General features: G+C 67.0%; 57 protein-coding genes, 1 tRNA gene, 1 pseudogene and 1 riboswitch (1 of these 60 only partly in view). Of the genes and pseudogenes, 34 read left to right on the top strand and 25 right to left on the bottom strand.

Going from position 1 to position 54,174, the window contains the following annotated elements; translation table 11 throughout:
• From NUV79_RS21900 to NUV79_RS21875, 6 genes are all read left to right on the top strand, one after another.
• Nucleotides 1–466: the 3' portion of an HAD-IA family hydrolase gene (locus NUV79_RS21900; protein ID WP_257735188.1), read on the top strand. It extends 212 nt beyond the left edge of the window; 466 of the gene's 678 nt are visible here — the last part of the coding sequence; the start codon falls outside the window, past its left edge; its stop codon occupies nucleotides 464–466.
• A 277-nt stretch (nucleotides 467–743) separates the two neighbouring features.
• Nucleotides 744–1,196: a hypothetical protein gene (locus NUV79_RS21895; RefSeq protein ID WP_257735187.1), complete on the top strand. Its 453-nt coding sequence runs from the start codon at nucleotides 744–746 to the stop codon at nucleotides 1,194–1,196.
• A 254-nt stretch (nucleotides 1,197–1,450) separates the two neighbouring features.
• Nucleotides 1,451–3,451 (top strand): acetyl-CoA carboxylase biotin carboxylase subunit, encoded by a 2,001-nt coding sequence (locus tag NUV79_RS21890; RefSeq protein ID WP_257735186.1) that lies wholly within the window; start codon nucleotides 1,451–1,453, stop codon nucleotides 3,449–3,451.
• Between the two features lie 48 nt (nucleotides 3,452–3,499).
• A complete protein-coding gene (locus NUV79_RS21885; RefSeq protein WP_257735185.1) occupies nucleotides 3,500–4,120 on the top strand; it encodes a glutathione S-transferase family protein in 621 nt (206 codons plus the stop codon).
• Nucleotides 4,121–4,170: 50 nt separating this feature from the next.
• Nucleotides 4,171–4,677, top strand: coding sequence for a lysozyme inhibitor LprI family protein (locus NUV79_RS21880; protein ID WP_257735184.1), 507 nt, complete (start codon nucleotides 4,171–4,173; stop codon nucleotides 4,675–4,677).
• A 100-nt stretch (nucleotides 4,678–4,777) separates the two neighbouring features.
• Nucleotides 4,778–5,566 (top strand): YdcF family protein, encoded by a 789-nt coding sequence (locus NUV79_RS21875; protein ID WP_257735183.1) that lies wholly within the window; start codon nucleotides 4,778–4,780, stop codon nucleotides 5,564–5,566.
• 1 nt (nucleotide 5,567) lies between these two features.
• On the opposite strand, the gene NUV79_RS21870 is transcribed toward NUV79_RS21875, so the two are convergent.
• A complete protein-coding gene (locus tag NUV79_RS21870; protein ID WP_257735182.1) occupies nucleotides 5,568–5,837 on the bottom strand; it encodes a DUF3253 domain-containing protein in 270 nt (89 codons plus the stop codon).
• Complete coding sequence (locus NUV79_RS21865) at nucleotides 5,834–6,526, bottom strand: DUF599 domain-containing protein (protein ID WP_257735181.1); 693 nt, start codon at nucleotides 6,524–6,526, stop codon at nucleotides 5,834–5,836. The genes NUV79_RS21870 and NUV79_RS21865 overlap by 4 nt, the downstream gene beginning before the upstream one ends.
• Before the next feature lie 135 nt (nucleotides 6,527–6,661).
• Between NUV79_RS21865 and NUV79_RS21860 the strand changes: the two genes are divergently transcribed.
• The 3 genes from NUV79_RS21860 to NUV79_RS21850 all read left to right on the top strand — a co-directional run bounded on the left by NUV79_RS21860 (nucleotide 6,662) and on the right by NUV79_RS21850 (nucleotide 9,383).
• Complete coding sequence (locus NUV79_RS21860; RefSeq protein ID WP_257735180.1) at nucleotides 6,662–7,075, top strand: rhodanese-like domain-containing protein; 414 nt, start codon at nucleotides 6,662–6,664, stop codon at nucleotides 7,073–7,075.
• 10 nt (nucleotides 7,076–7,085) lie between these two features.
• On the top strand, nucleotides 7,086–7,259 hold the full coding sequence (locus NUV79_RS21855; RefSeq protein WP_257735179.1) for a hypothetical protein: 174 nt from the start codon (nucleotides 7,086–7,088) through the stop codon (nucleotides 7,257–7,259).
• A 324-nt stretch (nucleotides 7,260–7,583) separates the two neighbouring features.
• Nucleotides 7,584–9,383, top strand: coding sequence for an ABC transporter ATP-binding protein (locus NUV79_RS21850; protein WP_257735178.1), 1,800 nt, complete (start codon nucleotides 7,584–7,586; stop codon nucleotides 9,381–9,383).
• A 61-nt stretch (nucleotides 9,384–9,444) separates the two neighbouring features.
• Here NUV79_RS21850 and NUV79_RS21845 read toward each other — a convergent pair whose 3' ends face one another.
• From NUV79_RS21845 to acnA, 4 genes are read right to left on the bottom strand one after another with little or no spacing between them, the layout of a single operon-like run.
• Complete coding sequence (locus NUV79_RS21845) at nucleotides 9,445–10,131, bottom strand: transporter substrate-binding domain-containing protein (protein WP_257735177.1); 687 nt, start codon at nucleotides 10,129–10,131, stop codon at nucleotides 9,445–9,447.
• A gap of 7 nt (nucleotides 10,132–10,138) precedes the next feature.
• Nucleotides 10,139–11,041 carry a GntR family transcriptional regulator gene (locus NUV79_RS21840; protein WP_257735176.1) on the bottom strand — a complete coding sequence of 301 codons (903 nt, stop codon included), beginning with the start codon at nucleotides 11,039–11,041 and terminating at the stop codon, nucleotides 10,139–10,141.
• A gap of 3 nt (nucleotides 11,042–11,044) precedes the next feature.
• Nucleotides 11,045–12,193 carry a 2-methylaconitate cis-trans isomerase PrpF family protein gene (locus NUV79_RS21835; RefSeq protein WP_257735175.1) on the bottom strand — a complete coding sequence of 383 codons (1,149 nt, stop codon included), beginning with the start codon at nucleotides 12,191–12,193 and terminating at the stop codon, nucleotides 11,045–11,047.
• On the bottom strand, nucleotides 12,190–14,862 hold the full coding sequence (gene acnA, locus NUV79_RS21830; protein WP_257735174.1) for an aconitate hydratase AcnA: 2,673 nt from the start codon (nucleotides 14,860–14,862) through the stop codon (nucleotides 12,190–12,192). The genes NUV79_RS21835 and acnA overlap by 4 nt, the downstream gene beginning before the upstream one ends.
• 110 nt (nucleotides 14,863–14,972) lie before the next feature.
• Here acnA and NUV79_RS21825 point away from each other — a divergent pair, with 110 nt between their 5' ends.
• From NUV79_RS21825 to NUV79_RS21815, 3 genes are read left to right on the top strand one after another with little or no spacing between them, the layout of a single operon-like run.
• Nucleotides 14,973–15,920, top strand: coding sequence for a Bug family tripartite tricarboxylate transporter substrate binding protein (locus NUV79_RS21825; protein WP_257735173.1), 948 nt, complete (start codon nucleotides 14,973–14,975; stop codon nucleotides 15,918–15,920).
• Nucleotides 15,917–16,420, top strand: a complete 504-nt coding sequence (locus NUV79_RS21820; protein ID WP_257735172.1) for a tripartite tricarboxylate transporter TctB family protein — start codon at nucleotides 15,917–15,919, stop codon at nucleotides 16,418–16,420. The genes NUV79_RS21825 and NUV79_RS21820 overlap by 4 nt, the downstream gene beginning before the upstream one ends.
• Nucleotides 16,420–17,934: a tripartite tricarboxylate transporter permease gene (locus NUV79_RS21815; protein ID WP_257735171.1), complete on the top strand. Its 1,515-nt coding sequence runs from the start codon at nucleotides 16,420–16,422 to the stop codon at nucleotides 17,932–17,934. Before NUV79_RS21820 ends, NUV79_RS21815 begins: the two co-directional genes overlap by 1 nt.
• A 121-nt stretch (nucleotides 17,935–18,055) precedes the next feature.
• On the opposite strand, the gene NUV79_RS21810 is transcribed toward NUV79_RS21815, so the two are convergent.
• From NUV79_RS21810 to NUV79_RS21800, 3 genes are all read right to left on the bottom strand, one after another.
• A complete protein-coding gene (locus NUV79_RS21810; protein ID WP_257735170.1) occupies nucleotides 18,056–19,315 on the bottom strand; it encodes a D-amino acid dehydrogenase in 1,260 nt (419 codons plus the stop codon).
• 134 nt (nucleotides 19,316–19,449) lie between these two features.
• Nucleotides 19,450–19,546: riboswitch (glycine riboswitch) on the bottom strand.
• A 404-nt stretch (nucleotides 19,547–19,950) separates the two neighbouring features.
• Nucleotides 19,951–20,035 (bottom strand) — tRNA-Leu (locus NUV79_RS21805).
• A gap of 126 nt (nucleotides 20,036–20,161) precedes the next feature.
• Nucleotides 20,162–20,431 (bottom strand): FliM/FliN family flagellar motor switch protein, encoded by a 270-nt coding sequence (locus tag NUV79_RS21800; protein WP_257735169.1) that lies wholly within the window; start codon nucleotides 20,429–20,431, stop codon nucleotides 20,162–20,164.
• A 137-nt stretch (nucleotides 20,432–20,568) separates the two neighbouring features.
• On the opposite strand from NUV79_RS21800, the gene lipB reads away from it, so the two are divergent.
• From lipB to NUV79_RS21785, 3 genes are all read left to right on the top strand, one after another.
• Entirely contained in the window at nucleotides 20,569–21,273 is a 705-nt protein-coding gene (gene lipB, locus NUV79_RS21795; RefSeq protein WP_257735168.1) for a lipoyl(octanoyl) transferase LipB, read from the top strand.
• Between the two features lie 67 nt (nucleotides 21,274–21,340).
• Complete coding sequence (locus NUV79_RS21790; RefSeq protein WP_257735167.1) at nucleotides 21,341–21,541, top strand: hypothetical protein; 201 nt, start codon at nucleotides 21,341–21,343, stop codon at nucleotides 21,539–21,541.
• A gap of 113 nt (nucleotides 21,542–21,654) precedes the next feature.
• On the top strand, nucleotides 21,655–23,262 hold the full coding sequence (locus tag NUV79_RS21785; RefSeq protein WP_257735166.1) for a carboxyl transferase domain-containing protein: 1,608 nt from the start codon (nucleotides 21,655–21,657) through the stop codon (nucleotides 23,260–23,262).
• Nucleotides 23,263–23,301: 39 nt separating this feature from the next.
• Here the strand turns inward: NUV79_RS21785 and NUV79_RS21780 are convergent, their stop codons facing one another.
• Nucleotides 23,302–24,387 (bottom strand): Kelch repeat-containing protein, encoded by a 1,086-nt coding sequence (locus NUV79_RS21780; protein WP_257735165.1) that lies wholly within the window; start codon nucleotides 24,385–24,387, stop codon nucleotides 23,302–23,304.
• Nucleotides 24,388–24,540: 153 nt separating this feature from the next.
• On the opposite strand from NUV79_RS21780, the gene NUV79_RS21775 reads away from it, so the two are divergent.
• The 3 genes from NUV79_RS21775 to NUV79_RS21765 all read left to right on the top strand — a co-directional run bounded on the left by NUV79_RS21775 (nucleotide 24,541) and on the right by NUV79_RS21765 (nucleotide 28,143).
• Nucleotides 24,541–25,302, top strand: a complete 762-nt coding sequence (locus tag NUV79_RS21775; RefSeq protein ID WP_257735164.1) for an SDR family oxidoreductase — start codon at nucleotides 24,541–24,543, stop codon at nucleotides 25,300–25,302.
• A gap of 107 nt (nucleotides 25,303–25,409) precedes the next feature.
• Nucleotides 25,410–26,126, top strand: coding sequence for a cation efflux transmembrane domain-containing protein (locus tag NUV79_RS21770; protein WP_257735163.1), 717 nt, complete (start codon nucleotides 25,410–25,412; stop codon nucleotides 26,124–26,126).
• Between the two features lie 31 nt (nucleotides 26,127–26,157).
• A complete protein-coding gene (locus NUV79_RS21765; protein ID WP_257735162.1) occupies nucleotides 26,158–28,143 on the top strand; it encodes an acetyl/propionyl/methylcrotonyl-CoA carboxylase subunit alpha in 1,986 nt (661 codons plus the stop codon).
• 12 nt (nucleotides 28,144–28,155) lie between these two features.
• Here the strand turns inward: NUV79_RS21765 and NUV79_RS21760 are convergent, their stop codons facing one another.
• The 3 genes from NUV79_RS21760 to NUV79_RS21750 form a co-directional block, all read right to left on the bottom strand.
• Nucleotides 28,156–28,476, bottom strand: coding sequence for a hypothetical protein (locus tag NUV79_RS21760; RefSeq protein ID WP_257735161.1), 321 nt, complete (start codon nucleotides 28,474–28,476; stop codon nucleotides 28,156–28,158).
• A gap of 151 nt (nucleotides 28,477–28,627) precedes the next feature.
• Entirely contained in the window at nucleotides 28,628–29,476 is an 849-nt protein-coding gene (locus NUV79_RS21755; RefSeq protein WP_257735160.1) for an aminoglycoside phosphotransferase family protein, read from the bottom strand.
• A complete protein-coding gene (locus NUV79_RS21750; protein ID WP_257735159.1) occupies nucleotides 29,473–30,240 on the bottom strand; it encodes an SDR family oxidoreductase in 768 nt (255 codons plus the stop codon). Before NUV79_RS21750 ends, NUV79_RS21755 begins: the two co-directional genes overlap by 4 nt.
• A gap of 219 nt (nucleotides 30,241–30,459) precedes the next feature.
• Between NUV79_RS21750 and NUV79_RS21745 the strand changes: the two genes are divergently transcribed.
• Complete coding sequence (locus NUV79_RS21745) at nucleotides 30,460–30,897, top strand: DUF1489 family protein (RefSeq protein WP_257735158.1); 438 nt, start codon at nucleotides 30,460–30,462, stop codon at nucleotides 30,895–30,897.
• A gap of 327 nt (nucleotides 30,898–31,224) precedes the next feature.
• Here the strand turns inward: NUV79_RS21745 and panC are convergent, their stop codons facing one another.
• The gene (gene panC, locus NUV79_RS21740) at nucleotides 31,225–32,073 is read right to left on the bottom strand and encodes a pantoate--beta-alanine ligase (protein WP_257735157.1); all 849 of its coding nucleotides are present in this window, start codon (nucleotides 32,071–32,073) and stop codon (nucleotides 31,225–31,227) included.
• Between the two features lie 94 nt (nucleotides 32,074–32,167).
• Between panC and NUV79_RS21735 the strand changes: the two genes are divergently transcribed.
• Nucleotides 32,168–32,908, top strand: a complete 741-nt coding sequence (locus NUV79_RS21735; RefSeq protein WP_257735156.1) for a VWA domain-containing protein — start codon at nucleotides 32,168–32,170, stop codon at nucleotides 32,906–32,908.
• Entirely contained in the window at nucleotides 32,905–33,624 is a 720-nt protein-coding gene (locus NUV79_RS21730; RefSeq protein WP_257735155.1) for a DnaJ domain-containing protein, read from the top strand. The genes NUV79_RS21735 and NUV79_RS21730 overlap by 4 nt, the downstream gene beginning before the upstream one ends.
• A gap of 58 nt (nucleotides 33,625–33,682) precedes the next feature.
• Here NUV79_RS21730 and NUV79_RS21725 read toward each other — a convergent pair whose 3' ends face one another.
• Nucleotides 33,683–35,293 (bottom strand): serine hydrolase, encoded by a 1,611-nt coding sequence (locus NUV79_RS21725; RefSeq protein WP_257735154.1) that lies wholly within the window; start codon nucleotides 35,291–35,293, stop codon nucleotides 33,683–33,685.
• A 332-nt stretch (nucleotides 35,294–35,625) separates the two neighbouring features.
• Between NUV79_RS21725 and NUV79_RS21720 the strand changes: the two genes are divergently transcribed.
• The 3 genes from NUV79_RS21720 (at nucleotide 35,626) to NUV79_RS21710 (ending at nucleotide 37,354) form a co-directional block, all read left to right on the top strand.
• Nucleotides 35,626–35,973 (top strand): phasin family protein, encoded by a 348-nt coding sequence (locus NUV79_RS21720; RefSeq protein ID WP_257735153.1) that lies wholly within the window; start codon nucleotides 35,626–35,628, stop codon nucleotides 35,971–35,973.
• A gap of 212 nt (nucleotides 35,974–36,185) precedes the next feature.
• Nucleotides 36,186–36,770: a methyltransferase family protein gene (locus NUV79_RS21715; protein WP_257735152.1), complete on the top strand. Its 585-nt coding sequence runs from the start codon at nucleotides 36,186–36,188 to the stop codon at nucleotides 36,768–36,770.
• Nucleotides 36,764–37,354, top strand: coding sequence for an SCO family protein (locus NUV79_RS21710; RefSeq protein ID WP_257735151.1), 591 nt, complete (start codon nucleotides 36,764–36,766; stop codon nucleotides 37,352–37,354). The genes NUV79_RS21715 and NUV79_RS21710 overlap by 7 nt, the downstream gene beginning before the upstream one ends.
• 32 nt (nucleotides 37,355–37,386) lie before the next feature.
• Here the strand turns inward: NUV79_RS21710 and NUV79_RS21705 are convergent, their stop codons facing one another.
• From NUV79_RS21705 to NUV79_RS21685, 5 genes are all read right to left on the bottom strand, one after another.
• Nucleotides 37,387–37,848 carry a GNAT family N-acetyltransferase gene (locus tag NUV79_RS21705; protein WP_257735150.1) on the bottom strand — a complete coding sequence of 154 codons (462 nt, stop codon included), beginning with the start codon at nucleotides 37,846–37,848 and terminating at the stop codon, nucleotides 37,387–37,389.
• Between the two features lie 89 nt (nucleotides 37,849–37,937).
• Nucleotides 37,938–38,639, bottom strand: coding sequence for a L,D-transpeptidase family protein (locus NUV79_RS21700; RefSeq protein ID WP_257735149.1), 702 nt, complete (start codon nucleotides 38,637–38,639; stop codon nucleotides 37,938–37,940).
• Nucleotides 38,640–38,834: 195 nt separating this feature from the next.
• On the bottom strand, nucleotides 38,835–39,155 hold the full coding sequence (locus NUV79_RS21695) for a hypothetical protein (RefSeq protein WP_257735148.1): 321 nt from the start codon (nucleotides 39,153–39,155) through the stop codon (nucleotides 38,835–38,837).
• A gap of 86 nt (nucleotides 39,156–39,241) precedes the next feature.
• Nucleotides 39,242–39,946: a L,D-transpeptidase gene (locus NUV79_RS21690; protein WP_257735147.1), complete on the bottom strand. Its 705-nt coding sequence runs from the start codon at nucleotides 39,944–39,946 to the stop codon at nucleotides 39,242–39,244.
• Nucleotides 39,947–40,080: 134 nt separating this feature from the next.
• Nucleotides 40,081–40,842 (bottom strand): hypothetical protein, encoded by a 762-nt coding sequence (locus tag NUV79_RS21685; RefSeq protein ID WP_257735146.1) that lies wholly within the window; start codon nucleotides 40,840–40,842, stop codon nucleotides 40,081–40,083.
• Nucleotides 40,843–40,979: 137 nt separating this feature from the next.
• Here NUV79_RS21685 and NUV79_RS21680 point away from each other — a divergent pair, with 137 nt between their 5' ends.
• On the top strand, nucleotides 40,980–41,375 hold the full coding sequence (locus NUV79_RS21680; RefSeq protein ID WP_257735145.1) for a hypothetical protein: 396 nt from the start codon (nucleotides 40,980–40,982) through the stop codon (nucleotides 41,373–41,375).
• A gap of 114 nt (nucleotides 41,376–41,489) precedes the next feature.
• Nucleotides 41,490–43,019 carry a UxaA family hydrolase gene (locus NUV79_RS21675; protein WP_257735144.1) on the top strand — a complete coding sequence of 510 codons (1,530 nt, stop codon included), beginning with the start codon at nucleotides 41,490–41,492 and terminating at the stop codon, nucleotides 43,017–43,019.
• Between the two features lie 18 nt (nucleotides 43,020–43,037).
• On the opposite strand, the gene NUV79_RS21670 is transcribed toward NUV79_RS21675, so the two are convergent.
• Nucleotides 43,038–44,012 carry a VOC family protein gene (locus NUV79_RS21670; RefSeq protein WP_257735143.1) on the bottom strand — a complete coding sequence of 325 codons (975 nt, stop codon included), beginning with the start codon at nucleotides 44,010–44,012 and terminating at the stop codon, nucleotides 43,038–43,040.
• 211 nt (nucleotides 44,013–44,223) lie between these two features.
• On the opposite strand from NUV79_RS21670, the gene NUV79_RS21665 reads away from it, so the two are divergent.
• Nucleotides 44,224–44,616 (top strand): hypothetical protein, encoded by a 393-nt coding sequence (locus NUV79_RS21665; protein ID WP_257735142.1) that lies wholly within the window; start codon nucleotides 44,224–44,226, stop codon nucleotides 44,614–44,616.
• A gap of 49 nt (nucleotides 44,617–44,665) precedes the next feature.
• Here the strand turns inward: NUV79_RS21665 and NUV79_RS21660 are convergent, their stop codons facing one another.
• Nucleotides 44,666–45,850, bottom strand: a complete 1,185-nt coding sequence (locus NUV79_RS21660) for an aminotransferase (RefSeq protein ID WP_257735141.1) — start codon at nucleotides 45,848–45,850, stop codon at nucleotides 44,666–44,668.
• Between the two features lie 106 nt (nucleotides 45,851–45,956).
• On the opposite strand from NUV79_RS21660, the gene NUV79_RS21655 reads away from it, so the two are divergent.
• Nucleotides 45,957–46,712, top strand: coding sequence for an SIR2 family NAD-dependent protein deacylase (locus NUV79_RS21655; protein WP_257735140.1), 756 nt, complete (start codon nucleotides 45,957–45,959; stop codon nucleotides 46,710–46,712).
• Here NUV79_RS21655 and NUV79_RS21650 read toward each other — a convergent pair.
• Nucleotides 46,709–47,338, bottom strand: a complete 630-nt coding sequence (locus NUV79_RS21650; protein WP_257735139.1) for a LysE family translocator — start codon at nucleotides 47,336–47,338, stop codon at nucleotides 46,709–46,711. The two genes, NUV79_RS21655 and NUV79_RS21650, sit on opposite strands and share 4 nt — an antisense overlap.
• Here NUV79_RS21650 and NUV79_RS21645 point away from each other — a divergent pair.
• Both NUV79_RS21645 and NUV79_RS21640 read left to right on the top strand, forming a co-directional pair.
• Nucleotides 47,337–47,498 (top strand): hypothetical protein, encoded by a 162-nt coding sequence (locus NUV79_RS21645; protein ID WP_257735138.1) that lies wholly within the window; start codon nucleotides 47,337–47,339, stop codon nucleotides 47,496–47,498. The two genes, NUV79_RS21650 and NUV79_RS21645, sit on opposite strands and share 2 nt — an antisense overlap.
• Before the next feature lie 105 nt (nucleotides 47,499–47,603).
• A complete protein-coding gene (locus NUV79_RS21640; RefSeq protein WP_257735191.1) occupies nucleotides 47,604–48,155 on the top strand; it encodes a cold-shock protein in 552 nt (183 codons plus the stop codon).
• A 75-nt stretch (nucleotides 48,156–48,230) separates the two neighbouring features.
• Here NUV79_RS21640 and NUV79_RS21635 read toward each other — a convergent pair whose 3' ends face one another.
• Entirely contained in the window at nucleotides 48,231–48,530 is a 300-nt protein-coding gene (locus tag NUV79_RS21635) for a hypothetical protein (RefSeq protein WP_257735137.1), read from the bottom strand.
• A gap of 21 nt (nucleotides 48,531–48,551) precedes the next feature.
• Between NUV79_RS21635 and NUV79_RS21630 the strand changes: the two genes are divergently transcribed.
• Nucleotides 48,552–49,427, top strand: coding sequence for an HD-GYP domain-containing protein (locus NUV79_RS21630; RefSeq protein ID WP_257735136.1), 876 nt, complete (start codon nucleotides 48,552–48,554; stop codon nucleotides 49,425–49,427).
• Nucleotides 49,428–49,463: 36 nt separating this feature from the next.
• On the opposite strand, the gene NUV79_RS21625 is transcribed toward NUV79_RS21630, so the two are convergent.
• On the bottom strand, nucleotides 49,464–49,814 hold the full coding sequence (locus NUV79_RS21625; RefSeq protein WP_257735135.1) for a HesB/IscA family protein: 351 nt from the start codon (nucleotides 49,812–49,814) through the stop codon (nucleotides 49,464–49,466).
• A gap of 86 nt (nucleotides 49,815–49,900) precedes the next feature.
• Here NUV79_RS21625 and NUV79_RS21620 point away from each other — a divergent pair, with 86 nt between their 5' ends.
• The 3 genes and pseudogenes from NUV79_RS21620 to NUV79_RS21610 form a co-directional block, all read left to right on the top strand.
• Nucleotides 49,901–51,154 carry a deoxyguanosinetriphosphate triphosphohydrolase gene (locus NUV79_RS21620; protein ID WP_257735134.1) on the top strand — a complete coding sequence of 418 codons (1,254 nt, stop codon included), beginning with the start codon at nucleotides 49,901–49,903 and terminating at the stop codon, nucleotides 51,152–51,154.
• 35 nt (nucleotides 51,155–51,189) lie between these two features.
• Entirely contained in the window at nucleotides 51,190–52,956 is a 1,767-nt protein-coding gene (gene argS / locus NUV79_RS21615) for an arginine--tRNA ligase (protein ID WP_257735133.1), read from the top strand.
• 102 nt (nucleotides 52,957–53,058) lie between these two features.
• Nucleotides 53,059–54,174 (top strand): annotated as a pseudogene (locus NUV79_RS21610) (hypothetical protein); the annotation flags it as partial.

The following is a 54,174-nucleotide window of genomic DNA, read 5'->3' as shown; positions in this document are numbered from 1 at the left end:
GGTCTTCGGCGCGATGCGGGTGCAGGCCGAGAGCGATCCCTCGCTGGACGAGCCGCTTTTCGCGGGCGTCGCGGAAACGCTGGCCGAACTGAAGCGCCATGGCGGCCTGAAGCTCGGCATCGCCACCGGCAAGTCGCGCAAGGGCGCCGAATTCATCGTCGCCCGGCATGGCTGGCAGGGGCTGTTCGACACGGTGCAGTCGGCCGACGATGCGCCTTCGAAGCCGCATCCCGGCATGATCCAGCGGGCGATGGCCGAAACGGGGGCGACGCCCGCGCGCACGGCGATGGTCGGCGACAGCTCCTTCGATATCGAGATGGCGGTCGCCGCCGGCGTGGTGCCCGTCGCGGTTTCCTGGGGCTTCCAGCCGGTCGAGAGGCTTGTCTCGCTCGGCGCCCGGCATGTCCTGCGCGAGTTCCCGGAGCTGCCGGCGGCGCTGGGCCTACCGAAGGCCGTGGCGGCGTAGGGCCGCCCGACGCTTTGCCTTTTTGGGCGGGATTCAGCTCCGTCCGAACCTGCCTGCGCGGCTCACTGTCCGGGCGTTCGGCCGCTGCCGTTCGCCGGAAGATTCCGGCAGCATGCCGCGGCCCAGTAACATCCTCGCAACCAAACCGACTCAGTTCCGTTTAACCTGAATAACCGTTCAGATTTGCGCATTAACCACCTGATGCCGGGGCGGGGTGCATGGTGTTCCCACAACAGGGACGTACCGGCACACAACAACGCCGGACAGGGGTTCGAACATGATGGATCATGAGCTTCGTGAATTCGTCGATCGCGTGATGGATCGTCGCGCGATCGACGAAGAAGACGTCAAGATGCTTCAGCGGAACATCTTGAGCGACATCGTCATTACGCGGGACATCGTCGACGTTCTCATCGCGCTCGACCGCGCCGTGCCGCTCAACTGCAAGGCCTATGCGGATTACCTCGTGGCTCTGGTCGTCGATTTCGCCGTCTGGGAGAACCGCCCGACCGGCGTGATCGACCGCGACAAGGCGCATTGGCTGGTGACGACGCTCTCGGCCGGCGAGGGACCGACCGCGACCGCCCAGCGCATCGCCAACGAGATCGTTCGCGAGGCCGAACACTGCGACGAGACGCTGCTCGCCTTCGCCTTCGCCAAGGGCGCGGCGAAGGACGTGGTCCGGGCGGGCGTCGGCGCCGCCCCGCGTATCGTCCTGCTCGCGAGCTGAGCGTCATCATCAGGCTCGGCCCGAGAAGCTCGGGCCGAAGATGGAAGTTTCTCCTTGCAGGGGAGATGTCCGGGTCAGGCCCGGGCATGATGGAGTCGGGTAGAGGCTCCGTCTGACCGGGCGCACCGCCCGGACCTGTGCATCCTTGCACAACGGCTTGGCCGATAGCCGACTTTCGCATCGGTGGACGGCAGTTGCGGCATCCCATAGACCCCGGCTATTGCAGTCTGGTCTGAAGCCGGGAGTGGCCGCGCATGTTCTCGAAGATCCTGATCGCGAACCGCGGCGAGATCGCCTGCCGTGTCATCAAGACGGCGCGGCGCATGGGCATCAAGACGGTCGCCGTCTATTCCGATGCGGATCGCGATGCGCTGCATGTCGAGATGGCCGACGAGGCCGTTCATATCGGCGCCGCTCCCGCCGCCCAGTCCTACCTCCTGATCGACAAGATCATCGACGCCTGCAAGGCGACCGGCGCGCAGGCCGTGCATCCCGGTTACGGCTTTCTGTCCGAGCGCGAGGCCTTCGCCCAGGCACTGAAGGATAACGGCATCGTCTTCATCGGCCCCAATCCCGGCGCCATCGCCGCGATGGGCGACAAGATCGAGTCGAAGAAGGCAGCGGCCGCGGCCAAGGTTTCGACGGTTCCGGGCTTCCTCGGCATCATCGAGAGCCCCGAGCACGCGGTGACCATCGCCGACGAGATCGGCTATCCCGTGATGATCAAGGCCTCGGCCGGCGGTGGCGGCAAGGGCATGCGCATTGCGCATTCGGCCGGTGAGGTGGCGGAAGGCTTCGCCCGCGCCAAGTCGGAAGCCGCGTCCTCCTTCGGCGACGACCGCGTCTTCGTCGAGAAGTTCATCGTCGATCCCCGCCATATCGAGATCCAGGTTCTCGGCGACAAGCACGGCAACGTCATCTATCTCGGCGAGCGCGAATGCTCGATCCAGCGCCGCAACCAGAAGGTTCTGGAGGAGGCGCCGTCGCCGCTGCTCGACGAAGCGACCCGCAGGAAGATGGGCGAGCAGGCGGTCGCGTTGGCCAAGGCGGTGAACTACGACTCGGCCGGCACGGTCGAGTTCGTCGCCGGCCAGGACAAGTCGTTCTACTTCCTCGAGATGAACACCCGGCTCCAGGTCGAGCATCCGGTCACCGAGATGATCACCGGGATCGACCTCGTCGAGCAGATGATCCGGGTCGCCTATGGCGAAAAACTCGCGATTTCGCAGGCTGACGTGAAGCTCGACGGTTGGGCGGTGGAGAGCCGCGTCTATGCCGAGGACCCGACCCGCAACTTCCTGCCCTCGACCGGCCGGCTCGTCACCTATCGGCCGCCGAGCGAGGGGCCGGATGGCGAGGCCATGGTGCGCAACGACACCGGCGTCTTCGAAGGCGGCGAGATCTCGATCTATTACGACCCGATGATCGCGAAGCTCGTGACGCACGCGCCGACGCGCGAAGCGGCGATCAAGGCGCAGGCACGCGCGCTCGATGCCTTCGCCATCGACGGCATCCGCCACAACATCCCCTTCGTCGCCGCGGTGATGCAGCATCCGCGCTGGATCGCCGGCAATCTCTCGACCGGCTTCATCGCCGAGGAATTCCCGGAAGGATTCTCGCTGCCGGTGCCGCAGGGTGAGACCGCGCAGCGCATGGCCGCGATCGCGATCGCCTGCGACCACCGCATGAACCAGCGTAAGCGCCATGTCTCGGCGCAGATGGAGGGCTGGCGCAAGGTCTCCTTCGACCGCCTGCGCATCGTCCAGCTCGGGTCTGAGCGCTTCGAGGGCGAGGTGACGGAGCAGGGCGGGGCGGTCGTCATCGCCTTTGCCGGCCGCAGCGTCAGCGTCACCAGCGACTGGGTGCCGGGCGAGCCGGTCTGGCACGGCACGCTCGATGGGGTGAAGGTCGCGGCGCAGGTGCGCCCGATCCTGAACGGCGTCGCGCTCGGCCATGCCGGCGCCTATGCCAATGCTCATGTCTATACGCAGCGCGAGGCGGAACTCGCCGCGCTGATGCCGGAGAAGGTCGCCGCCGATACCGGCAAGTTCCTGCTCTGCCCGATGCCGGGCCTGGTCAAGTCGATCGGCGTCACGGTCGGGCAGGAGGTCAAGGCCGGCGAGCCGCTCGCCATGGTCGAGGCGATGAAGATGGAGAACGTGCTGCGCGCCGAGAAGGACGTCACCATCGCCAAGATCCTGGCGAAGGAGGGCGACTCGCTCGCGGTCGATGCCGTCATCATGGAATTCGCCTGAGGAGATTGCTCCAGCTTCCGGCGGAGCGAGGCGTTTGAGGAGCCTGTCATGCTGACGATCTGGGGCCGTTTGAGCTCGATCAACGTCCAGAAGGTGGTCTGGGCCGCGGGCGAGGCCGGGCAGGCTTTCGAGCGCATCGATGCTGGCGGGCCATTCGGCGGGCTCGACACGCCCGAATTCACGGCGATGAACCCGAACCGGCAGATTCCGGTGCTGCGCGACGGCGAGCTCGTCCTCTGGGAGTCGAGCAGCATCCTGCGCTATCTCGCGGCCCGCTATGCCTCGGGCGTGCTCTGGGAGGAGGATCCGGCGCGGCGCGTGCTGGCCGATCGCTGGATCGACTGGATGCAGTCCGAATTGCAGCCGGCGCTGGCGCCCGTGCTCTGGGGCGTGGTGCGCAAGGTACCAGCCTTCACCGATCCGAAGGTCATCGCCGACGGCGTAGCCCGCGCCGAGGCGCTGATGACGATCCTCGAGGCGCAGCTGGCGGAACGGTCCTTCCTAGCCGGTGAGCGTTTCGGCATGGCGGATATCGCGGTGGGCTGTGGCGTCCACCGCTGGCTCAACATGCCGGTGGAGCGGGTCGCGCGGCCGCGAGTCCAGCACTGGTACGAAACGGTCTTCGCGAGGCCGGCCGCGCAAGCCGCATTGCCGTTGCCGATCGCGTGAGGTCGCAAAGACCCGCTTGATCAATGCGTTGTCGCTGGCATGATGGCGGCATGAGCGCTTTTCGGACGATCCTGCTTCTGTGCAGCCTCGCTGCGACCGCGCCCGCGGTGGCACAGACGTCGCCGACGCTACGAACCGATCTCGCCGCGCTCTCCGGCTGCCTGCGCGACAGTGGCTCTGCGCCCTCGACCTGCATCGGTACGGTGGCCGTCGCCTGCGTGCGCGCCGCCAGCAACGATCCACGCGGTGCCGAAGCCGCTTGCGCCCGGCGCGAGGAAGCGGCGTGGCGTGAGCGGCTAACGCTTGCCTTGCAGGTGACGGGACGCACGCTCGATGCCGGCCAGCGCAGCCGCCTCGCGGCGTTGCAACTCGCCTGGGAAAGCTATGTCACCCAGAAATGCGCCTTCTACGGCGCGACCCAGCGCGAGGCGTTGCAGGCCGGGCGGCAGGCGGGCTGCGAGTTGCGAGAGGTCGCCGGTCGCGCGATCGAACTTGCAAAGGCTTTGCCGCAGGCCGGCGGACGGCGCCCGCAATCACCGCCGCAGATCATTCGCTGATCGTGCCATCCCGCTAGGTGCTTTCCGGATGTCCCGGTTCAGAAAGCCGTCAGCTTTTGCCAGTAGGACTTGAGCGGTCTTCCCTCGGTCCGGGCCCTCGATGTTCTTCGTTCTCTCCAAGGTCGTCTGGTTCGTCCTGTCGCCGGTCAATTTTGCGATCCTGCTTGCGGGCCTATCGGCGCTGCTCGCCTTCACGCGCTTCGCCCGGCCGGCGCGCTGGATCGGGCTGATCTCGCTCACCGCGCTCGGCCTGATGGCCTTCAGCCCGCTGCCGCGCGCCGTGCTGAGGCCGCTGGAGGATCGTTTCCCGCAGCAGGATGCCCGCAAGACGCCGGTGACCGGCATCGTCGTGCTCGGCGGCGCGATAGGCGTGGCGCGCGGCGATGTCGCGATGAACTCCTCGGCGGCGCGCATGACCAAGGCCGTGGAGCTGGCGCGATTGCATCCGCAGGCTAAGATCGTCTTCACCGGCGGAGCCGCCAACCTGATCTCGGAAACGACCGTGACCGAGGCGGATGGCGCGAAGCTGCTGCTCGAAGGGCTCGGCCTCGATCCGGCCCGGCTCATCCTCGAAGGCAAGTCGCGCAACACGCGCGAGAACGCCATTTTCACGCGCAACCTCGTCGATCCCAAGCCCGGTGAGCGCTGGCTTCTGGTGACGTCCGCCTGGCACATGCCGCGTTCGATCGGCGTCTTTCGCAAGGCCGGGTTCGCGGTCGAGGCCTTCCCGGTCGATTTCTGGTCGAGCGGCAAGCCCAGCGATTTCATCCGGCCTTACAGCCGCGCCCCGCGTGCGCTCGAAATCGCCGATAACGGCTTCAAGGAATGGGTCGGCCTCGTCGCCTACCGGCTCGCGGGCTACACGGACGCGCTCTTCCCGGGGCCGTAAGTCAGGGCGCCGTCATTGTCAGGACCAGACGATAGACGCCGCGAAAGTCGTCGGGATCGACCGGCCGGCCCTTGCGGGTGATGACGAGCCTTCCTTCCTTCATCAGCTTCACGGCGGCGCGGCGCACCGGCTGCATCAGAGGTCCCCAGCCGTCAGGATGATCGCCACCGAGGCGGCGGGCGACATCCATCGGCGAAATCGTCAGGCCTGCTTCGCGCTGGGCCAGCAGCTCGAGGATCGCGCGCTCGATCGCTTTGGGTTCGATGCTCATGACCCACTCGGATAGGTGAAGACGCGGGCGGCGTCGGAGGCGTATTGGCGGCGATACATCGCGACCAGCACCGCGCCGGTGAAACCGATGAAGGTGATCGGGCCGAGAAACCAGCCGAGATAGGCCAGCGCGAAGAAGAAGGCGCGCTGGCCGCGGTTGAAATGGCGGCCGGCGGCGATGTTCATCTCGATCGTCTCGTGAACGGCATGGGCCATTGCCTGCTCGTCCTTGCTGTCGAACGGGGGCAGGGCGCCGAGCAGGATGACGCAGTAGTTGAACAGCCGATAGGCCCAGGCGAACTTGAAGAAGGCGTAGCCGAAGATGCCGACGAGCCCGATGATCTTCACCTCCCAGACGGAGCGAAGGGTCACCGGAACGAAGGGCAGGTCGCTGAAGATGGCGACGGCGCGGTCCGTGGCGTTCAGCAGAGCGAGCGTACCGCCGATCGCGAGCAGAGAGGTCGAGGCGAAGAAAGCGGTGCCGTTCTGCAAACCGCCCATCACCTGCGTGTCGACGATCCGCACCTCCCGGCCCGCCGCCTCGCGAATCCAGCGGGCGCGGCGCAGGTTCATCCGCATGTTCAGCGTTCGGGCGGCGTGCGGGCCCAGCTCGACGGCATAGTGATAGCCGACCCAGGAGGCGGCGAAGAACGCGAGCGCGATGACGTCCAGATTGCTGAAACCGAGCATGCTGCCGCTCTGCCATTTCGGGAGCCGGAGAGGCAAGCAGCTTGTGACGAAGCCGCTCGGGCGACAAGCCGGACGGCATTGACGCTGTAGCGGCGAGCCGCCACGGTGCGGCCGGAATCGGGGAGGGCGTTCGGCATGCCGCAGACCATCACCAAGGGCTACAAGGCGCTGGTCGCGGAAGCCGAGAGCCGGATCGCGACGCTGTCGGTCGAAGAGGCGCAGGCGCTGCACGGCAGCGACGCCGTGGTCTTCGTCGACCTGCGCGATCCGCGCGAGCTGGAGCGGGAAGGGCGGATGCCCGGCGCCTTCCATTGCCCGCGCGGCATGCTGGAATTCTGGATCGACCCGGAAAGCCCCTATGCCAAGCCGGTCTTCCAGCAGGATAAGCGCTTCGTCTTCTTCTGCGGCGGCGGCTGGCGCTCGGCGCTGGCCGCTCAGGCGGCGCAGGAGATGGGGCTGAAGCCGGTCGCGCATGTGGCCGGCGGGTTCAGTGCCTGGAAGAGGGCCGGCGCGCCGGTCGAGACGGCCCCGGCCGACAAGAAGGGCTGAGAGTTAGACCTTGTCCCACGTCATCATCGTTCTGCTGGTCGCGGCTTTCATCTTCCGCAAGCCGCTGGGCAAGCTGCTCGCGCGACGCTGGCCCAACCATGCCAAGCGCCAGCAGGTGCTGGGCACGATCATCGCCGCCTTCGTGCTGGTGATCGCGGTCCGGCTCCTGGCCCTGTTCTGGTAAGCCGGCATACAACTCTGCCTTGAATTGGGCGTAGACACCTCGTGCAGCCATTGCATGAGAGGCGGGCTTGCGCGCTGCTTAAACATCAGGCATCTTCCTTCGCCTTGGCTCCAACTCAAGAAAGGGAGGGCTGAATGAAATTCATCAACATCGCAGCCACTCCCATGCGACCAACCCGGCACTAGGTCGGTCTCGCACGAGGCCCGCCTCCGGGTAGCCTCCTGAGCCTTTTTCCAACTTCCATCTTTCATTGCCGAAGCCGGCGCGCGTCGTCGTCTTCGCCTGATTTCGGAGTCGGCGGCCGTCTCGGCGCCGAATGACGCTATGTCTCAGGATACTCAAACCGGGCGGCGCGAGCCGTTCCGGGCCGTTCTCGGCTTCACGTTCAAGCATTGGGCGCGCCAGCCCGGGCAGGTCGCCTGGGTGGCCGGCGTCACCATCGTCGCCACGCTCGCCGAGCTGTTCACGCCGGTCTATGCCGGTCGCCTCGTCGATGCGGTGTCGGGCACTGTCGGGGCCGGGGGCGCGGAAGCGGCGCTCTGGGCGCTCGGGGCGATGATGGTGCTCGCCGCCATCATGGTGATCGGGCGGCATTTCGCCTTCACCGGCATCACCACGATGACGCTGCGCACGATGAGCGACGTCTCGCAGGAGGCCTTCGCGCGCCTGCAGCGCTTCTCGACCGACTGGCACGCGAACAATTTCGCGGGTTCGACGGTGCGCAAGATCACGCGCGGCATGTGGGCGCTGGATCTTCTGACCGACACGGTCCTGATCGCGCTCCTGCCGTCGCTGGTCATCCTGCTCGGCATGACGGCGGTGCTGGCCTGGCACTGGCCGGCGATGGGCCTCGTCGTGGCGCTGGGTGCGCTGGCCTATATCGGCCTGACGCTGGCGCTCTCGCTGCGCTTCGTCGCGCCGGCGGCCCGGCTCGGCAATGCCTGGGACACGCGTCTGGGCGGCGCGCTGGCCGATGCCATCACCTGCAACCCGGTGGTGAAGGCCTATGGCGGCGAGGCCCGCGAGGACCTGCGGCTGGCGACGGTCGTCTCCAAGTGGAGCCGCAGGACGCAGCGCGCCTGGCTGCGCGGCACCTGGTCGGGTACCGGCCAGAACGTCGTGCTGCTGGTGCTGCGCGCGGCGGTGATCGGCCTCGTGATCTGGCTCTGGGCGAACGGGCAGGCCTCGCCCGGCGACGTCGCCTTCGTGCTGACGGCCTATGCGGTAGTGCACGGCTATCTGCGCGATGTCGGCCAGCACGTCCATAACCTGCAGCGCTCGGTCAACGACATGGAGGAGCTCGTCTGGATGCACGATCTTCCCTATGGCGTGCCGGACCACAAGGGCGCGGTGGATATGGGCGTGACGGCTGGCGAGATCGCCTTCGAGGACGTGACCTTTCACTATGGAGGCCATCACGATCCCCTCTACCGCGATTTCTCGCTGACCATCCGTGGCGGCGAGAAGGTCGGCCTCGTCGGCCGCTCGGGCTCCGGCAAGACGACCTTCGTCAAGCTGGTGCAGCGGCTCTACGACGTGACCGGAGGCCGCATCGCGATCGACGGGCAGGATATCGCCGGTGTCACGCAGGCGTCCCTGCGCCAGCAGATCGCGATCGTGCAGCAGGAGCCGGTGCTGTTCCACCGCTCGCTGGCGGAGAACATCGCCTATGGCCGGCCGGGCGCGAGCCTGGCGCAGGTCGAGCAGGCGGCGAAGCTCGCCAATGCGCATGAGTTCATCATGCGCCTGCCCAAGGGCTACGCCACGCTCGTCGGCGAGCGCGGCATCAAGCTCTCGGGCGGCGAGCGCCAGCGCGTCGCGCTGGCCCGCGCCTTCCTGGCCGATGCGCCGATCCTGATCCTGGACGAGGCGACCTCGAGCCTCGATTCGGAGTCGGAGGCGCTGATCCAACAGGCGATCGAGCGCCTGATGGAAGGCCGCACCACGATCGTGATCGCACACCGTCTCTCGACGGTGCGGGCCATGGATCGCATCCTGGTCTTCGATCGCGGCCGGGTGATCGAGGAAGGCCCGCACGAGGCCCTGCTGACCCGCCAAGACGGCGCCTATCGCGCGCTGTTCGAGAAGCAGGTCAGCGAGCTGGCCAAGGGGCTGGCGGCGTAACCGCTGCCAGTGTCCTCGAACACGGAAAGGGCCGCGCGAGCGGCCCTTTTTCATTCGGATTCTATTTCGGCTCCCGCGCCCTCATCTCATCCGCTACAAGTCCGGAAGAGATGGCGCTATCGAGAAATTCCTGCACGAGTGGAAGCGCTCCGGACGTGGCGATGGGCACCGCCATGGCTTGCCTGATCTCCATGAAGGGCTCCTCGATCAGGCGGACGCCCGGATTTCGGGCGACGAACGCCGCCGCGGGTTGGCGAATCCCGGCCCCGGCCTCCAGGCCTTGCGAAAGAAAGTGAGGCAAAGCTTCGTCCGAGGTCGGAACGCGCACGATCTCAGCATGCTTCAGGGTCCGCGTGAGATGCAGATCGTAGGCAGCTCCGCGCCCGACAGAAATCCTTACGCCCTGCTGGTCGATGTCCTGAAGGCTCCGGAACGGCGACGACGCGGCAACCACGAATACGCCTTCGATCGTGAGATAGGGACGGGTGAAGGCGATCTGGGTGGCGCGTTTCGGGTCGATGGCAAGAAAAGCCAGATCCCAGGCGTCGGCACCGGCGGCTTCCACGACCTTGCCGGCCCCGTCATAGGGAATGAATTCGAGTTCGAGGCCTTCCTGCTCGGCCAGGGCGCGAGCGAGCGCAACCGTCACGCCGGTGAATTCACCGGCGGCCGTGCGTTGCGCCAGCACCGGGTTGCCGAGATTGATCGCGGCCCTCAGCCGTCCGGTCTTCGACAAAACGCTGCTCATCCGTGTCTCATGGAATTCTGATGCCGCTCATGGTCGGCGCCTTTTCCAGGGCGGCGTCGGTCAGATGCGCCTCCAGCCTTTCGGCTCCGCCTGCCTTGTCGCCGGCCAACAAGGCTTCGATGATGCCGAGATGCTCCTGGCAGACGCGCTGCACGCGGTCCCGGTCGAGGGGCCGGCCATATTCCATCAGGCGGCGCAACTGGTTGAGGCGCGCCAGTGTCTGGACGAAGAAGCGGTTGCCGGACATCGCCGCAATGCCCTCGTGGAAGGCGGCGTTGATCTCGAAGAGCTCGACCTGGCTGAGATGGCGGTAGCCCTGGTTCAGCACGAAGCTCTGCTGGTCGCGCAGCGCGCCCAGCCTGACCGGGTCCGGCTGGAACTCGGGTGCGCGGATCGAAGCCGGCTCCATGATCTGCCGGAACCGGTAGTTCTCCCGATAGGCCTCCAGGCTGTCGATCAGGGGCTGGAAGGCCCAGCCCCGGCCCGCCCGGCGCTCGATCCAGCCTTCCGCCGCGATCCGCGCCAGGATGTGCCGCAACCGCGCCCGCGACAGATGATAGCGGCGGATCAATTCGTTCTCGCTGACCACATCCGGCAGGGCCTGCCCCAGCCGATCCATGGCGATGGCGAGATAGGTCTCGGATTCGTCCTCCATCGCCTCGCCGTCGGCCGGAGGCTCGGACGAGGCGGGCGTGTCCTTCAGGAAGAAGCCCTTGTTGGGCCGGCGCTCGAGGACGCCGGCCTCGGCCAGATGCGCCATCGCGGCACGGATCGGCGTTCGCGAGGCGCCGAGCAGCGGCTGCAGGGAATCCTCGGTCAGATGATGGCCGCTCTGCCAGCCGGACGAACGCGCATGCGACAGAATCTGGCTCGCCAGCTTGAGTTGCAGCGCGGTCGGGGCATTGGTCATCGGTTATTGTCCGCCGGAGGCCGGGATGGCGACCTCTCCCTGCATCAGCCGTCGTGCCGTGCGGAACAAGACTGCGCTATCGGCCGTCCACATGCCATCCTTTTGGCGGACAACCGCCCCCACCGAGACGAGGCCGGAAGGATTGGCGACGCGAACCTCGCCAGCGGCGTTGGCCGGCCGAGAGAGGCGGTTCGGGATGGTGCCGGCGATCTGCGTGGCCACGCCGAGATTGAGGCCGCCCGTGCCGGGAATGGCCTTGTGGGCGCGCTGCATCGAGATCATGCGCGTGCCGATGTCGTATTGGTCAGGTCCGAAAGTTTCCCCGTCCAGTGCCTTGAACGTGACGGGGACCGCGACCATCGCGATGCGGGGCGTCTGAAGGCCGACCGCTTCCGGATTGGCTCCGAGCCCGAGCAGGACACCCGTGCGACGACGAATGGCTTCCAGCTTGTCCATGACGCCGGGGCTGGCCTCGATCTCGTCAGGGGTTTCCGCCCCCGTCAGGCCGAAGGCCGTGGCGGCAACATAGACGATGAGCGATGTGGCATCGACGATCGAGACCTCGAAGCGGCCATCCCCGCCGAGGTCGATCGTGTCGACGACGTTTCCGCTCGGCAGCAGCTTGCCGGTGACGGCGCCGTCGGGATCGAGGAAGTCGAGCCGGATGCGCGAGCCGGGCGTCGCGACACCGGCGATGACATAATCGCCCTGCGTCTGCGCCTTGCCATCCTTCACTTGGAAACGCGAATGGATCAGCTTGCGCGTATTGGTCTGGTGGATGCGGACCAGCGCCTCGCCATCCTTCGCGGCAACGAGACCCTCGTCCACGGCGAAATGGCCGACGGCGGAGGAGAGATTGCCGCAATTATTGCTCCAGTCGGCAACCGGCTGATCAACCGCGATCTGGATGAAGGTGTAGTCGACATCGGCGTCGGGATGGGTCGGCGGCCCGATGATGACCGCCTTGGACAGCGAGGAGACGCCGCCCCCCATGCCGTCGAGCTGGCGTCCGTAGGGATCGGGGCTTCCCAGAGCGGCGACGAACATCCTGCTGAGGGTGTCGCGATCTTCAGGCAGAACCTTCGCGTTGAAGAACACGCCCTTGCTCGTGCCACCGCGGTAGAAGACGGCGGGAATGAAGTGCTGGCTCATGCTGTCCTCGCGATCGGTGCGTCGGCGCCCATGTAATCCCGCCAGACGAAGGGCAGGATGCCGCCATGGCGCCAATAGGCGATATCCTCGGGCGTATCGAGACGGATGATCAGGGGAATGTCGAGGGTTTCGCCACTGCTGCGGGTCACCTTGCAGCTCACGCTGTCGCGCACGGCGAAATCGCGGTCGAGGCCGGCGATGTCGTAGGTTTCGCTGCCGTCGAGATCGAACGATTCGACGAGTACCCCCTCCGCGAATTGCAGTGGCAGCACGCCCATGCCGACCAGATTGGTCCGGTGGATGCGCTCGAACCCCTCCGCGATCACGGCCTTGACGCCGAGCAGCGCGACGCCCTTCGCCGCCCAGTCGCGCGAGGACCCGCAACCATAGTTCTTGCCGGCGATCACGACGAGCGGCGTGCCGCGCGCCATATAGGCCTGCGCCGCTTCGAAAATGCGCATCTGCTCGCCTTCCGGCATGACCCTGGTGAAGCCGCCCTCGATGCCGGGGATGATGCGGTTGCGCAGGCGGATATTCGCGAAGGTGGCGCGGACGGCGACCTCGTGATTGGCCCGGCGGGTGGTGTAGTTGTTGAAGTCGGCCTTCTTGACCCCATAGGACAGGAGCAGGTCGGCCGAAGGCGTGCCGAGGCTGATCGCGCCCGACGGCGAGATGTCGTCGGTGGTGATCGAGTCGCCGAGGATGACCAGCGGCCGGGCGCCGCGGATGTCGAATGACCGGGAAGGCTCCGGCGAAAGGCCGGCGAAATAGGGCGGCTGGCGGACATAGGAGCTGCCAGGCTGCCAGCTGAAGAGCGCGGAGGGTTTTGTCGCCAGCTGCGCCCAGGGTTCGCCACCGTCGAAGAGATCGGCATATTTCTCGGTGAAGACATCGGGCGTATAGGCGCTCGCGACCAGCGCATCGATCTCGGCGAAGCTCGGCCAGATATCCGCGAGGAAGACCGGCTTGCCCTCTGCCGAGATGCCGATCGGCTCGCGGGTGATGTCCACCGTCATCGAGCCGGCGATGGCATAGGCGACGACCAGCGCCGGCGAGGCGAGATAGGCCGCCCGGACATTGGGATGGATGCGCCCCTGGAAGTTGCGGTTGCCCGAAAGCACGGCGGTCGCGACGACGCCGTTGTTCTCGATCGCGTCGGCGATCGGCTGCGGCAGCGGCCCCGAGCCGCCATTGCAGGTCGTGCAGCCGAAGCCGACGACCTGAAAGCCGAGTGCGTCGAGATCGCGCTGCAGGCCGCAACGCTCCAGCACTTCGGCCACCACATGGCTGCCGGGTGCCAGCGAGGTCTTCACCCAGGGCTTGGACTTCAAGCCGAGGCGCGCGGCATTGCGGGCGACCAAGCCGGCCGCGATCATCCCGACAGGGTTCGACGTATTGGTGCAGCTCGTGATCGCCGCGATCGCCAGATCGCCGTCCCTGATCGCGAAATCGGCGCCAGCGACCGGATGACGCTGAGCGGCGGGCTCGCGGCCGGCAATCGCCTGGCTATGCGCGACGAAGGCCGTCGCGGCGTCAGCGAGGTCGAAGCGATCCTCGGGATTTTTCGGCCCCGCCATGGACGGGCGGATATCGGCCAGGTCGACCTCGACCACGAGATCGTAGGCCGGCGCCGGTGTCGTCTCGTCGCGCCAGAGCTTCTGGGCGCGGGCATAGGCCTCGACCAGGGCGATCTGTTCGGCTGGCCGTGCGGTCATCCTGAGATACTCGATCGAGCGTTGGTCGATCGGGAAATAGACCGCTGTCGCCCCGTATTCCGGCGCCATGTTAGCGATGGTGCCGCGGTCGGCGACGGAGAGCTGCGTCATCCCGGTGCCGAAGAACTCGACGAACTCGCCGACGACACCGACCTTGCGCAGGCGTTCGGTGATGGTCAGCACGAGGTCGGTCGGCATCACGCCCTCGCGCAGCTTGCCCTTGACCTCGACGCCGATCACGCGCGGCAGCGCCATCGCCACGCCCTTGCCGAGCATCACGGCTTCCGCCTCGATCCCGCCGACGCCCCAGCCGAGGAGGCCGAGGCCGTTGATCATCGGCGTATGGCTGTCCGTGCCGACGCAGGTGTCGGGCGATGCCACCTGCATCCCCTTCAGCTCTTCGGTCCAGACGACCTGACCGATCTTCTCCAGATGGATCTGGTGCATGATGCCCTTGCCCGGCGGCACGACACGGACGCGCTCGAAGCTCTCCGAGCACCAGCGCAGGAACTCGAAGCGCTCGGCATTCCGGCGATATTCCATCTCCAGGTTGAGGCGCGGTGCATCGCGCGTGCCGAAAAAGTCGACCTGAAGCGAATGGTCGATGACGATATCGACCGGCACCGCGGGATTGACGACGCCGGGGTCGCGGCCCGCTGCCGCGAGAGCGTCGCGTAACCCGGCCATATCGACCAGCATCACCTTGGCGAGAATATCCTGCCCGTAGATGCGGGTGGGCTTGAACGTCAGCGCCGCTCCGGTCTCGCGCTGCAGGACGGCCTGGACCTGCGCGTCGTTCTCCACCCCCTCGAAGAATTGCTGCCTGAGCAGGTTCTCGAGCACGACGCGCAGCGAAAACGGCAGCCGCTCGATGCCGGGGTAACGAGCGATCGGCACATAGCGCACCCGCCCGGCTTCGGCCCCCAACGCGGCCAGCGTGGCTCTTTCCAACATGACGGCTCTCCCTGAACTGGCTCGTTGATTATATCTTGCATATCTAAAAAACAATAGCTACGGATATCCAAAATACAATATATTGCCATCCAACTGGGAGGATGCAGAACATGCGCAAGACGATGCTTTCGATCGCGATGGCGGTCGGTTTTTCGGGAATGGCGCTGGCCGAGCCGGCCAAGGTGATGGTGCCGGCGGGAGCGGGCGGGGGCTACGACACCACCACGCGGCTCGCGATGACGATGCTCGACAAGAGCGGCCAGTTCAAAGACGGCGCTGTCTTCACCAACAAGCCCGGTGCCGGCGGGACGCTCGGGCTCGGCGAGTTTATCCGCACCAGCAAGGGCCAGGACAACGCCCTGATGGGCATGGGCGTGATCCTGCTGGGCTCGATCATGGCGACGAAGGGCTCGCCGCAAATTACGGAGACGACGCCAGTCGCGCGCCTGACCTTCGAATATAACGGGCTCGCGGTGCCCGCGAACTCCCCGATCAAGACCGTCAAGGACCTGACCGAGGCCCTGAAGGTCAATCCCGGCGCCGTGGCGTTCGGCGGCGGGTCGGCCGGCGGCATCGACCACATCATCGCCGGCATGATCGCCAAGAGCGCCGGCCTGCCGCTCCAGCGCCTGAACTACATCGCCTATGGCGGCGGCGCCGAAGCCGTCACGCAGCTCGCCGGCGGCAAGATCGCCGTCCTCGTCTCCGGCGCCTCGGAGCTCAAGGGCCTCGCCGATGCCGGGCGTGTGCGGATCATCGCGGTGACCTCGGACAAGCGCCTTCCCGGCATCGACGCCCCGACCCTGAAGGAAAGCGGCGTCGACATCGCCATGGGCAACTGGCGCGGGATCGTCGGCGCGCCCGGCATGTCGGCGGCGGCTCGCAAGGCCTGGGTCGAGCGCTTCGCCAAGGCGACCGAGAACGCGGAATGGAAGACCGAGCTCGACAAGTCCGGTCTTCAGAGCGCCTATCTCGGCGGGGATGATTTCGCGGCCTTCATCGCCAGCGAGAACGCGCGGATCAGGCCGATCCTCGAGGAACTCGGGGTCGCCAAATGACCGCGACGGTCACGTCCTTCCCGGCGCGACGGTTGTCGCGCTGGGGTTTGCCGGTCGGCGTCCTGACCCTCGGAGCGGTCCTGCTTCACGAGGCGACCGACCTGCCGCTGACACAGGCCTATGCCGGGATCGGCCCCGGTTTCTTTGTCCTCGCGGTCGGTCTCGTCCTCACGGCCCTGGGGCTCGCCCTCGGCTATCAGGTCTTGAGAGGCGCCGTCTTCGAGCCCGAGGAAACCGAGGGCGCCGATATCGGCCGGCCGATGTCCTGGAATGGCTTCCTGACGGCTGCGGCCGGTGTCTTCCTGCCGATCGGGCTGATCGGCCAGGCTGGCTTCCCGCTCGGCGGAGCCATGGCCTACGCCTTCATCACCCGCGCCTACGGCTCCGGGAAGCCGCTTATCGACGTCCTGATCGGCTTTGCCGTCGCGTCGCTCACCTGGCTCGCCTTCACGAGGCTCGGCGTCCAGCTCGGCGGCTTCTTCCCGCCCGGAGGCTTCTGATGTCCGTTCTCGACGCCCTGATGCACGGCTTCGCGGTCGCGCTGCAGCCGATGAACCTGCTCTGGGCGCTGACCGGCTGCGCGCTCGGGACTGCGATCGGCGTCCTGCCCGGGATCGGCCCGGCGCTCACCATCACCTTGCTCCTGCCGGTCACCGTGACGATGTCGCCGACGGCGGCTTTCATCATCTTCGCCGGTGTCTTCTACGGCGCCATGTATGGCGGCTCGACTACTTCGATCCTGATCAATACGCCCGGCGAATCCGGCTCGATGATCACGGCGCTCGAAGGCAACAGGATGGCCAAGAACGGCCGCGGCGCGGCGGCGCTCGCGACCGCCGCCATCGGCTCCTTCGTTGCGGGAACGATCGGCACGATCCTGCTGACCGCGGCCGCGCCGACGATCTCGGAGATCGCCTTCGTCTTCGGCCCGGCCGAGTATTTCGCGCTCGCGGTCCTGGCCTTCACCTCCGTCTCGGTCGTGCTCGGCACCTCGATCCTGCGCGGCCTCGTCTCGCTGTTCTTCGGGCTGGCGCTCGCCGTGATGGGCACCGACTATCAGGCCGGCCTGCCGCGCCTGACCTTCGGCGTGCCGGAACTGTCCGATGGCATCGGCATCACCATCGTGCTGGTCGCGATGTTCGCGGTGGGCGAGATCCTCTTCGTCGCCAGCCGCCTCAGCCGGGAACCGCAGAAGGTCATCGAGGTCAACGGGCCGATCGCGATGTCGCGCGAGGACTGGCGGAGATCGTGGAAGCCCTGGCTGCGTGGCGCGGCACTCGGTTTCCCGATCGGCGTCATGCCGGCCGGCGGCTCGGAAATCCCCACGCTGCTGTCCTACACGCTGGAGCGGCGCCTTTCGAAGAACCCGGAAGAATTCGGTCATGGCGCAATCGAGGGCGTCGCCGGACCCGAAGCGGCGAACAACGCCGCCGTCGCCGGCGTCATGGTACCGCTGCTCACGCTCGGCCTGCCGACCTCCGCGACGGCGGCGGTGATGCTGGCGGCCTTCCAGAATTACGGTCTCCAGCCCGGCCCGACGCTGTTCACCAGCAACCCCGAACTGGTCTGGGGCGTGATCGCCTCGCTCTATATCGGCAACCTGATGCTGCTGGTCCTCAACCTGCCGATGGCGCGGGTCTGGGTGAAGCTCTTGGCGATCCCGAAGCCGCATCTCTACGCGGGCATCCTGATCTTCTCGCTGGTGGGCGTCTGGGGCCTGTCTCAGTCCTGGGTCGAACTGTTGGCACTCGCGCTGCTGGGGCTCGTCGGCTACGGCTTCCGCTGCTGCTCCGTGCCGATCGCGCCGGCACTCATCGGTCTCATTCTTGGCCCGATGGCCGAGTTGCAGCTTCGTCGCGCGCTGGCCATCGGTCAGGGCGACCCGATGACTCTGGTTTCATCCCCGATCGCGGCGGGGCTTCTGATCGTCGCGTCTCTGCTGCTGCTGATTCCGTTGCTTCGGTTCCTTCAGGGCCGGCGCAATGAAACTCCGACGTTGACGGCTGCCCAATAAGCCCGCCCGACCGCGAGGCCGGCCCATGCGGCACCAGAACGCGGCAACGAGCCGGCTGGCTGGTTTCGGAGCGACGTGCGGGCCGGCCGATGAGATCGGCAGGCCCGCACAGAAGCGCGATCTACGAAAGACTGTTGGGGCGCTGCGTGATCAGCGCGGCGAGGGCGTCGGCCGTGGCGGCCGACAATGTCCAGCCAAGGTGGCCATGTCCGGTGTTGTAGAACACCCGCGGGTTTCGGCCGTGCATGACGCGCGGCACCATGTCCGGCATCATCGGCCTCAAGCCAGCCCAAGGGACGACCTGGCGTGTGCTCATCTTCGGGAAGTGCTGGCGGCACCAGGCGATCAGAGGCTCGACGCGCGCAGCCCGGATATCCTTGTTGTAGCCGTTGAACTCGGCCGTCCCGGCGACGCGGAAGCGCGTTGCTCCCAGGCGGCTGGTGACGATCTTGGCCTGATCGTCGAGCAGGCTGGTCCAGGGTGCGGCGTCCTGATCGGCCTTCTCCGGCAAATCCACCGTGATGGAATAGCCCTTCACCGGATAGACATTCATCCGGTCGCCGGCCTTCGCAGCGAGCTGGCGCGAGCCGACGCCTCCGCAGATCACGATCGAATCGAAGGTCGCGACCTGCGTCTTCGTTGAGCGCGGTTCCGCTTCGGATAGGGCGAAGCCGATCTCGACTGACCTCGCGCCGGGCGTGATCGAGAGGACATCGACGCCGAACCGCATCTCGGCGCCGCGTTTTTCGCAGGCGTTTGAAAGGCCTAGCGTGAACTTGTGGATGTCGCCGGTGAAGTCCGAAGGGGTATAGAAGCCGCCATGGAAGTCGCCGTGCAGCGCCGGCTCGATCGACCGGATTTCCTGCGGGGTTACGGCTCTTCGCTCCAGCCCGGCTTTGGCCAGGAGCGAGGTCACCCGTGCGGCTGCCTCGAAATCCTTCCTGCCGCGATAGACGTGCAGGATTCCGCGCTCTTCGCAGTCGAAGGCTATGCCTTCCTCAGCCGCAATCCGCCGCAGGTGATGCCGCGCCTCCATCGCCAGGCGGGCGGTCGTGATGGTGTTTTCCTCGTAGCGCGGGATCGCGGCGACGAACTCCGCCATCCACGAGAGCTTGTGCCATCCCGGCCGCGGACCGACGAGCAGGGGAGCGCCCGGCGTGAACATCCACTTGATGCCCTTCAGCATCGTCGACCAGCTGTTCCAGACCTCGGCATTCGAGGCGGAGAGCTGGCCGCCATTGGCGAAGGAGGTCTCCATCGCGGCATAGGGATGCCGTTCGAACACGGTGACCCGGCAGCCACGTTTCAGCAGGTTGTAGGCGGTGGTGATGCCGGTGATTCCGGCGCCGATCACGGCGATATTGAGGGTCTCTGTCGACAAGAAAGCGCTCCTTCCGCAGTCCCTGCGGATGTGGCGCCCCCTCTGTCATTGGCCTGAGAGCTTCGCCCGCGCTCATCATCGAGCAGCGGGCTTACACCGTCGGCGGGAGCTGCTGCTCCGCTTTTCAGAGTTTCAATTCAGGTGCGGTTCTTTTGCCTGAGAGTTTCCGGGGCGGTTGCTCCGTCGGCGCCTTCCCGGATGACCCGAGACGATCTCTCCCGCGAGTTCGATAGCGGCACTATATCCGATCCGCCGGTTCCGGAAAGCCATCGTTCCCGAAACGGGCCGCTTGCGCGATGCTCTCCTCGGCAGGTCAGTTGCGAGGCAGGGGCAGCGCTCCCAGCCTCGCCGTCAAGGCTTTGCGTCCGGCCCCGGAACGCGCGGCACGAAGCCCCCAAGGAACAGCCTGTGGCCCAGTTCGTCGCATCGGCATCGGTGGAGAATGAGCGGGCTGGCGGAGAGGCGTCCTTGCGGCGGACACGGGCTTGAGATCCGTCGCTCGCTTCGAGATCCTGACGGGCACGAGCCACACTGGCACAAGAGTGCCGCAGCGCAGGAGAAGTCACTGGTGTCAGGGGAAAGAATCGAAAAGGCCCGAGCTGCCAAGTCATAGCAAGCTCGGGCCTTTTTGAATTTGGTGCGGTCGAGAGGACTCGAACCTCCACGGGTCTCCCCGCTACCACCTCAAGGTAGTGCGTCTACCAATTCCGCCACGACCGCAGCTCGTTTCCGGTTGCGGGCGGTGCAACCAGGGAGCGGCGCCGATCTAGCAAATCGAATCCGCCGCCACAAGAGCGTCATGAAGGAAAAACGCAGAAGCGCGATTTTTCCCCAGGAGGGGCCGATTCAGGCCGCGTCGGCGACGGTCTGCAGGGTGTAGATCGTCGGGCGCTTGAGCATCTGGGTGATTTCGACGGAGATTCGGGCGCCGCTGACCACGACGATTCCCTTGGCGAAGGGGTGGTTGTTGGCGAGAATCTGGACCTCGTCGGTCTCACTGGTGTTCAGTTCGATGATCGCGCCGCGGCCGAGGCGCAGCAGCTTGTAGATCGGCATTTCGGTCTGGCCGAGCACCACCGTGAGTTCCACCGGGACGAGATCGAGATCGGCCTTCAAGTCCTGCCTCCGGAACCCTACTTCAGAATTGGACCAGCGAAACTTGCCTGCCCGCCGGTTTTGGGCGCAAGAGGCATTCCGCGGGTCGGGCCGGTGTGTCGCCAGCCCGGAAACTTTGGACGGAACATGGTTAAGCCATGGTGAAGATGCGTGAGGAACTGGCCGTCTCCTTCCTGCCGGAAGAGGTGTCCGAGCCAGTCGAATGGGTCGTGAGCGAAGGGCTCGTCGGCTATGACGAGGCCGTTGCCGAGATGGAGGCCCGCGCCGGGCTGATCGCGGACGGGCTGGCGCGCGAGCGGGTCTGGCTGGTCGAGCATCCGCCGCTCTATACCGCCGGCACCTCGGCCCGCGACGAGGACCTGATCGCGCCGGAGCGATTCCCGGTGTTCCGCTCCGGGCGGGGCGGGCAGTTCACCTATCACGGCCCCGGCCAGCGCGTGGCCTATGTCATGCTGGACCTGAAGCGCCGCCAGCCGGACCTGCGCCGCTTCGTCGCCGCGCTCGAAGGCTGGCTGATCGGGACGCTCGACGATTTCAACGTCCGTGGCGAGCGGCGCGAGGATCGGGTCGGCGTCTGGGTGCGCCGCCCCACCAAGGGCGCCGGTGTCGAGGACAAGATCGCGGCGATCGGCATCCGCGTGCGGCGCTGGGTCTCGTTCCATGGCATCTCGCTCAATGTCGAGCCGGACCTCACGCATTTCGACGGCATCGTGCCTTGCGGCGTCAGCCAGCACGGCGTGACCTCGCTGGTCGATCTCGGCCTGCCGGTGACCATGCCAGAGGTCGACTCGGTGCTGCGCGAGGCGTTCGAGCGCGTCTTCGGGCCGACCGTTCAGGCCTGATTTACCAGCCGTTAGCCATGGCGCCGCCATCTTCGCCCTTGGGGTTGGGTTGAAGATGGGGATGACAATGCGAAGCTTTTTCCTGGCGGGCGGCCTCGCCCTGCTGCTCGCAGGCTGCAACACGACCGACCAGCGTATCGCCGGCGCTGCGGCCGGCGCGGGAGCCGGCGCACTTGTCGGCGGGCCGATCGGGGCGATTGCCGGTGGCGCGATCGGCGCGGTCGCTGCGCCGTCCGTGACCGGCTCGATCAACAAGATGAAGGAATGAGTGGGGTCCAGCGGCGCGGATTTGCACGGCCGCGTCCGTGCGTCCGCGCCGGTTGGCGTTTTCGACGCGGCGCGCCATAAACTCGGCAGAGATTGTTACCGAGGAGCGCGCCCGTGCCTGTCATCGAGAGCAAGGTCGATCTGAATTCGGCCGAGACGCGCGCCAATGCCGAAGCCTGGGCCGGCCTGCGCGACGAACTCCAGCAGCATCGCGCTACTGCCGCGCTCGGCGGCAATGCCAAGTCCCGCGAGCGCCACACGGCGCGGGGCAAGCTTCTGCCGCGCGAACGCGTGCTGCGGCTGACCGATCCGGGCTCGGCCTTCCTCGAAATCGGCTCACTTGCTGCCTTCGGCATGTATGAGGGCGATGTCCACGCCGCCGGCATGATCGCCGGCATCGGCCGCGTCGCCGGCCGCGAATGCATGATCGTCTGCAACGATGCGACGATCAAAGGCGGCACTTACTATCCGATGACGGTGAAGAAGCATCTGCGGGCGCAGGAGATCGCGCGCGAGAACCGCTTGCCCTGCATCTATCTCGTCGATTCCGGCGGGGCGAACCTGCCGCACCAGACCGAGGTCTTTCCCGATCGCGAGCATTTCGGCCGAATCTTCTACAACCAGGCGACGCTCTCGGCCGAGGGTATCCCGCAGGTCGCGGTGGTGATGGGCTCCTGCACCGCCGGCGGTGCCTATGTGCCGGCCATGTCGGACGAGACGGTGATCGTCAGGAAGCAGGGCACGATCTTCCTCGGTGGCCCGCCGCTGGTGAAGGCGGCGACGGGCGAAGTCGTCTCGGCCGAGGACCTGGGCGGTGCCGACGTGCATGCGCGGTTGTCCGGCGTCGCCGACCATTATGCCGGCGACGATACCCATGCGCTCGCGATCGCCCGGCGGATCGCCGGCAATCTCAACAGCGTGAAGCGTCCGGATATCGATATCGCCGAGCCGGTCGAGCCGCTCTACGACCCGGCCGAGCTCGAAGCCGTGGTCCCGACCGACCTCAAGAAGCAGTACGACATCCGCGAGGTGATCGCGCGTCTCGTCGACGGCTCGGAGTTCGACGAGTTCAAGAAGCTCTACGGCACGACGCTGGTGACGGGCTTCGCGCGCATTCACGGCATCCCGGTCGGGATCATCGCTAATAACGGCATCCTGTTCTCGGAAAGCGCGGTCAAGGGCGCGCATTTCATCGAACTGTGCTGCCAGCGGCGGATTCCGCTGCTCTTCCTGCAGAACATCACCGGCTTCATGGTCGGCCGCGATGTCGAGACGCGCGGCATCGCCAAGGACGGCGCCAAGCTCGTCACGGCCGTCGCCTCGGCGCGCGTGCCGAAGATCACCGTGCTGGTCGGCGGCTCGTTCGGTGCCGGCAATTACGGCATGTGCGGGCGGGCCTATAGCCCACGGTTCCTGTTCACCTGGCCGAATTCGCGGATCTCGGTGATGGGGGGCGAGCAGGCGGCGAGCGTGCTCGCGACCGTGCGCCGCGACAATATCGAGGCCGAGGGCAAGAGTTGGCCGGCAGCGGACGAGGAAGCCTTCAAGGCGCCGATCCGCAACCGCTACGAGGAAGAGGGCTCGCCCTACTTTGCGACGGCGCGGCTCTGGGACGACGGCATCATCCTGCCCTCCGAGACGCGGCGCGTGCTGGCGCTGGCCTTCTCGGCGACGCTGAACGCCGAGGTGCCCGAGACGAAGTTCGGCGTGTTCCGGATGTGATCCTGCGTTCCGGGGAGCAGCTATCGTTGAGCTGCTCTCCTACGCCAGCGAGAACGCCTCGTGCACGGCGCTCTGTACGCCGCCGCCCATGACGGGGCCGCCGCCGGCGACATGGACCGCGTCGCCGACCAGTGCGGCGCCGAGTCCATGGCGGGGCGTCAGCATCGGCGCATATTGCTCCCAGCCGTCGGTCGCCGGATCATAGGCCTCCATCTGGCCGAAGACGCGGTTCGTGCCTTCGCCGCCCATGACGAAGACCTTGCCGCGATAGAGCACGGCGCCATGGCCGGAGCGGCCCGTCGGGATCGGCGTGCGCATCGTCCATTTGTCGGCGGCAGGATCGTAGGAGTGGTGCAGGTTCGAGTTGGTGTGGAAGGAATCGACGCGCCCGCCGATGACATGGATCAGGTTGCCGATGGCGAGCGTGCCGGTGTGGTCGCGGGCGGTTGGCATCGGCCTGCGCTCGCTCCAGCGGTCGGCCTTGGGATCGTAGACGAGATGCCAGTCGATCGAACGCTTGGTCTCGGTGGTCTCGCCGATCGCGCCGCCGATGACATGCAGGACGCCGCCGAGGCCGACGACGGCGGTCGAGCCGGCGGCACGGGGCAGGGCGGCGATATCGGCCCAGCGATCGGCCTTCGGATCATAGGTGAAGCAGCGCGGATGCGGCTTGCGGTTCTGTTCGAGGAAACCGCCGATGGCGAAAAGCTTGCCGTCGAGAAAGGCGACGCCGACATGGTTGGCGCCCTGGGGCAGGGGCGCTCCGTCGTTCCACCTGTCGGCCTTGCCGTCATAGACATGGTGATAGGGGCGATCCGTGCGCTGCTCGCCATAGCCGCCGACGACATGCATCCTGTCCTCGAAGGCCGTTGCCCAGGCCATTTCCGAGCGCGGCAGCGGCAGGGGCGCCCTGGCGCTCCAGCGGCCGGGCGAGGCTGCTTTCGGGGCGGGCGAATCGAAGACGTTCTGCGTTGCGGCGAGTGGTGGCTTCTCGATCCGGCCCGGCTGGCTGAGCCGCTCGTATTGCGGGCCATGATGCTCGTGGCCCTGCTGTTGGGCGAGCGCTGGCCCAGCCAGCGCGGCGGCGCCGGCTGCGAGCAGATGGCGGCGGTTCAGGCTGGTCATCGCGTCGTCCTCCCGACTACAACGATACGGCACGGATGGCGGGCGGCAAGCGCATGGAGCGCGAGCCATCCCATGGTTCCCCTGGGCGATTTCGCCCGTTATGGTCGAGCACCATCTCAAACGATTTAGGTCCAGGGAAATACGGGGAAACGCATGGCGGGACATAACAAGGTCGCGATCATCACCGGCGCCGGCTCGGGCGTGGGGCGCTCGGTCGCCATCGCCTTCCTGAAGGACGGCTATCGCACCGTGCTGGCCGGTCGCCGCTCGGATGCGCTGGAGGAGACGATCCAGCTCTCCGGCGTCGACGAGAGCCGGGCCCTGGCGGTGCCGACCGATGTCACCGACAAGGCCTCGGTCGAGAACCTCTTCGCCAGGACGAAGGAAGCTTTCGGCCGGGTCGACGTGCTCTTCAACAATGCCGGCGTGAATGCGCCGGGCGGCGTGCTGCTGGAGGATCTCTCGCTGGAGGATTGGCAGAAGGTGGTCGACACCAACCTGACCGGGCCGTTCCTCTGCACCCAGGCCGCCTTCAAGGCGATGAAGGCGCAAGAGCCGCAGGGCGGGCGCATCATCAATAACGGCTCGATCTCGGCCCATGCGCCGCGGCCGAACTCGGTTGCCTATACCGCGACGAAGCATGCGATCTCGGGCCTGACCAAGACGGCGGCGCTCGACGGGCGCAAATACGACATCGCCGTCGGCCAGGTCGATATCGGCAACGCGCTGACCGAGATGGCACGCAAGATGACCACTGGCGTGCCGCAGGCGGACGGCTCGATCAAGGTCGAGGCGGTGATGGATGTCGAGCATGTCGCGACGACCGTGCTGCATATGGCCGGCCTGCCGCCCGAGGCGAACGTGCTGTTCGTCACCGTCATGGCGACCAAGGCGCCGCTCGTCGGGCGCGGGTGAGGGCGACGACAGTCGCTATCGTCATGGTCGGGTTTGTCCCGACCATCCACGTCTTGCCGCCGCTACCAAGGGCATGAGACAGACGAAGCTCTCATCGGAGCGCGACCTTGTCAGCCGCCAGCCTGCCGCAAGCTCCTGAAGACATGGATGGTCGGGACAAGCCCGACCATGACGGTCAAGGCGTCAATCGCAAGACTGCCCGCGCCTATACGCTCACCATCTGGGGCATCGCGCTCGGCATCCTGATCCAGGCGGTGGCGACCGTCGTCTGGGCGCTTGCCATCGGCAATGCCCAGCTCTTCAAGGACGGCGTCGACTGGGTCTATGACGTCGCGCTCTACGGCATCGCGGCGATCGTCTTCGGCCGCGATACGCGGATCGAGCGGCTTGCAGCCGTCGCGATCGGCGCCGTCATGGCGGTCGCCGGGCTGCACACGCTCTACGATCTCTGGGACAAGATCGTCCGGCCGCGGCCGATCGAGGTCTGGACGTTGGGCTTCGCGGCGGCCAGCGCCATCGTCATCGCCTTTCTCGTCGTCGCTGTGCTCTGGCGCTTCCGGCGCGAGCAGAATCCGGTGATCAAGGCGACCTGGCTGTCGAGCCGCAACGACACCATCTCGACGACCGGCTTCGCGCTGGTCGGGCTCGCCGCCCGCGTCGCCCCGGTGCGCTGGCCGGAATATCTGTTCGACCTCGTCGTCGCCGGCATCTGCTTCCAGGCGACATGGGCGATCTGGCGCTCGCTGCGGCGGAGTGCGAATTCGGAAGCATCCCAATCCGGTTTGCGCAACAAGGCGCAGACAGACGCCACGGGCGGGCTATAAAGGCGGCACGTCTCCTGAGGATGCCGCCGCCATGACGATCGCCGCCAAGCTGCCCTCCATCCTGATCGCCAATCGCGGCGAGATCGCCTGCCGGGTGATCCGCACCGCCAAGCGGCTGGGCCTGCGCACCATCGCCGTCTATTCGGATGCCGATGCCGAGGCCCTGTTCGTGCAGATGGCGGACGAGGCCTATCATATCGGCCCGGCCCCGGCCCGCGAGAGCTATCTCGACGCCGACAAGATCCTCGCCGTCGCCAGGCAGGCGGGCGCGGCCTGCATCCATCCGGGCTATGGCTTCCTCTCGGAGAATGCCGAATTCGCCGATGCCTGCGCGGCGGCGGGCATCGTCTTCGTCGGCCCGCCTGCCTCGGCCATCCGCGCGATGGGCCTCAAGGACGCCGCCAAGGCGCTGGTCGAGAAGGCCAGCGTGCCGGTGGTGCCGGGCTATCACGGTGCCGAGCAGGATGTCGCATTCCTGGCGAAGGAGGCCGAGCGGATCGGCTATCCCGTGTTGATCAAGGCCGTCGCCGGCGGCGGCGGCAAGGGCATGAAGAAGGTCGATCGCGCGGAGGATTTCGCGGATGCGCTGACCAGCGCCCAGCGCGAGGGCAAGAACGCCTTCGGCGATGCGCGCGTGCTGGTCGAGAAATACGTGCTTTCGCCGCGCCATGTCGAAATCCAGGTTTTTGGCGACAGCCACGGCCATGTCGTCCATCTCTACGAGCGCGACTGCTCCTTGCAGCGGCGGCACCAGAAGGTGATCGAAGAGGCGCCAGCGCCGGGCATGAGCGCCGAGGTCCGCGCCGCCATGGGCAAGGCCGCGACCGAGGCCGCCAGGGCGGTGGGTTATGTCGGGGCCGGTACGGTCGAGTTCATCGCCGACGGGCGCGACGGGCTGAAGGCCGACGGTTTCTGGTTCATGGAGATGAACACGCGTCTCCAGGTCGAGCATCCCGTGACGGAGGCGATCACCGGGCTCGATCTCGTCGAGTTGCAGTTGAAGGTCGCGGCGGGTGAGCCGCTCGGCTTCACGCAGGCCGATGTCTCGGCCAAGGGCCATGCCGTCGAGGCGCGGCTTTATGCCGAGGACCCCGAGAAGGGCTTCCTGCCTTCGACGGGCAAGCTCTGGGCGCTGCAATTCCCTGAGGGCGAGGGCATCCGCATCGATACCGGTGTCGAGGCCGGCGATACGGTGACGCCGTTCTACGACCCGATGATCGCCAAGGTGATCGCCCACGGTCCTACGAGGGATGTGGCGCTCGACCGGTTGGGCGCGGCTCTGGGCGAGACGGTGGTCGCCGGCCCGCGCACCAATCTTGCCTTCCTGAAGAAGCTGACCGAGGCGGAGGGCTTCCGGAGAGGGCCGTTCGATACCGGTTTCATCGACCGCAACATCAGCGCGCTCGGCGCCGAGCCCCAGCCGCTCGATGCGGCGGCCGTCGCGGCGGCGGCCTTGCAGCTCGAGGAGGAGCGGCAGGCGGCGGGCATGATCGCGGCTGCGGGCCGGGCGGAGGGCGAGGCGCGTTCGCCCTGGCTCGACCCCGACGCCTTTTCGCTGATGCCGCGCCAGCCGTTGGGGCTGCCGCTGACGGTCGATGGCGAGCGTATCGATGCCCGGATCGAGTGGCATGGCGACGACGCCCGCGTCAGCCTGCCGGGCCATGAGATCGGCGAGGGCGAGCATGAGATCGCGCTGGCCGAGGGCGAGGGCGGCATCTGGTTCGCACTGCATCGCGGCCGGCAGACGGCCGTGTCGCTGTTCGATCCGTTCAGCGTCGATCTCGATGCGGCGGCAGGCTCGGGCGGCGTCATCAAGGCGCCGATGCATGGCAAGCTTGTGGCGCTCTTCGTGGCGCCGGGCGAGGCCGTGACCAAGGGCCAGCGCCTCGCCATCGTCGAGGCGATGAAGATGGAGCATGTCCTCACCGCCCCGCGCGACGGCACGGTCAGCGAGGTCGTGGGCGAGCCCGGCGCGCAGGTGGCCGAGGGCGCGAAGGTGGTCGTGCTGGGGGAGTGAGGTGGGCGGCTCTCAGGGCCTGAACCGGAAGCGTACGCCGCGTCCATCGATCAGGTAATAGTTACCGGCATCCTTGACGATCTTGTCGCAGCGCGACGCGCCTGCGTCGAAATCGACGCAGATGCGTCCATTCTGGATCTTGTACTTGCCGAAATTGCCGCCGTTGAAGCTGTACCGCCCGTCCTTGCCGTAATGAGCCGATGCGGAACCGATGCTGACGGACTTGCCGACGACAACCCTCTGAAGCTCGGCTCCCGGAACAGGCTTTTCTTCAGCTTTCGCCAGGCCAGCGGCACTCAGCAGAGCCGCGGCAGTCAAGATCACCGCGCGCATTGAAGTTCCCCAGCCCGTTACGCTTCGTTGTGGCGGCATCATATGGGGACGGTATCGGGCGTCAACAGCTCGGAGCGCGGCGTTGATTCGTCGAATCAGGGGAATCGCTTACGGGTGCTTGCTGAGATTTCGGTTCACTCGAGAACGGCGGCTACGGCGCGTCCAATGCGGCAAGCGCCCGTTCGGCGACAGCGAGATTGACCGTTGCCAGCGGGTCGTCGTCTTCCAGGAACCAGCTCGCCGACAATCCGCACCAGGCGACGATCCAGCGCAGCAGGCGCTTTCGCTCCAGCCCCGATTTCGCCAGCACGATCTCCAGCCGCCGCTCGAAGGCGCCGGGCGCGACGGCGACCGGCGGCTGGGGATCGGCAAGGTCGGGGTCGCAGAACAGGATCGTGTATTCAAAGGCGCGGTCGCCGATCACCGATTTCGGATCGATGGCGAGCCAGCCGCGCGCCCCGAAATCGAGGACATTGTCGTGATGCAGGTCGGCATGGAGCGGCATGATCTCCTGCTGGACCGGCAGCAGCGCGCTCGCCTCTGCTGCGGCGTGGATGAGCAGGTCGCCATGCTTTCCCGCCGCCGGAAACAGGTCCTTGAACCAGGTGTCGAGCGGGATCAGCCCGTTGGGAGCCGGGCCGCGCGGCTTCTGTAGACCTGCGATGGCGTCGCAGAGGACGGCGGTGGCGTCGTCGTCGCCCTTGTCGCCGCTGCGCGCCATGGCGGCGAGTGAGCGGTGGCCGGTAGCGCGCTCGATCAGCATCGCCTCGCCGTTTTCGCTGCGGGCGAGCAGGCGGGCGGCGCCGTCGCCGTTCCAGTATTCCAGCGGCAGGTAGCCACGACGCTCGTCCTCGACCTCGGGCAGCTTGAGCACGGCCGGCGCGCCGCCTTGCAGGACGGGCAGCAGGTGGCTGGCATGGGTCCTGATCGGCTCGCCGTCCACGACGAGACCCCAGCGGGTAAGCCAGGGCTGGAAGACGTCTCCGGAAATCCCGCTCATCCGCGCCCGACAACGGGGAACTGCTCGGCCTCGTAGATCTGGCCGGAGACCGGCGCGCTGTCCTCCGAGAGCCAGAAGGCGGTGTGGGCGGCGATCTCCTCCGGCTGCATGATCCGGCCGGTCGGGGCGTCGCGCAGCGGCAGATGGTTCTGCCAGCCGGGCTTGCGGCCCTCGCGCTGCTGCGTCGCGTCCTCGTTGGCGGTCCAGGTCCAGCCGACATTGAGCTGGTTGGCACGGATGCGTTCGGGGCCGAGCGTGTTGGCGAGATTGCGCGTCATCGTCATCAGCGCGCCCTTCGACATCGAATACACCGTGAGGTTCGAGAGGCCGCAATAGGCGTTGATCGAGCCGACGGTGACGATGGCGCCGGGCGATTTTTGGGCGCGGAAGGCGCGGATCGCGGCCTCGGCGCAAAGCAGGGGCGCGCGGGTATTGATCGCGAACATATGGTCGAAGAAGGTGGCGGTGGTCTCGGCCAGGATGCCGCGCGGATAGATGCCGGCATTGTTGACGAGCCCGTCGATGCGGCCAAAGGCGGCGACGGTGGCATCGACGATTGCCTGCGCAGTCGCGGGCTCGGCGAGATCGCCGGTCGCGCCGGCCGTCGCGGTGCCGAGCTTCGCGACGGCCGCATCGACTTCCGCCGCGTCGCGGCCATGGATCAGCACCTTCGCGCCCTCGGCGACGAGGCGCTCGGCCATCGCGAAGCCAATGCCGGTCGAGGAACCGGTGACGAGAATGACCTTGCCTGCAAGTCCGCGCATGATGGAACGTCCGTAGCCTGTCGAGGAAATGAGCATGACGGTGAAGCGTGTCGTGGCGAACATGCTAACCGCCGCGCCGGGGCAGGCCAAACCTTTCTGCGGCGACATTTTCGATATGCACCCCATCATCGGCGTGTCGGAGACGCGCGGTTGACGCCGGGCTGTGGAGAATAGGCGGGGAGGCTGGCCGGCTGGCGTTCCGAGGCCTATTTTGCGGCCATGCCCCTTCATCTGCTCAAGCTCTGCGTCGGCGCCGAATCGATCAGCGATCTCGAGGACTGGATCGCTGAGCGTCAGGCGCAGCGCCGCGCCCGCGGCGAGCCGGCCGAGCAATTGCACACCACGCGCATGGTGCCGAAGAAGATCGAGGAAATCCTCGATGGCGGCTCGCTCTACTGGGTGATCAAGGGCCAGATCTCGGCGCGCCAGCGCCTCACCGATATCAGGCCCTTCACCGATGGCGAGGGCATCGGCCGTTGCCATCTGGTGATGGAACCGGTGGTGGTGCCGGTCGAGCCGCGGCCGTTCCGCCCTTTCCAGGGCTGGCGCTATCTGCAGGTCAAGGACGCGCCGCGCGACCTCTCCGAGCATGGTGGCGATGTCGGCGAGATGCCGGAGGAGTTGCGGCGCGAGCTGGCGGGGCTGGGGCTGCTGTAGCGCTGCCGCTTTCGCCTACGACATTTTAATGCCAGCGGGCATCGCTTCCAATCGATAGCCTATGGGCGTGACCTCACATCCTCTGGCGCAACCGGTCATTCCGGCTGGATCGCATCAGAGTGACCTATCATGTTGAGGATCTTTGCTTTCATCCGCTCGTTGGCCAAGCGGCTCGATGCCCGCCTGACATATGGCGTGGACATGCACGGCCGCCGCCTGGCCGGATTGAGCCGCCCTCAGCTTGCGCGGCGCGTAGCCGCTGGGCGCCGTCAGACCTCGAAGAAACGCGCTTTGACGCTGGCGATGCGGTGAGCGAGCGGCTCCGGCTCACACCGGAATATTGTCAAGCAGCCGCGTGCTGCCGATGCGGGCCGCAAGGATCAGCCGGATCGGGCCGTCCGCCAGCGAGGCGACCGGCGCCAGCGTCTCGGCGTGGCGCGCTTCGAGATAGTCGAGCTCGAAGCCGGCGCCGATGATCTCGTTCTGCGCGTCAGCGACCGCCTTGAACAGGTCGTCGCGGTTGCGGATGCGCGCGGCGAGCGCCTGCATCACGCGCTGGAGCAGCGGTGCGAGCGCCCGGTGCTCGTCCGAGAGGTAGCGGTTGCGTGAGGACATAGCGAGGCCGTCCGCCTCGCGGATCGTCGCCAGCGGGATGATCCTGATGCCGAGATCGAGATCGGCCGCCATGCGGGTCACGACCTTGAGCTGCTGATAGTCCTTCTCGCCGAAGATCGCGTAATCGGCGCGCGATTGCGTGAAGAGCTTGCAGCAGACCGTCGCGACGCCCTCGAAATGCGTGGGGCGGAAACGGTCCTCCAACCCGACGGCGGCCGGGCCGAGCAGCAGCACGCGCGTCGCGAAGCCGGCCGGGTACATCTCCTCGACCGAGGGGAAGAACACGGCGTCGGCGCCGGCCGCGACGAGCTTGGCGCAATCGTCGTCAAAGGTGCGCGGATATTTCTTGAAATCCTCATGCGGCGCGAACTGCGTCGGGTTGACGAAGATCGTGACGATCACCCGCTTCGCATGGCGCTGGCCCTCTGTGACCAGCGCGATATGGCCCTCGTGCAGCGCGCCCATGGTCGGCACCAGCGCGACCTTCTCGCCGGCGGCATGCCAGCCGGCGACGGCTTCGCGCATCGCGGCGACCGTCTCGAAAACCGTGATTCCAGTCACTTGCGCGCCCTCCGTTCGCCGCACGGGTAGCAAATGCCGCCGCCATGGCCAATATCTTGGACAAAGGGATGATTCAGGCGGGTCGAAGGGGTCGATGAGCGAGAAGAAGGATCGGGCCGTCGGCAAGGCGGGAACAACCGCACCGGCAACGCATTCGCAGCCGGGCGAGATCGACCGTTTTCTCGGGGCGGCGAAGCAGCTCGCACCATTGGCGACGGGGCAGGCCGGGCGGCTCGTCTTCGCGCTCGACGCCACGATGAGCCGGCAGCCAACCTGGGACCTCGCCTGTTCGCTGCAGGCCCGGATGTTCGACGTCACATCGCAAAGCGGCGGACTGGCGGTGCAGCTCGTCTATTTCCGGGGGATCGGTGAGTGCAGGGCCTCGGGCTGGGTCGGCGAGCCGGCCCGCCTGACCGGGCTGATGCGCGGAATCGCTTGCGAGGGCGGCCAGACCCAGATCGCCCGCGTGCTGCGCCATGTCCGCGACGAGGCCAAGGCCGTGCCGGTGCGCGCCTTCGTCTATGTCGGCGATGCGATGGAAGAGGATGTCGATGCGCTGGCGGCACTCGCCGGCGAGCTTGGCCTGCGCGGCATCCGCGGCTTCGTCTTCCAGGAGGGGCATGACCCGGCGGCGAGCGGCGCCTTCGCCACGATCGCGCGTTTGACCGGCGGTGCCCATGCCCGGTTCGATGTGAATGCGCCGGCTTCCCTGCTCGATCTCCTGCGCGGCGCGGCGGCCTATGCGGCCGGCGGGCGCGGGGCGATGCTCAGACTGGCGGGATCGACCCCGGCGGTGAAGGGACTGATCGCCGCGATGGATGGAGGGCAGCGGTGAGCCTGCTTTACGGCGTTGCCGTGCTGATCCTGATCTGGTGGCTGGCGAAGCTCTTCGCCGGGGCCAATCCCAAGGTTCTGGCGCGACTGGCGAAGACCGGTGGCGGCGTGGCCGCGCTCGGCGTCGCCGGGCTGTTGATGGTGCGCGGCCGGATGGATATGGCCATCTTCCTAGGCGGCATCGGCGCCTGGCTGCTCGGCTGGAGCGCGACCGGGCCGGGCGGCATCCGCTTCCCCTGGGCCGATCGCTCCGGTCCGACGCCGGGCGCGACCTCCAAGGTCAAGTCGGTCCTGCTGGAGATGGAGCTGGATCATGACAGCGGGGGCATGGCCGGCAGCGTCACGGCCGGCCCCTATGCCGGGCGGGCGCTCGACAGCCTCGATATGCCCGAGCTTGCCGCGCTGATGCGCGACTGCCTCACGCGCGATCCGGACGGAGCCCGGCTTCTAGAGGCATATCTCGACCGCAGGACGCCCGGCTGGCGTGAAGACGCTCAGCGTGATGGCGACGCGGGGCAGCGCGGCGCGCCGGGCGCGGGCGCGATGACGCAGCAGGAGGCCTACGATATCCTGGGGCTTCAGCCGGGGGCGGGCGAGGAGGCGGTCCGCGAAGCCCATCGGGCCCTGATGAAGCGCATCCACCCGGATGCCGGGGGCACCAGCGGCCTTGCCGCTCGCGTCAACCAGGCCAAGGACGTCCTTCTGAAGCAGCGCTAGCGAAGGGGTCGGGGAGTGGGTCTGCGACATGTCGTGAACTCCTTTCCCGGGTCCCTGGTCAGCTGCGGGTGGCGAAGCAGGAGAAGCCGCCGCGCTTCAGCTGGTTGCAGGCGTTCTGCGCACCCTTCGAGTCGTCGAAGCCGGCGAAGCGGGCGCGGAAGAGGGTGGAGCCGCCCTTCGCGACCTTCTCGGTGAAGCCCGAGGCGCTGGCGAGCGAGCCGGAGGCCCTGGCCTTGGCGCGGGCCAGGATTTCCTTGGCCTTGCCTTCGTCATCGGTGGCGCCGAGCTGGATCACCCATTTGCCGGAGGCGACGATCGCAGCCTGATGCGACATCGCAGGAGCGGGCTCCGGCGCCTGGACCTTGGCGGGGGCGGCCTCGACCTTGCGGGCGACCGGGGCGGCGGGAACGTCGATCTTGGCCTCGGCAACCTTCACCGGCTCGGCGACGGGCTCGGGCGCCCTGGCGATCGAGGAGGTGACGTCGACATTCGCCGGCGGGCGCAGGACCTTGGCATCGGCCGGCTGGGCGCCGATCGACCAGCGCATGGCCGACGGCGTGGTGGTCGCGGCGACCGGGCGCATGCCGGACAGCTGGACGGGCTGGGCGCCGACGGAGATCGGACGCGGCGGCGCGATCGGCGTCGTGGTCGGCATCGGGGCATAGGCGCGGGCGGCGGCCGGGAGAGCGGGCTGCTCCTCAACCTGCGGCTGCTGGCGCGGGCGCGGCACCGGGATCGGCGCGGGCTCTGCGGCGGCTGCCTGCTGGACCGAACGCGGACGCTCTTCCGGCTCCGGGGCCTCGGCGACCATCACCGACGAGCGGCCGCTGGTCGAGGCGCGCGGCAGGCTGGCGAGCACGAGATCCGTCATGATCTTGTCGCGCGAGGCGCCGGAACGGCCGCCGAGCACGATCGAGACGACATGGCGGCCTTCCGACTTGGCCGAGGTCATCAGGTTGAAGCCGGAGGCGCGGGTGTAGCCGGTCTTGATGCCGTCCACGCCCTCGACCTTGCCGAGCAGGCGGTTATGCCCGCGGATCGTGCGGCTGCCGTACTGGAAGGCGCGCATCGAGAACAGCGGGTAGTATTTCGGGAAGCGCTCCTGGATGGCGCGGGCGAGAATGGTGAGGTCGCGCGCCGTCGTCAGGTTCGGCGGGGAATGCGGCAGGCCGTGCGGGTTGTAGAACCGGGTCGAGCCCATGCCGAGCGAGCGCGCCTTGCGCGTCATCTGCTCGGCGAAGGCCTCCTCGGAGCCGGCGATGTTCTCGGCGACGACGACGGAGGAGTCGTTGGCCGAAAGGGTGATCATGCTCTTGATGGCGTCCTCGACCGCGATGGTCGAGCCCGCGCGCAGGCCGAGCTTGGTCGGCGGCTGCGAGGCCGCATAGGACGAGACCTTGAGCTCGGAATCCATGGTGAAGCGGCCGCGCTCCATCTGCTCGAACAGCATGTAGAGCGTCATGACCTTGGTCAGCGAGGCCGGGATGCGCGCAGCATCCTCGTTGACCGCATGCAAGGTGCGGCCGGTCTTCGCATCGACCACCATTGCGGCATAGGGGGGAGTGTAGCCGCCACCGCCGGCATGACGGCGCTTGCGCGCCTCGGCGGGGGAGGAAGCGATCGTGGCCGCTACGGCAACGACACCGATCAGACCGGCGACAGCCCGCAAACGCGGCCGCCGCAACCCAACGCAACCAGACAACATGAACCCGCCTCGAACACACAACCATGGGCCGATCCCGCGCCTGGCTCATCGTGGCGCAGGGGACACAGTTGGAGAGGTTAGGCGGTTGCGGTTACGGAGCCGTTAAAACTTGAACGGTTGCCAGTGGAACGATCTGCGTTTGGTGCATTGCAGCGTTCTCTTGACATTCATGTTGCAATGCACAATATGCAGGCAGTCCCCGGTGGTGATCACGTTCACACGACCTTGGGGCAGCGTATCGGGCCATCCTGGCCCATTCACCTGAGGCGGCACCGCAGAGTGCCAGGAGACGACCCATGATCCAGCAGTTCGAGACCATCCAGAAGGCTTCCAAGGACAACGTCGACGCCGCTCTGAAGGCTTTCGGCACCACCTCGAAGGGCGTGCAGGCGATCGCCGTCGAGACCACCGATTATGCCAAGAAGTCCTTCGAGGCCGGCACCGCCACGCTCGAGAAGCTCGCTGGCGTGAAGACCTTCGACAAGGCCCTGGAGATCCAGGCCGACTTCATCAAGACCTCGTTCGAGGGCGCCGTTGCCCAGCTCACCAAGATGGGCGAGCTCTACACCGCTCTCGCCAAGGACGCCTACAAGCCGTTCGAGGGCATCGTTGCCAAGGCTGTCCCGACCGCCCCGAAGGCGTGATTTCGGCCGGCAGCCGACCGGCTGCCGAAGCCCTGTGAGTTCAGTTGCGTTTGCGAACCCCGGCCGCGAGGCCGGGGTTTTTCTTTGGACGGCCCCCGAGGACCTGCCGCATCCGGCGGCATTGAGCGCCGCCGCCAATTGGGGCTTGAAGCTCTAGTGACTTCAGCTTGTAGACGAGAGGTCTCGATGCTGTTTCGCGCTGGAGGCCGAACGTGTCCAACACAGAGATTGCCGCCTATCTGGTCACGCTGGTCTATGTCGGAGCCTTCCTGTTTCTGTCGCTGAAGCAGGTGCGCGCGAGCGGCCAGTCCGTCTGGATCTTCACGCGCGGCAGCCGATCGCAGCGCCTGCCCGCGCTCCTGTTCAAGCTCGGCTTTGCCGGAAGCGTGCTCTGGCCGCCTGTTCGCGCCTGGCTGGGTGGTGAGACGCCGTTCGGCCGGTTTTCCGGTGTTCCCGGCCTGGCGCTCGCGGTCGTCGGCGCGACCCTGGCGCTCTGGGCCCAGATGCATATGGGGCGCTCATGGCGGATCGGCGCGGCTGAGGGCGAGAGCGGCGCCATCGTCGCCTCCGGTCCCTTCGCCTTCTCGCGGAATCCGGCCTTTGTCGGTCAGACATTGCTGTTTATCGGCCTGTTCCTTGTCCGGCCGGAGCTGGTCGAGCTGGCATTTGCGCTCGCGGTCTTGGTGGCGATAGCCTTGCAGGTGCGGATCGAGGAGGGCGTGCTGCGCCGCGATCTCGGCGCGCGCTATCTCGCGTATCAGCGCCGGGTGAACCGCTGGATCGGCCGGACATGCTGAAATTCCTGCGCTACGCCGCCTGGACGCTCGTCCTGATCGTCGGCTTCGTCTCGACCTCGATCCTGATGGGCTGGTGGCTGGCGGATCGGTCGCGGACGGAACAGGTGGCCGCGATCGGCGGCCCGTTCTCTCTGGTCGACCATACCGGCAAGGCGGTGACCGACGCCGATTTCCGCGGCAGCCCGCTCGCCGTTTTCTTCGGCTTCACGCATTGCCCGGAGGTCTGTCCGACCACGCTCCTCCGGCTGGGCGGCCTGACCCGGCAGCTCGGTGCCGATGCGGCACGGCTGAAGATCCTGCTGATCACGGTCGATCCGGAGCGCGATACGCCGGCGCAGCTCGCGCTTTATCTGCAATCCTTCGATCCGGGTGTGGTCGGTCTCACCGGCTCGCAGGCGCAGGTCGATGCGGTGCCTGGCGCCTTCAAGGCCTATGCGAAGAAGGTCCCGGCCGATGGTGGCTACACCATGGACCATACCGCCAATGTCTATCTGATGACCGGCGACGGCGCCTTCCGCACGATGATCGACTATCACGAGGCCGATTCATCGGCGCTCGCCAAGCTGCGGATGATGCTGCGTTAGGTGGGACGCTGCGAAGGAATGCGGTTCGCGCCTTACTCCGCGCGGGTGGGGAGCCGCCTCGCCTGAAAGCCGGTCTTGGACTGCTCGAAGCCGGCGGCCTCGTAGAACGCGAGCGTGGACGGCTTCCTCGAGCCCGTCATCAGCATCGCCTTGTAGCAGCCGGCTGCCCAGGCGCGATCCACGGCAGTCTTCAGGATCGCCTTTCCGAGCCCCCGGTTGCGGTGGCGAGTATCTGTTACGACGTTCTCGATCAGCGCATAGGGCGTCCCACCGCGCGTCAGGTTCGGGATGACGATCACGGTACAGCTCGCGACGAGGTCGTTGCCGAGGAGGCCGATCAGGACGGCGCTGCCTTCGAAGCTCCGCAGGTTTTCGAGAATCGCTGCAGCCTTGCCGTCCGGGCAGCGCTCATCCTCGGGGAGGAGATGGCGATAGAGGTCCTGAAGCGCAGGCAGGTCGGCCTGCTCCGCAGCGCGGATGACGAGTTCGGTCATGCCAGCAGGGATAGACGATCCGGCCGCTCATGAAAAACCCCGGCCGAGGGCCGGGGTTCGATAGGGCAGCACGCCGCTGGCGCCTCGGCTCAGGCCGGCAGAACCACGACCTTCGTCTTGACCGGCGTCTGGTCGTAGAGGTCGATCATGTCCTGGCTGAGCAGGCCGACGCAGCCGCTGGTGATGCCGGAGCCGATCGATTCCTCATCGCTCGACGCATAGATCGTGTAGAGCGTGTATTTGCCGTTCTGGTAGAGATGGAGCGTGCGGGCGCCGAGCGGGTTCTCGAGGCCGCCGGGCATGCCGCGGGCATATTTCGCTGCTTCGGGCTGGCGCTTGATCATTTCCGGCGGCGGGGTCCAGGTCGCCCATTCCGACTTGCGGCCGACATAGGCGTCGCCATTCCAGCGGAAGCCGTCGCGGCCGACATTGGCGCCGTAGCGGGTGGCGTTACCGCCTTCCTCGATACGATAGACGTAGTAGTTGGCGGGATCGACGATGATCGTGCCCGGCGCTTCCCTGGTCTCGTAGCGGACGGTGCGGCGCCAGTATTTCGGATCGACCTTGGTGACGTCGGCGGCGGGAATCGCGAATTTCTTGTCGGGCACCGGCCCATAGACCTGCTGTGCCTCGGCGAGGCTCATGCCGTCGGTCGCAGCGCAGCCGCCGAGGCCAAGCGCGCCGATGCCGACCGCCGAGCCGACCAGGAACGAGCGGCGATTCACAAGCCCCGACCGGCGCCCGAGCGAAGCCATCTCACCGGCACCGGCATTCCTACCGTCAATGATCATGATCGGGTATTTCCCATGTCCTGCTGCCCGGCGAGGCCTCGCTCCGGCATGCACGCGTTGAACTCGATAGCCGGGCGGAGATTGCCGCCAGAGGGCCGGGCTGGCAAGCGCCAGCCTTCGTCGTGGGACCTGCTCCGCGCCAAAGGCGCGAGGCGCAAGCGAAAAAAGAGCGACGGTTGCCCGTCGCTCTTGCGATCACCACCAGCCCGGAGGCGGCGGAGGCGGATAATAACGCGGCGGCGGCGGGCCCCAGCCCGGACCAGGGCTGTAGCCATAACCGCGCGGCGGACCATAGCCCCGCGGCGGGCCGTAGCCACCACCACGGCCATAGCGCTGCTGGCGCATGGTCTCTTCCATGATCATGTGCCGACGCTCGGCCGCAGCCGACCAGGAATATTCGGCCGGCGCCTTGTCGAGGCGCTCGGCCAGAGCCTTCGGCAGGGCCTCGGAGGCCATGGCCGGTGCGGCGAGCGCGCTCCCGACAGCAATCGCGGCAAAAATCAACAGCTTGCGCATGGCAAACTCCTTTCGATGGCGATCAAACCACGCGGCACCTCAACGAAACCTGAACCGGTCTGTTGGCTGACGTTCATCTGGCGAGATCACACGGGCAGAACGGTCACCGGGGTGCCGGGCGCGACGCGCGCGTACAGATGGGCGATGTCCTGATTGATCATCCGGATGCAGCCTGATGAGACGTTGGTGCCGACCGTGTAGGGCTCGAATGTGCCGTGAATGCGGTAGCCGAGATCGCGGCCCTCGCCGAAGAGGTAGAGCGTGCGCGCGCCGAGCGGGCTTTTCGAGCCGCCGCGCACGCCGAGCCCGCGCGGCGTCTGCTCGAGCTGGGCCCTGATCGCGGGATCACGCGCGATCATCTCCGGGGGCGGAACCCAGTCAGCCCAGTCGCGCTTCATGTTGATCCGGGCCGCGCCGGACCAGCCGAAGCCCTCGCGACCGACGCCAACGCCGTAGCGGGTCGCGACGCGCGGGGACTCGACGAAGTAGAGATGGTAGCCGGCGGGGTCGACCACGATCGAGCCGGGCTTGTCGTCGCGCGGAAATTCGACTGTCTGCCGGAGATAGCGGGAATCGATGCGCTGGTAGTCGATCGCCATGATCGGGAAGCGCTCGCCGGGATATTCGGTATAGACCTCGGCATAGTTGGGACGGGCGAGCGTGCGGGTCGTCAGGCCCTTCGGGGCCGAGCCGATCTCCGGTAGCGCGACGATGCTTCGCGAACCGCATCCGGCCAGGCCCGCTGCCGCGATGGACAGGGCGGGAAAGGTAAACGAGCGGCGGGTCAGCATAGGGTATCTCTCGGGAAGGCCTGAGGAGATACATCGGCTTGGATGGTTACTGTCGCGTGAACTCCCGTTTCGCGCGGTTTTAATGAACTGGAAATGCAGCTGGGCCGGGCGCAGATGCTCCGTTGCCGCCCGGTTCAACGGGGCGCCCCGGCGGTGCTCAATTCACCGAGGGCAGCGTCGTCCTCCAGTACGGCATCGTTCAGCGTCCAGCGGGGGATGGTCCGCATCCCGTCGAGCCCGGCGAAGAGCTCGGCAAAGCCGCCATCCGGAGCGATCTCGCGCAGAGCCGCGTCGAGCTCCTGTCCAAACCCTTGAAACCCTTCGGCATCCACCTCGCTCAGGTGGATCTGGTTCCATGTCGTGCGAAGCGAAGGGTTTTCGAACAGGACGGCGGCCGTCTCCATCGTCCTGAACGTCCCGAGCTTTCCCATGGCGACGAGCTTCGCCGCGGCGGGGCCGATATAGCGGCGCATGATCTCGCGATAGTCGCGGAGATGAGCTGGGGCGACGTCGAGATACTCGATCGACGGTTTGCGATGCGGCCGGTGAGACGATCCGGCCCAACCACGCGGAAAGACGAAGGAAGCGGGCGTCGTGACGAGGATTTCCGCCCTGAGCAGATGCAGGCCGGATGGCTGCGGGGCGTGGACGAGCTCAGCGATGGCATCGCCTGGAACGATGTCTCGAAAATAGATGAAGTCGGCATGGCTCCAGACCGGGGCGGCGGATTGGCTTTTGAAGATCGCGTGATGGCGGTAGAGGGCGCGACCCAGGCAGGTCTCGCCGAAGTGCCTCCACGCCTGCGCCGCCTGTTCCAGCGTCTCCGCGGCTGCTACGGACCGGGCGCCCAGGGTTCGCGCCAGCACGACGAGGCGTTCCTCCGGCTCGATGGACATGATCTCCGCTCGATTGAAGGCCCTTGGCATCGTCCTATGCTTCCCTGATCGTCATCGGTGTCGCGGTTCGCGCTGCGCCGGCTGCTGCTGGATGATTCCGTCGATCCCCACATGCCCGCAATGGGCCGGAGGCAGGGATGACCCTCCGTCATTTGGATGAGGAGGTTCGAGCGATCTTGGGTTATCAATGCGTGAACATGGCGGCTCGGATAAGCGCGAAAACGCGCGGCGCCATGACAGGGGAAGGGGCCATGGAAGCATTCAATGTCGCCTTCGCGCGCGATCGCCAGTCCGACATGGTGATCGTGCCGGTCGAGGCCTCGTTCTCCGATCTGTGCCGGAGCGCGCAGCAGAAGATCATCGACCGTATCGGGCAATCAGCCGAGAATGCCGGATTGAAGGGCGTGGTCGTCACCGTCTGGGACAAGGGCGGCAAGCTCGGCTTCCGGGCACCGCTCGCCCTGCATGCCTATCTGCGCTCGCGGACGATGGGCGACATTCGCGCAGGCCTGAGCGCGCACCTGGACTACTAGCTCAACCGGCGCATGGCCGTTTCCTCATTTGAACCGATTGAAAACAGCGCCGGTTGGGCGCATCTCTAGGGGTGCGCGCCGCCGTCGCGGTGCCCGGAGATTTCGGTTCCCGCCATGCTCGACAAGTCCGCGCCGCCCCGCACGCTCAAGCTCAACGCCGCCGACAATGTCGTCGTCGCCGTCGATCCCGTCGATCTCGGCGTGACCGCCGCGGGTGTCGAGGCGCTGAAGCGCATCCCGCGCGGGCACAAGATGGCGATCGTGCCGATCGCCAAGGATCAGCCGATCCGCAAGTTCGGCCAGATCATCGGTTTCGCCACGGCCGATATTGTGCCCGGCGACTGGGTGCATGAGCACAATACCGGCTTCCATGCCTTCGACCGCGACTACGCCTTTGCCGCCGAGGCCAAGCCTGAATTCGTGCTGCCCGTCGAGCAGCAGGCGACCTTCGAGGGCTTCCGCCGCGCCAACGGCAAGGCCGGCACGCGCAATTATGTGGGCATCCTGACCTCGGTGAACTGCTCGGCCTCGGCCGCGCGCTTCATGGCCGAGGAGGTCAAGCGCTCCGGCCTGCTCGCAGATTACCCCAATGTCGACGGCGTGATCGCGCTGACCCACGGCACCGGCTGCGGCATCGACTACAATGGCGAGAGCTTCGAGGTGCTGAAGCGCACCACCTGGGGCTATGCCTGCAACCCGAACATGGCGGCGGTGCTGGTCGTCGGGCTCGGCTGCGAGGGCTTCCAGATCAGCCGCATGAAGGAAGCCTATGGGATCAGCGAGAGCGACGTCTTCCGCACGCTGACGATCCAGGAAACCGGCGGCACCAAGAAGGCCGTCGCCGCCGGTATCGATGCGCTGAAGGTGATGCTGCCGATCGCCAATAAGGCGGTACGCGAGACCGTGCCGGCTTCCGAATTGATGTTGGCTTTGCAGTGCGGCGGCTCGGACGGCTATTCCGGCATCACCGCCAATCCGGCGCTGGGCGCGGCCGTCGATATCCTGGTCGAGCATGGCGGCACGGCGATCCTCTCCGAGACGCCCGAGATTTATGGCGCCGAGCATCTGCTGACGCGCCGCGCCGCGACGCGCGAGGTCGGCGAGAAGCTCGTCGGCATCATCAAGTGGTGGGAGGATTATACCGAGCGCGCCCGGATGAGCATGAACAACAACCCCTCGCCGGGGAACAAGGCGGGCGGGCTCACCACCATCCTGGAGAAGTCGCTCGGCGCGGCGGCCAAGGGCGGCACCAAGACGCTCTCGGCGGTCTACCACTATGCCGAGCCGGTGAAGGAGAAGGGCTTCGTCTACATGGACACGCCCGGCTACGACCCCGTCGCGGCGACCGGGCAGGTGGCTGGTGGCTCGAACATCCTCGCCTTCACGACCGGGCGCGGCTCGGCCTATGGCTGCAAGCCGACGCCCTCGGTCAAGCTCGCGACCAATACGCCGATCTACGAGAAGATGATCGACGACATGGACATCAATTGCGGCGACGTGCTCGACGGCGTCTCGCTGGAGCAGAAGGGTCGCGAGATCTTCGACAAGCTGCTCAAGGTCGCCTCGGGCGAGCGCTCCAAGTCCGAAGAGCTCGGCTATGGCGACGCCGAATACGTGCCCTGGCAGATCGGCGCGACGATGTGAGAGGCGGGCAGGGCGGTTTCAGCCCTGCAGCAGCCTGACGCGCGTGCCCCATGGGTCGAGGCTCTCGAACCCGCCGGCGATTGGCGCGGCCGCGAGCTTCGCGCTAGCGAGGCGTTCGGCCTGCGCAGCCATCAATTCCGGCTTTTGCGTCATCAGCGAGAACCAGGCGAGCCCGGTGCTGGTCTCGTCGCGCCGGCCGGCGCCAGCGCTGTTCCAGGTGTTGAGCGCGAGATGATGATGATAGCCGCCTGAGGACAGGAAGCTCGCCGTGTCGCGCCGGCTGGTCGGGGCCAAGCCCAGCAGGTCCTTGTAGAACCTGTCGCCGGCGTCGACATCGCCGACGCGCAGATGGATATGCCCGATGCGAAGCCCGTCCGGCGCCTTGGCATAGTCGGTGATGGCTGTATTCGTCAGCGACAGGATGTCGTCGACATCGAGCCGATGCGTGCCCATCACCACGCGCCCGTTGTCCCAGCGCCAGTTCTCGGCCGGGCGGTCGGCATAGACCTCGAGGCCGTTGCCCTCGGGGTCGTTGAGATAGACGGCCTCGCTGACGCTGTGGTCGGCGAAGCCGGTCAGCGGGGTCTGGTTGCGCGCGACATGGACCAGCCAGCGCGCGAGATCCCGCCGGCTCGGCATCAGGAAGGCGATGTGGAAGAGGCCGGCGGCCGTCGGCGGCTCAAGGGCAGCGCCCGGCTTCGGCTCCAGCGTCAGAAGGGCACCCTCGCTGGTGCCGAGCGTGACGGAGGCGGCTCCACGCGCCAGCACGGAAAGGCCGATGACGTCGCGGTAATAGCTCGTCATCCGCTCGATATCGCGAACCTTGAGCGCGGCTGCCCCGATCCGGATCGGCGTCTTGCTGGCGAAGCCCGGCCCGGCGGACGGCGCGGCAACGGGGCCGCCCTCGGCGCGGGCGGCGAGGCTGGCGGCGCCTGCAAGCGAAGCCGCTCCGGCGAGCTGCAGCAGGAAACGGCGGGTCTGGGGGCTGTTCATCGGTCGAGGCATGAGTTCGGCGTGGCTGCTGCTGCCGTCATGAAGGGAAGAAGGCGCCGACGCATCTCACAAGCCCGTGGGCGACTGTGCTGAGCGCACCAGAATTCTCCCTGTGCCGATTGAACCCAAACGAACCTCGCCGCGACCAAGGGTGGCTCCGAAGCTGGTTGCCAGCGACCCCGGAGCGCTTCTTCCATCGGTTCGGATCTCCATGAAGACCTTCTTCCTCGTCACCATCCCGCGCGTCCTGCTCGGGGTGATCTTCCTGATCAGCGCCGTCGATGGCTTCTGGTGGCTCGCCACGGGCGCGAACCTGATCCACCCGCCGACCAGCCCGCGCGGCGTCGTCTTCGAGACCGCCCTGCAGGATTCCGGCTTCATCTGGCCCTTCATCAAGGCGATCAACCTGACCGGCGCGCTCAGCCTGATCGCGAATGTCGTGCCGGCCTTCGGTCTCGCGCTGATCGCACCCGTGATGGCGGTGATCGTGCTGTTCCATGCCACGATCAACCCGCAGGGCCTGCCGGTCGCGATCATCCTCGTCGTGCTGGGCGCGATGCTGGTCTGGGCCTATCGCGACCGCTACGCGGAACTCTTCCGGTAGGATCAGGCGTCATTCCCGGCTCAGGACCGGGTGTGACGTGCGGGAGACTTCAGATCGAAAACCCCGTCAGCCGCTCGCGCAGGCCTTCGATCCTGTCGGCCGCGACATTCGCGATGGCGATGCGCAGGTGGTTCTCCTGCCCGGGGCCGAAATAGGGGCCGGGCAAGGCGAGCACGCCGCAATCCTCGACGAGGCGGCGCGCCACCTCTGCTGCCGGAACCCCCTCGAAGGGATGGGCGACATAGGCGAAGTATGCGCCGGCCGAGAGCACGCGCCAGCCGTTCAGCGGCGCCATCGCCTTGCGGAAGAGATCGGCGCGGGCGTTGATCTCGGCGCGGTTGCGCTCGCGCCAGTCGCGAATGCCGTCGATGCCCCAGGTGACCGCGGCCTGGCCTGCTCGAACCGGGCTGATCTGGACGCAGTCGAGCACCTTGCCGATCTGGGCGAGCGCCGGCTCGCCGGCCGTGATCGCGCCGAGGCGCCAGCCCGGAATCGCATAGGCTTTCGAGAAGCTGTAGAGGCCGATCACCGAATCCTGCCAGCTCGTTGTCGTGAAGACCTCATGTGGCTTCGCAATGTCGGCGGGCAGGAAATCGCGGTAGGTCTCGTCCAGCACGAGCCAGATGCCGCGCCTTGCGCAGAGCGCGGCGAAGGCCGCGATGGTCTGCGGCGGATAGACCGCGCCGGTCGGGTTGTTCGGGGTTACCAGGACGATGGCGCGGGTGCGCTCATCGATCAGCGCCTCGGCGGTCGCGGCATCCGGCACGAAGCCGGCTTCCGGCGCGCAAGGCAGCGGGCGGGCCTCGACGCCGAGCATCGTCAGCGTCATCTCGTGGTTGAAATACCAGGGCGTCGGCAGCAGGACGTTGTCGCCGGCCCGCGCCAGCGCCATCATGGTCACGACATAGGCCTGGTTGCAGCCCGAGGTGATCGCGACCTCGGCCGGCTTGAAGGCCGTGCCGTAGATGCGCGAGATCTCCGTGGCATAAGCCTCGCGCAAGGGCGCATCGCCGGTGATGCCACCATAGCGCGTGCTGCCGGGTTCGGCCGCGGCCGCTGCGAGCTTTTCAAGCAGGGCCACTGGGGGCGGGGCGCCGGGCACAGCCTGCGAGAGGTCGATCAGCGGGCCGCGAGCGCCGCCATAGGCGCGCGCCCAGCCTTGCGCCTCCGGGATCGGCGGCGTGCCGGTATCGATGAGATCGGGATTGAGCGAGGCGGTGGCGGTCGTCGGCATGGTCTCACTGGTTTGCGGCGTGCGTGGCTTTGCGTCAATCGCCTTGGAAGCGCAGCAAACCCGCGCCATATCTGGAGCACTTCCAATCCAGCGAGCGGGCGGGTTCATGCAGGACGAGACCGAGGATGCCATCGCCGCCCTGCAGGAGCTGCTCGACGAGGCGGACAGCATCGTCAGCTTCACCGGCGCCGGCATCTCGACGGAATCGGGCGTGCCGGATTTCCGCACGCCGGGATCGCCCTGGATGGTCAACAAGCCGATCCCCTACGACGCCTTCGTCGAGAGCCGCGAGGTCCGGATCGAGGCCTGGCGCCGCAAGTTCACGATGGACGATCATTATCGCGGTGCTGAGCCGAATAGCGGCCACCGGGCGCTCGCCCGGCTGGTGGCAGAGGGGCGTTCGCCGGCCATCGTCACCCAGAATATCGACGGCCTGCACCAGGCCTCCGGCGTGCCCGAGGACAAGGTGATCGAACTGCATGGCAACGGCACCTATGCGACCTGCCTGACCTGTGGCTGGCGGCATGAACTGGCTGCGATCCGGCCGGTCTTCGAGGCCACCGGCGAACCGCCCGCGTGCATGATCTGCGCCGGGCCGGTGAAATCCGCGACGATCTCCTTCGGGCAGGCCATGCCGCAGGAGGCGATGAAGCGGGCGCAGGGGCTCGCGCTGGAATGCGACCTGTTCCTGGTCGTCGGCTCGTCGCTCGTGGTCTTTCCGGCGGCGACCCTGCCGGTGATCGCCAAGCGGCAGGGCGCGAAGCTCGTCATCCTCAACCGCGAGCCGACGGAGCTCGACCCGATCGCCGATCTCGTCATCCGCGCCGAGAGCGGGGCTGTATTGGGAGCGTTGTCCGGTTAGTCGCGCGAGGCGAGCGCCAGCCTGATCGCGAGGCCGCCGAAGACCGCACCCATCAGCCTTTGTGGCAGGCGCGCCAGCGCCGGCCGGCTGGCCAACGCCTGGCCGATGCGGCTCGCTGCGAGGATGACGATACCGTTCATCAGCAGGCCCATGACGTTCAGGATCGTCGCGAGGACGATGACCTGAAGCGCGATCGAGCCCAGTTCCGGCTTCAGGAACTGCGGCAGCAGCGCGAGCATGAACAGCGCCATCTTCGGGTTCAGCAGGTTGGTCCAGAGCCCCTGCAGGAAGATGCGGCGCAAGGCGACAGTGGCGACGCGACCCGGCGCGAAGAGTGGTGTCTGTGCGCGCAAGGTCGTCCAGGCGAGATAGGCGAGGTAGGCGGCGCCGACCCAGCGCAGCGCGTCATAGGCCGTGGGCACGAGGATGAAGAGCTGGGACAGGCCGAAAGCCGCCGCGAAGGCCTGGAGATAGCTGCCGATCGCGATGCCGGCATAGGTGAGGAGGCCGGCCATCCTGCCCTGACTCAGGCTGCGCGAGGCGATCAGCAGCATGTCGGGGCCGGGTGTGGCTGTCAGAACCGCCGCGGCGGCGGTGAAGAGCGCGAGCGTGGACAGGTCGAGCATGGCGAATCCCGCTGATATGGCGTTCCGGCATCATGCCATGGCCCTGGCCTTGGCCGTCATGCTTTCGCCGACGGGCCGCGTTGCCCGGCTGTCCGAGCGCCGGATGATGTGGACGAATTTTTCGGGGCTGTATCCTGAATCGGCAGCAATGGTATCGTAACAGCACGAATCAAGCGTTGCGCGTGGGGGTGAGCGGCACATGTCCGACGAATTCGGTGAGAGCGGGCGGCCACCGATGGGTCCCATCCAGTCACTCAATCGTGTCATGCGGCTCGATGGGCCGAGCAGCCACGCGACGGAGGTGCCGGTCGAGGTTACCGGCTACGTCAAGTGGTTCGATGTCTCCAAGGGTTACGGCTTCGTCGTGCCGGAGGCAGGAGGCGCCGACGTTCTGCTCCATGTCACGATCCTGAAGCGCGATGGATTCAATACGATAGCGGAAGGGGCTCGCATCGTGCTTGAAGCCGTCGAGAAGGCGCGGGGCCGCCAGGCCGTGCGCGTGCTCTCGATCGATACCTCTTCCGGCCGCCACCCGTCCGAGATGCCGATGGCGCGCACCAATGTCGCGGTTTCGCCAACGAGCGGGCTTGAGCGCATGGTGGTGAAGTGGTTCAACCGCCTGCGCGGTTTCGGCTTCGTCTCGAAGGGGGAAGGTGCGCCCGACATCTTCGTGCATATGGAGACGCTGCGCCGTTACGGCCTCGTCGAGCTGGTGCCGGGGCAGACGGTTCTGGTGCGCTACGGACCGGGACCGAAGGGCCTGATGGCCGCCGAGATTCATCTGGAGCAGGGCGTGGCCGCAACGGCGGCGCACTGAACGCGAAGAGATCGAGGCTGCAGCCGCTTCCTCGGTCTTTTCCTGAGCGATGTTTTCTTGCTCATTTTTTGTTCATTATCGGCCGTAGTATTCGCGGCCAGCTTTACGGTTCATCAATCCGCGCGGTTTTGAGATGTTGGCTCCTTCGGAGGCCGCGTCATCGTTTTTCTGCTCAGTGATCACGACGAACGCCGTCAGGCGCTGCAGCGGATTCTCTCGGTCTGGGGTCCGTGCGCAGTGCTGTCGCCTGGCGGTGGCGGGGATGCCCCGCATGAAGGCGCCGGCCTTCTCGTCGTCGATGTCGACCTCTCCGAACGATCGAGCATCGAGGCGGCGCGTGCGGCACTCGCGCCGCGTCTGCATGCCGGTGTGCATTGCATCTTCCTGCTCCGCGACATGTCGAGCCGTTGCCAGATTCAGGCCAATGCGCTCGGTGCGACGGAAATCATGCCGGCCGATGTCCCCACCGCCGTGTTGCTCGACAAGGTCGGGCTCCTGCTGGCCCCGTCCGGCCAGTCCGATGCTGCGGCCGCGCTTGGGAAGCGCTTCGTAGCGGCCTCGGCAGCGCTCTCCGATCTGATGGCGGCGGCTCAGTCCGGCGCCGGATTGCCGATGAAGGCGATCGAGGACAGCGTCACTGCCCTCAACCGCGCGGCCGATGGCGGCGATCTCAACGCCTGGCTCGACATGGTGTGGCGGCACGACGATGCCACGTACCAGCATTGCCTGCTCGTCTCAGGGCTGGCCGCTGCTTTCGCCCAGCGGCTCGGCTTCCGCGAGGCCGACCGGCGGCTGATCGCCGAGGCGGCTGTCCTGCACGATATCGGCAAGGCCCGGATTCCCCTCGATATCCTGCGCAAGCCTGCAGGCCTTTCGCCGGAGGAGCGTGAGGTCATGCGCGAGCATCCCGGTATCGGGCACGACATGCTGGTCGCGCAGGGAGGATTCGCGCCGCTGGTTCTTTCCGCAGTGCTCTCGCATCACGAATACCTCGACGGCTCGGGCTATCCGCACGGGCTCAGCGGCGGCGGCATTCCCGATTCCGTGCGGATCATCACCATTTGCGACGTCTATGCCGCGCTGATCGAGCGACGCAGCTACAAGCCGCCGATGCCACCGGGCGATGCCTATGCGACGCTCGTCGCGATGGGCGGGAAGCTCGACCGCGATCTCGTGAGGGTCTTCGGCGAGGTCGTTCTCGACTCCGAGATCGCCCGGCTTGGCCAGTACGGGAAACCGATCCTGAAGCGCGCAACCGGGAATGCCGCCTGAGAGCGGGCGGGCGGGTAACGCTGGCTTGCGGGAGCTTTAGACCGCGAAGGACGTTCCGCAGCCGCAGGAACTGGTCGCGTTCGGATTGGTGATGCGGAAGGACTGGCCGATCAGGTCGTCGACGAAATCGATCGTGCAGCCTTCGAGCAGGTCGAGCGAGGTCTCGTCGATCAGGACGGTCGCGCCGTCGCGTTCGATGACGAGATCGTCAGCCGCCCTCTCCCGATCGACGTCGAAGATGTACTGGAAGCCGGAGCAGCCGCCGCCGGCCACGCTGACGCGCAGCATCGAGCCCGGCGGCTCCTGCGCCATCACCGAGATAATCCGTTTGGCGGCATTCGCGGTGACCGCGATGCCGCGCGGGTTGACCGCAAGATCGATCGACATGGGCAGATGCTCCTTGCGCCCTGGTTACCCGGGAAGGTAATGGCCCGGCAGCGCCTCCACAAGGACAGGCGCGCGACGGGGCAGCCATGCCGCATCCACAGAGCCAGTCTTCCGGCTTTTCCTTCGCGCCCGGCACCGAGCCGGGGGAGCGCTGGCGCGCGCCCTATGCCTGCCGCTCGACGACGAGTCGTGGCCGGCTGGTCGCGGAACCGGCCTCGGCGACGCGCGGCGAGTTCCAGCGGGACCGCGACCGCATCATCCATTCGACCGCCTTCCGCCGGCTGAAGCACAAGACGCAGGTCTTCGTCTCGCATGAGGGCGACCATTACCGCACGCGCCTGACCCATACGATCGAGGTGGCGCAGATCGCCCGTGCCCTGGCGCGCGCGCTCGGCCTGGACGAGGATCTGGCGGAGGCGCTGGCGCTGGCGCATGACCTTGGCCACACGCCCTTCGGCCATACCGGCGAGGACGCGCTGGAAGAATGCATGGCCGGGTTCGGCGGCTTCGACCACAATGCCCAGACGCTCAGGATCGTGACGCGGCTGGAGCGGCGCTATGCCGATTTCGACGGGCTCAACCTGAGCTGGGAGACGCTCGAGGGCCTCGTCAAGCATAACGGCCCGCTGCTCGACCATGAGGGCCGGCCGACAGCGCGCTATGCCAGGAGCGGCATTCCCATCGCGATCGTCGAATATCAGGAGCGTCAGGACCTCTGGCTCGACAGCTATGCCTCGGCCGAGGCGCAGGCCGCGGCTTTGGCCGACGACATCGCCTATAACGCCCACGATATCGATGACGGCCTGCGGGCCGGGCTGTTCGGCCATGCCGAGCTCCGGGCCGTGCCGTTTCTGGCCGAACTGCTCGACGAGATCGAGCGGCGCCATCCTGGGCTGGAGCGGGCGCGCGCCACCAACGAGCTGGTACGGCGGGTCATCACGCGCTTCGTCGAAGACGTGATCGCGGAATCGCAGCGGCGCCTCACGGCCCTGATGCCCGAAGATGCCGATGCGATCCGGCGGGCGGATGCTCCCGTCATCGCCTTCTCCCCCGTGATCGAGAAGGCCGACCGCGACATCAAGGGCTTCCTCTATCCCAATATGTACCGCCACCCGCGCATCGCGCCGATCCGGGCCGATGCGGCGCAGGTGGTGCGCGAGCTGTTCCAGCGCTTCAGCGCCGATCCGGCGGCGATGCCGGAGGAGTGGGCGGCGGGCTGCGATCCGCTCGACGAGCATCGTCGCGCGCGCCGTATCGCCGACTATATCGCGGGGATGACGGACTGGTACGCGCTCGACGAGCACCGCCGCCTGTTTGACGCCACCCCCTCGCTGCGATAGGGCCGGGCGGCTTTCCATCCGCAATCGTGGCCGCAATGAACCTGTTCGAGATCTATTCCGCCCGTCTTCACACCGCGCTCTCGGCTCTTGCCGAGCGAGGCGCGCTCCCGGCCGGCCTCAATCTCGCACGCGTCGTGGTCGAGCCGACCAAGGATCCGGCCCATGGCGATCTCGCCACCAATGCCGCGATGGTCCTCGCCAAGGATGCTGGCACCAACCCGCGCGCGCTTGCCGCGCTGCTGGTCGAGGAGCTGTCCAAGGACCCGGAGATCACCAAGGCCGAGATCGCCGGCCCCGGCTTCATCAACCTCACGCTGCAGCCGGCCGTGTTCACGGCGGTTCTGAAGGCGGCGATCGAGGCGGGGCTGGATTACGGGCGCGGCGCGCCCAAGCCCGAGCCGAAGGTCAATGTCGAGTATGTCTCGGCCAACCCGACCGGGCCGATGCATGTCGGCCATGGCCGCGGCGCGGTGTTTGGCGATGCGCTGGCGAGCCTGCTCGCCTTCGCCGGCCATGACGTCACCCGCGAATACTACATCAACGATGCCGGTGCGCAGGTCGACGTGCTCGCCCGCTCCGCCTTCCTGCGCTATCGCGAGGCGCTGGGCGAGGATATCGGCGCGATCCCCGAGGGGCTCTATCCCGGCGATTATCTGGTCTCGGTCGGCAAGGCGCTCGCCGAGCAATATGGGCCGGCGCTCCGTGACAAGGCCGAATGGGACTGGCTTCCGCTCGTCCGGCAGGCAGCGATCGACGGCATGATGGCGATGATCCGCGACGATCTCGCCGCGCTCGGCGTCGTCCACGAGCTGTTCTTCTCGGAGCGTTCGCTGCAGGGACGGGACGGCAATTCCAACGCCGTGCACCAGACCATCGAGGACCTGCGCGCCCGCGACCTCGTCTATGAAGGCCGCCTGCCGCCGCCGAAGGGCCAGAAGGACGAGGACTGGGAGGATCGCGAGCAGACCCTGTTCCGGGCCACCAAGTTCGGCGACGATGTCGACCGGCCGCTGCTGAAGTCGGATGGCAGCTATACCTATTTCGCCAATGACATCGCCTATCACCGCTCCAAGTTCATGCGCGGCTTCCCCGAGATGATCGACGTCTGGGGCGCCGACCATGGCGGCTATGTCAAGCGCATGCAGGCGGCGGTGAAAGCGGTGACGGGCGGGCAGGGCTCCCTTGACGTCAAGCTCTGTCAGCTCGTGCGGCTGCTGCGGAACGGCGAGCAGGTGCGCATGTCGAAGCGCTCGGGCGATTTCGTCACGCTGCGCGAGGTCATCGACGAGGTCGGCCGCGATGCGGTGCGCTTCATGATGATCTTCCGCAAGAACGATGCGACGCTGGATTTCGATCTCGGCAAGGTGGTCGAGCAGTCGAAGGACAACCCGGTCTTCTACGTCCAGTACGCGCATGCGCGCTGCGCCTCGATCTTCCGGCAGGCGCGCGAGGCGTTCCCCGATCTCGACCTGTCGACGCCGGCGCTGGCCGGGGCCGACCTCTCGATCCTGGTCGACGAGGCGGAAATCGGCATCGTCAAGATGCTCGCTTCCTATCCGCGAATCATCGAGGGCGCTGCCGCGGCTCACGAGCCGCATCGCGTGGCATTCTTCGTGCACGAACTGGCGAGCGCCTTCCACTCGCTCTGGAACAAGGGCAAAGACTCGCCGCAATTACGGTTCGTTAATCAAACTGATCGAAAGTCGACCTTGGCGAGATTGGCGTTCGTGCACGCGGTGCGCAGCGTCCTTGCTTCCGGTCTGGCTGTCGCCGGAGTTGCGGCGCCGGAAGAGATGCGCTGACGGAAAAGGCTTTTCCGGCGGCGCGCACAAGGTCAGGTTGACCGCACAGAGTTCCCGGTTCTTCCATAGGAGGAGGCGGCTTGTGCTGGAATGGATCGTACCATGAGTGAGCCAGCTAGGAACCGTTTCGCGCTCGATCTTGAAGATCTCGAGCGCCAGCTGCGCGGAGCAGGGCAGGCGCCCCGCCCGGGGCAGCAGGCCGACCCGCTTGCGGAACTGACCCGCATCGTCGGGCAGGACGATCCGCTCAAGGATATCTTCGCCGAGCGGCGCCAGCCACCGCGCCCTGCGATGCGCCAGGAGCCGAGCTTCGAGGTCGTGCCGCCGCAGCCCGCGCCGGCCGTTCCCGAAACGAGCCAGCCGCCCGCCGAAATGCGCGGCGCGCTCGACGAGTTCGAGGCACTGCTGCGCCGCACCGAGCCGCGTCGTGCGGAAGCGCCTGCGCCTGCGCCGGCCCCGGGGCAGCCGGCGGTCCAGCGCGATTTCGAGCCCGATTTCGATCTGCCCGAGCCGCTGCCCTATGCCCGCCCGGCCACGATGCAGGGCGCGGCCCAGCCGCGCGATCTGGACGAGGGAGCGCCCTCGCGTCACGCGCCAGCCTCCTATGAGGATCAGGCGCCCGCTTATGATTACGGCCACGCCCAGCAGGCGATGCCGGCGCCGGAATATGGCGAAGACGATATGCCCGATCTGGAGCCGCGCCGTTCGCGCAAGGGGCTCTGGGCCGCCGCAGCCGTCATCGCTGTCGGCCTCGTCGGTGTCGGTGCCGCCTTCACCCTGCGTGGCGGCTCCGCGACAAAGGATGGTCAGCCTCCGGTGATCGCGGCCGATGCCGGCCCGGTCAAGGTCGCGCCCGCCAATCCCGGCGGTGCCGAGATTCCCAACCAGAACAAGCAGATCTATGAGCGCAGCCCTGACGCCCCGCAGGCACAGAGCAAGGTCGTGAACAACGAGGAGCAGCCGGTCGACGTCCAGCAGGCTGCGCGCTCGATGCCGCCGCGCGTGGTCGCCGGTGCCAGCACGGCGCTTGCCGCTGCTCCGAGCGCGCCCGAGCGCAGCATTGCTCCGCCGGAGCCGGGCCTGACCCCGATGCCGCCGGTGCCGGGGCTTGGCGAGCCGCGCAAGGTCCGCACCGTCTCGATCCGCCCCGATGGCACGCCGGCCCAGGCTCCCGTCGCCGTCGACGCGAACCAGCCGATCGCGACCGGCTCGGCGCCT

Origin of the sequence: Allobosea sp. 47.2.35 (genome assembly GCF_024655635.1) — a bacterium.
Classification (GTDB): Bacteria; Pseudomonadota; Alphaproteobacteria; order Rhizobiales; family Beijerinckiaceae; genus Allobosea.
This window is presented reverse-complemented; position numbering and strand designations above follow the sequence as displayed.

Coding starts and splice junctions, on each gene's coding strand:
- NUV79_RS21880 (WP_257735184.1), top strand. CDS start 4,171: ATGAGCGCTTTTCGGACGATCCTGCTTCTGTGCAGCCTCGCTGCGACC.
- lipB (WP_257735168.1), top strand. CDS start 20,569: ATGGTGAAGATGCGTGAGGAACTGGCCGTCTCCTTCCTGCCGGAAGAG.
- NUV79_RS21750 (WP_257735159.1), bottom strand. CDS start 30,240: ATGCGCGGACTTGCAGGCAAGGTCATTCTCGTCACCGGTTCCTCGACC.
- argS (WP_257735133.1), top strand. CDS start 51,190: ATGAACCTGTTCGAGATCTATTCCGCCCGTCTTCACACCGCGCTCTCG.
- NUV79_RS21710 (WP_257735151.1), top strand. CDS start 36,764: ATGCTGAAATTCCTGCGCTACGCCGCCTGGACGCTCGTCCTGATCGTC.
- NUV79_RS21825 (WP_257735173.1), top strand. CDS start 14,973: ATGCGCAAGACGATGCTTTCGATCGCGATGGCGGTCGGTTTTTCGGGA.
- NUV79_RS21860 (WP_257735180.1), top strand. CDS start 6,662: ATGCCGCAGACCATCACCAAGGGCTACAAGGCGCTGGTCGCGGAAGCC.
- NUV79_RS21765 (WP_257735162.1), top strand. CDS start 26,158: ATGACGATCGCCGCCAAGCTGCCCTCCATCCTGATCGCCAATCGCGGC.
- NUV79_RS21760 (WP_257735161.1), bottom strand. CDS start 28,476: ATGCGCGCGGTGATCTTGACTGCCGCGGCTCTGCTGAGTGCCGCTGGC.
- NUV79_RS21845 (WP_257735177.1), bottom strand. CDS start 10,131: ATGAGCAGCGTTTTGTCGAAGACCGGACGGCTGAGGGCCGCGATCAAT.
- NUV79_RS21635 (WP_257735137.1), bottom strand. CDS start 48,530: ATGCACACCGGCATGCAGACGCGGCGCGAGTGCCGCACGCGCCGCCTC.
- NUV79_RS21840 (WP_257735176.1), bottom strand. CDS start 11,041: ATGACCAATGCCCCGACCGCGCTGCAACTCAAGCTGGCGAGCCAGATT.
- NUV79_RS21630 (WP_257735136.1), top strand. CDS start 48,552: ATGTCGAGCCGTTGCCAGATTCAGGCCAATGCGCTCGGTGCGACGGAA.
- NUV79_RS21850 (WP_257735178.1), top strand. CDS start 7,584: ATGTCTCAGGATACTCAAACCGGGCGGCGCGAGCCGTTCCGGGCCGTT.
- NUV79_RS21815 (WP_257735171.1), top strand. CDS start 16,420: ATGTCCGTTCTCGACGCCCTGATGCACGGCTTCGCGGTCGCGCTGCAG.
- NUV79_RS21695 (WP_257735148.1), bottom strand. CDS start 39,155: ATGCGCAAGCTGTTGATTTTTGCCGCGATTGCTGTCGGGAGCGCGCTC.
- NUV79_RS21885 (WP_257735185.1), top strand. CDS start 3,500: ATGCTGACGATCTGGGGCCGTTTGAGCTCGATCAACGTCCAGAAGGTG.
- NUV79_RS21655 (WP_257735140.1), top strand. CDS start 45,957: ATGCAGGACGAGACCGAGGATGCCATCGCCGCCCTGCAGGAGCTGCTC.
- NUV79_RS21650 (WP_257735139.1), bottom strand. CDS start 47,338: ATGCTCGACCTGTCCACGCTCGCGCTCTTCACCGCCGCCGCGGCGGTT.
- NUV79_RS21895 (WP_257735187.1), top strand. CDS start 744: ATGATGGATCATGAGCTTCGTGAATTCGTCGATCGCGTGATGGATCGT.
- NUV79_RS21690 (WP_257735147.1), bottom strand. CDS start 39,946: ATGCTGACCCGCCGCTCGTTTACCTTTCCCGCCCTGTCCATCGCGGCA.
- NUV79_RS21675 (WP_257735144.1), top strand. CDS start 41,490: ATGCTCGACAAGTCCGCGCCGCCCCGCACGCTCAAGCTCAACGCCGCC.
- NUV79_RS21790 (WP_257735167.1), top strand. CDS start 21,341: ATGCGAAGCTTTTTCCTGGCGGGCGGCCTCGCCCTGCTGCTCGCAGGC.
- NUV79_RS21645 (WP_257735138.1), top strand. CDS start 47,337: ATGGCGAATCCCGCTGATATGGCGTTCCGGCATCATGCCATGGCCCTG.
- NUV79_RS21755 (WP_257735160.1), bottom strand. CDS start 29,476: ATGAGCGGGATTTCCGGAGACGTCTTCCAGCCCTGGCTTACCCGCTGG.
- NUV79_RS21835 (WP_257735175.1), bottom strand. CDS start 12,193: ATGAGCCAGCACTTCATTCCCGCCGTCTTCTACCGCGGTGGCACGAGC.
- NUV79_RS21875 (WP_257735183.1), top strand. CDS start 4,778: ATGTTCTTCGTTCTCTCCAAGGTCGTCTGGTTCGTCCTGTCGCCGGTC.
- NUV79_RS21670 (WP_257735143.1), bottom strand. CDS start 44,012: ATGAACAGCCCCCAGACCCGCCGTTTCCTGCTGCAGCTCGCCGGAGCG.
- NUV79_RS21865 (WP_257735181.1), bottom strand. CDS start 6,526: ATGCTCGGTTTCAGCAATCTGGACGTCATCGCGCTCGCGTTCTTCGCC.
- NUV79_RS21735 (WP_257735156.1), top strand. CDS start 32,168: ATGAGCGAGAAGAAGGATCGGGCCGTCGGCAAGGCGGGAACAACCGCA.
- NUV79_RS21780 (WP_257735165.1), bottom strand. CDS start 24,387: ATGACCAGCCTGAACCGCCGCCATCTGCTCGCAGCCGGCGCCGCCGCG.
- NUV79_RS21685 (WP_257735146.1), bottom strand. CDS start 40,842: ATGTCCATCGAGCCGGAGGAACGCCTCGTCGTGCTGGCGCGAACCCTG.
- NUV79_RS21700 (WP_257735149.1), bottom strand. CDS start 38,639: ATGATCATTGACGGTAGGAATGCCGGTGCCGGTGAGATGGCTTCGCTC.
- NUV79_RS21665 (WP_257735142.1), top strand. CDS start 44,224: ATGAAGACCTTCTTCCTCGTCACCATCCCGCGCGTCCTGCTCGGGGTG.
- acnA (WP_257735174.1), bottom strand. CDS start 14,862: ATGTTGGAAAGAGCCACGCTGGCCGCGTTGGGGGCCGAAGCCGGGCGG.
- NUV79_RS21820 (WP_257735172.1), top strand. CDS start 15,917: ATGACCGCGACGGTCACGTCCTTCCCGGCGCGACGGTTGTCGCGCTGG.
- NUV79_RS21660 (WP_257735141.1), bottom strand. CDS start 45,850: ATGCCGACGACCGCCACCGCCTCGCTCAATCCCGATCTCATCGATACC.
- NUV79_RS21720 (WP_257735153.1), top strand. CDS start 35,626: ATGATCCAGCAGTTCGAGACCATCCAGAAGGCTTCCAAGGACAACGTC.
- NUV79_RS21680 (WP_257735145.1), top strand. CDS start 40,980: ATGACCCTCCGTCATTTGGATGAGGAGGTTCGAGCGATCTTGGGTTAT.
- NUV79_RS21775 (WP_257735164.1), top strand. CDS start 24,541: ATGGCGGGACATAACAAGGTCGCGATCATCACCGGCGCCGGCTCGGGC.
- NUV79_RS21870 (WP_257735182.1), bottom strand. CDS start 5,837: ATGAGCATCGAACCCAAAGCGATCGAGCGCGCGATCCTCGAGCTGCTG.
- NUV79_RS21705 (WP_257735150.1), bottom strand. CDS start 37,848: ATGACCGAACTCGTCATCCGCGCTGCGGAGCAGGCCGACCTGCCTGCG.
- NUV79_RS21620 (WP_257735134.1), top strand. CDS start 49,901: ATGCCGCATCCACAGAGCCAGTCTTCCGGCTTTTCCTTCGCGCCCGGC.
- NUV79_RS21745 (WP_257735158.1), top strand. CDS start 30,460: ATGCCCCTTCATCTGCTCAAGCTCTGCGTCGGCGCCGAATCGATCAGC.
- NUV79_RS21890 (WP_257735186.1), top strand. CDS start 1,451: ATGTTCTCGAAGATCCTGATCGCGAACCGCGGCGAGATCGCCTGCCGT.
- NUV79_RS21640 (WP_257735191.1), top strand. CDS start 47,604: ATGCGGCTCGATGGGCCGAGCAGCCACGCGACGGAGGTGCCGGTCGAG.
- NUV79_RS21625 (WP_257735135.1), bottom strand. CDS start 49,814: ATGTCGATCGATCTTGCGGTCAACCCGCGCGGCATCGCGGTCACCGCG.